The sequence below is a fragment of the Arthrobacter castelli DSM 16402 genome (genome assembly GCF_000430705.1).
GTDB lineage: Bacteria > Actinomycetota > Actinomycetes > Actinomycetales > Micrococcaceae > Arthrobacter_C > Arthrobacter_C castelli.
Map to the genome: position 1 here is coordinate 115,343 of NZ_AUMN01000006.1, position 56,740 is coordinate 172,082.

The following is a 56,740-nucleotide window of genomic DNA, read 5'->3' on the forward strand; positions in this document are numbered from 1 at the left end:
ACTTGAAGGTCCACCCCTGCCCACTGGTCAGCGAGCGTTAACGCACTGGCAGCGCTGGGGGCGTCGCCTGGCTCGGCGCCAGTGGCTGCGGGCAGCAGCTTATTAAGCATGACCTTCCGCTCGTGTGCCACCACTCCCGACACGTCCCATTCGGCGCAGGCGGATGGGAGATTGATGTTGTTGCCAATACCGTCAACGGTGTCGGCAAACAGGTCCAGTCCTTTGAAGAATTCGTTTCGCAGTTCCACGGGGCCTACTTCTGTGGAGGGCGGGTCATGGACAGCACGTCGAGCGCAGAGTCGAGCTGCTCCTCGGTGACATCGCCGCGCTCGACGTAGCCCAGGTCGACGACGGCCTCGCGGACCGTCATCTTCTGTGTCACGGCGTGCTTGGCGATCTTCGCAGCGGCTTCGTAGCCGATCACCTTGTTCAACGGGGTGACAATCGAGGGCGATGCTTCAGCGAGGAAGCGGGCACGCTCTTCATTGGCCGTGATGCCGTCGATCATCTTGTCAGCCATCACCCGGGTGGAGTTGGACAGCAGCCGGGTGGACTCGAGCACATTCCGCGCGATCACGGGGATGCCGACGTTCAGCTCGAACATGCCGTTGGTGCCGGCGGCGGCGACGGTGGAGTCGTTGCCCATCACCTGCGCACAGACCTGCAGGACGGCTTCGCAGATCACGGGATTGACCTTGCCGGGCATGATCGAGGAGCCGGGCTGCAGATCGGGGATGGCGATTTCGCCCAGGCCGGTGTTCGGCCCGGAGCCCATCCAGCGCAGGTCGTTGCTGATCTTGGTCAGCGAGACGGCAATGGTGCGCAGCATCCCGGAGACTTCCACCAGTCCGTCGCGGTTGGCCTGTGCCTCGAAGTGGTCGCGGGCTTCGGTCAGCGGCAGCTTGGTGTCGGTGGCGAGCAGTTCAATAACCCGCTCGGAGAATCCGGCCGGAGTGTTAATGCCGGTGCCGACGGCGGTCCCGCCGAGGGGAACTTCGGCCACGCGGGGGAGTGAGGCCTTGATACGTTCGACGGCGTAACGCACCTGCGCTGCATAGCCGCCGAATTCCTGTCCCAGCGTGACCGGAGTGGCGTCCATCAGGTGGGTGCGGCCGGACTTCACGATGGTGGAGAACTCTTCGGCCTTGCGCTCCAGGGAAGCGGCCAGGTATTCGAGCGCGGGGACCAGGTCGTTGGTCAGCGCGGAGGTCGCTGCCACGTGCACCGAGGTGGGGAACACGTCGTTGGAGGACTGTGAGGCGTTGACGTGGTCGTTGGGGTGCACCTCGGTGCCGCTGCCCGATTCCTGCAGTGCCCGGGTCGCCAAGGTGGCGAGGACTTCGTTGGTGTTCATGTTCGACGACGTCCCGGAGCCGGTCTGGTAGATATCGATCGGGAAATGCGCGTCATATTTGCCGCCTGCCACCTCATCCGCGGCGGCTTCGATCGCCCGGGCGCGCTCGTCGTCGAGCACGTTCAATTCCGCATTGGCGGTCGCTGCCGCCTTCTTAATCCGGGCCAGCGCCTCGATGTGGGCCCGCTCCAGCGTGGTGCCGGAGATGGGGAAGTTCTGTACTGCGCGCTGGGTCTGGGCGCGGTAGAGGGCATCTGCTGGAACCCGGACTTCGCCCATGGTGTCGTGTTCGACGCGGTATTCGGTGTTGTCAGTGGCTGTGCCATCGGTTGCAGTCATGAGTCCAGTTTATGGCGCGGACCGGACAGCTTCGAAAAAGCCTACGAAACGTTGCCTCACAGAGACTTGTCACCCTGCGTTTGCTGCGTTTGGTGCGTTCGGTGCGTCTGCTGCGTCTGCTGCGTTCGGTGCGTCTGGTGGGATGGCCGGGATCCCGGCCGCCGGAACCGCAGGGAAGGGGATTCGATTTTACCTATCGCGGATTTATAGTTGTTGGCAGTAACAACCGGCAGCGGCCCGCAATAGCGCAGGGGACAACATGACCGAGACCAGCCAGCCTCTCCATCACCGGCGCAAGCACGAGCAGAAGATCGCCCTGATTACCGGGGCCTCGCGTGGTATCGGGCGCTGCCTGGCACTCAAACTCGCCGCCGAGGGCGCCACCATTGTGGTCAACTATCGCAGAAGCGCCGAACTCGCTGACGCCGTGGTGGATGAGGCAAGGGAGCTGGGTGCCGATGGGCTTGCCGTGCAGGCCGACGTCGAAAATCCCGACGACATTGTCCGCCTGTTCGGCGTGGTTCAGAGCGAGTTTGGACGGCTTGATTACTTTGTGAATAACGCGGCCGCGTCCGCATTCAAAAAGGTCCTGGATCTGGAAACGCATCACCTGGACCGCTCTTATGCGATGAATGTCCGGCCTTTCGTGCTCGGCGCCCAGGAAGCTGTCAAACTCATGGACCGTGGTGGCCGGATTGTGGCCGTGTCCGGTTACGGGAGCATGCGCGGCTTTGCCGCTTACGCGGCGCTGGGCTCGTATAAGGCAGCGGTGGAGTCCTTCATCCGCTACATGGCCATAGAATTCGCCGGGTACGGCATCAATGTCAACGGTGTTAACGGAGGATTGATCGAATCCGATTCGCTGGAATACTTCTACACCATGGATGGGATGGCGCCGATGCAGTCGGTCCTCGACACCATCCCGCTGAAGCGACCGGGAACCCTGGACGATATGGCCAATGTGATTGAGTTTCTGCTCTCGGACAATTCCAGCTATATCACCGGCCAGACGATCGTGGTCGACGGCGGCATGACGGTCTCGGCTGCGCCTTATTACCACCAGACATCCGGGCCGCTGAACCTGCCGGACCGTCCCGCTGCTGATTGAGGGGAGGTCCGCGTCGCGGGCAATTCATCGGCGTTCGTTCCCGGGCCGGCGCAGGTGTCGTCCGGCTCGGCGTCGAAGAAAAATGAATCGTCGCCAGCCTGCCTAATGTTTGCTAAGTGCGCTTACCATGGTTATGAGTGAGGGGAAATTACAATGGTCTATGATCCATCCCGATTTCGGGACTACTTCGAACATTCATTCAGCTACGACGCCGGGTTCCGACGTAATGTGGCCCGGTATGGCAACAGCACGGCGATGCTGGATCCGCAGACCGGCCGCTCATGGACCTACGAACAGCTTGAGGCCGACGTGCAGTCCACCGCGTCGATGTTGGCCGACCGGGGTGTGGGCCGGGGAGACCGGGTGGTCTATCAGCTGATGAACACCCCGGAATTCGCCATGTTGTACCTCGCCACCCAGCGGCTGGGAGCCATTGGGGGTGCCGGTCAATTTCCGGCTGGCGCCGGGCGAAACGGCGCATCTGCTCAAGGACAGCGCCCCGCTGGTGTACATCTTCGCCGCCGGGAATGCCGCAAACGCGCTGGAGGCCACACAAATGTCGGCTCTGTCGCCGGCGCTGCTGGCCGTTGACGGCGAACAGCCCCACTCGCCGACCGGTGCCGATTCGGCGGGCGCAGATTCGGCCGGTGCAGATTCGGCCGGCGTGAAGTCCTTCGACGATGCGGTTGCGGCGACCACGCGGCGCGAGGTCTCCTTGCCGGAGGACTTCTCCATTTACGAGGAGACAACGCGGCTCTACACCTCCGGCACCACCGGGATGCCCAAGGGCGTACCGCTGCCTTCGCTCGTCGAGGTGATGTCAGCCCACGATGTGATCATGCATTTTCCGATCACGCCCTCCGACCGCACGCTGAACATGACACCGTGGTTCCATCGCGGCGGGCTCTACTCCGGAGGACCCAACCCGCTTTTCTACGCCGGCGGCTCCGTGGTCCCGCTGCGCTCCTTCGACCCGGACCTCGTGCTCGATTGGGTCGAACAATACGACATCACCTTCTTGATCGGCGCTCCGGTGACACTTCAGATGCTTGCCAATGCGCAGGAAGCAAAGCCGCGCGACCTGAGCCGGTTGCGCGGTATTGTCACCATGGGCGCTCCGCTGAGCCGGGCTGCCGCGTTGCGTTACCAGCAAGTGCTCAACGACCGGATCTTCAATGGGTACGGCACCACGGAAGCCTTCTGGAACACCTTCCTGCGGCCGGAGGACCTGCCTGAGCACGCCGGTACCGCGGGCCGGGCCTGCACGGACGACGACGTCGCCGTCGTCAAGCTCTTCGAAGACCGCCATGCCGAACCGCATGAGCACGCGGCCCGCGACGGGGTCGAAGCGGGCGAGGTGATTATGCGCTCGCCGAAATCCGGATTCAGCTATGCCAACATGCCCGAAAAGGATGAGGAAAAATTCCACCAGGGCTGGCTGTATCCCGGCGATATCGCCACATGGGACGAGGGCGGTTACGTCACGATCCTCGGCCGCAAGGATGACATGATCATTTCCGGCGGGGAGAACGTCCATCCCGTGCAGGTCGAAGAAGTCCTCGTCGAGCATCCGGCGGTGCGCGACGCCGTCATTGTCGGCGTCCCGGACGAACGCTGGGGCCAAAAGGTCGTCGGATACGTGATCGCCGACGGCGACCCGGTGCCGGTCGAGGAGCTGGACCGGCACTGCAGGGAACATCCGTCGCTGGCTAATTTCAAGCGGCCCCGTGCCTACAGGTTTGTCGACGAAGTCCCGCTGACGGCCACTGGCAAGAAGATGCATTTCCAAGTGGCGGCAACGGCGGTCGACGATGATGAAGCGGGTCGGCTCCTCGCGCCCGATGGTGCAGAGGGCGCTGCCGGTGCAGATGGCGCTACGGGCGATGGCGCTGCCGGTGCTACTGGCGCCGGAGCTCCCGCGTCCCGTGAAAGCACTGCCCCGGGCGGAGACGGGCGCGCTTAATGGCAGGCGAGGACCGCGTCGTCATTTCCGGGATGGGGGCTGTGACGCCGTTGGCCATGACGGCCGGAGGAACCTGGACGGCGCTGACAGAAGGCCGTAGCGGGGTCGGTCCCATTACGGCCTTCGACGCCTCTGATTACCCGACCCGTATCGCCGCCGAAGTGAAGGACTTCGAGCCGGCGTCGAAGATGTCAGTGAAGGCAGTTAAGCGATCCTCCCGGACCTCGCAGCTGGCCGTAACTGCGGCCCACGAGGCGGTGGAAGATGCCGGCCTGTCCTGCAGCTTCGCCGATGAGGAGGCAGCTGTCTTCGTGAACTCCGCCGTTTCGGGATTCGCCGAAATCGAAGAAGCAGCGGGCGTGCGTGACGCCGGTGGAATCCGCCGGATCAGCCCTCACTTCGTCTCTTCGGCGCTGACCAATATGGCTGCCTGCGAGATCGCCATCAGCCTTGGCGTGCACGGGCCGGTCAACGCCAGCGCCCTGGCCTGCGCCAGTGGGGCCTACGCTTTGCTGGAGGCACGGCGGGCGTTGCTGGCCTTCGATGCCGACTATGTGATCGCCGGCGGGGTCGACGCCGCTATCACCCCGGCGATGTTCGGCGGCTTGAGCGCGATGCGGGCATTGTCCACCAATAATGACGCCCCGGCCGAAGCATCCCGGCCGTTCGACGCCGACAGAGACGGCTTCGTCTTCGGCGAAGGTGCGGTGATCTTTGTCCTCGAACGACTCTCACAGGCCCGCGCGCGCGGCGCCGGGATCTATGCCGAGGTCCGTGGCGGGGCGTTGACCAGCGACAGTTTCCATACCGTGGCTCCGGAACCGAGCGGTACGTATGCGGCCGCTGCCATCCGCCGCGGGCTGCGCAACGCCCGGCTGGATCCTGCCGACATCGACTATGTATGCGCCCACGGCACTTCCACCAAGCTCAATGACCGCACGGAAACGAGCGCCATCCGGCAGGGGCTCGGGTCGGCTGCGGACTCGGTGGCAGTGTCCGCGCCCAAGTCGATGACCGGTCATTTGATCGGAGCGGCCGGAGCACTGGCAGGACTGGTCTGCGCGAGATCCATCGCTGAAAACGTCATTACCCCGACGATCAATTACCGCACGGCCGATCCGGATTGCGACCTGGACTACGTTCCTAACGAAGCCCGCCAGGGCCGGGTGGACCACGCCATCACCAACGCGTTCGGTTTCGGCGGCCAGAACTGTGTGGTCGCCTTCGGCGGCGTGGAGGCGTCCGGGTAAGGTGCTTGGGCAAGGCGCCGAGCGGGTGACCGAGGCGCATAGGTAAGGCACCGCCCGGGTAGCCGAGACAGCCGGGTGAACCGGGGCGGTTAGAACTTCGAGACGACTTCCGCGCGTCCATCGGCCAGCCGGTAGGTCACGCCGAGGACATCCACCCGGCCCTGCTCGACGGCTTTGCCGATGACGCGGGACGATTCGACCAGCCGCCCGGCCGTCTGCTGCACGTGCTCTTCGACCATCGAGTTGACGTCGTCAACCCCGTTCCGCCGGGCCGTGAGCACCGAGGGAGTGATCCTCTCGACCAGATCCCGGACGAACCCTGCCGGCATCGTGCCTGTTTCGACCGCGTCGCGGGTCGCGGTGACGGCGCCGCAGTTGTCATGGCCGAGGATGATGATCAACGGGACCGAGAGCTGGTCGACGCTGTATTCCAGCGAACCGAGGACCGCGTCATCGATCACCTGACCGGCGGTACGCACCACGAAAACGTCACCCAGGCCGACGTCGAAAATAATCTCCGCAGCCAGCCGCGAGTCGGAGCAACCGAAGATGACGGCAAACGGGTGCTGCGTATCGACGAGCGCCGCCCGCCGGGGTGCATCCTGGTTGGGATGGGAGGACGTTCCGTGGACAAACCGCTCATTGCCGTCGGCGAGCCGCTGCCATGCTTGCTGGGGGGTAATGTCGACGCTCACGGCAACCACTTTACTGCCTGCAGCAGCGTTCTTACTGTGTTGCTCGGGATATCGCTTGGGATGTCGCTTCCGGTGACGGGCCCGACGACGATCCACCGGCGGAGGCCAGCCCATCCGTGACGGCGGAGGCCAGGATGTCGAATTCCTGGTCGGAAGCGGTGCCGGTGATGATCACCGTTGTTCCCTTCCATTCGAGCACCAGGGAACGTTCAACCTCGGGCTGGTGCCGGATCGTCCAACTGTGCCCGTCTATCGTCCGCTGGCCCACCCGCGGGGCTTCTTCGGTCTGTTGGGCCAGCCAGGTGGGATTGGCTTCGGCCGTCTGGGTGATGGAGAGGAACTCGTGGGCCGCTGTGACAAATCCCACTTCCCAATACGAGACGCCGTCTGCCCCACCGGAGGTCCAGCGGGCGAAGTTCGACGTCCAGCCATTGGGCAACTGAGGGGATAGCGGCTGGAATTTTGCCACCGGAGCCACCCGCTCCGCCTCGGCCTGCACATTGATATTGCGCTGGTACGTCTCTTCCTTGGGGAAAGCATTGAGCAGCCAGATGGGCAGGAAAGCCAAGGCGCACACCAGCACGGAAATGATCATTCCGCCAATTGGCGCATTGACTCGCTTCGCCTGCTGGTCCGTAATCACCGGAGTGGGCGTCTCACGCGGTTCGTTCACACTTCCATAGTCCCTTAAGACTGCGTCTATGATCGAATGGAGAATGTCCGACCCCGCTCGAAGATGAGGAATTGATCCGTGACTACTGCTTCTGCCAACCAGTACTCAACACTGTCCAAGTCCCTGGCGGTGGGGGACGACGAGCCGGACCGCAACCTGGCCCTGGAACTCGTGCGCGTGACCGAGGCCGCGGCGATTGCCGGAGGGCACTGGGTCGGCTTCGGCGACAAGAACGCCGCCGACGGGGCCGCCGTCGATGCCATGCGTTCTTTGCTGTCCACCGTCCGGTTCAACGGCGTCGTGGTGATTGGAGAGGGCGAAAAGGACGAGGCGCCGATGCTCTTCAACGGTGAACGGGTGGGCGACGGGTCGGGCCCCGAGGTCGACGTCGCCGTCGACCCGATTGACGGCACCCGGCTGACCGCGCTGGGCATGAACAACGCGCTGGGAGTGCTGGCCGTGGCCGAGCGGGGCACCATGTTCGACCCTTCCGCGGTGTTCTACATGGAGAAGCTCATCACCGGTCCGGAAGCGGCCGACATGGTCGACCTGCGGCTGCCGGTCAAACAGAACCTGCACCTGATCGCCAAGGCCAAGGGCGTGACGGTGAATCAACTCACCGTCTGCGTGCTGGACCGCGACCGGCATAAGCCACTGATCGAGGAAATCCGCAGCGCGGGCGCCCGCACCAAGATCATTCTCGACGGCGATGTGGCCGGCGGTATTGCCGCCTGCCGCGCCGGAACCGGCGTGGACGCCCTGTTCGGTATTGGCGGCACGCCCGAGGGAATTATCACAGCCTGCGCAGTCAGGGCCCTCGGCGGCGTCATCCAGGGGCGCTTGTGGCCGACCAATGATGAGGAAAAGCAGGCCGCGCTCGACGCCGGCCACGACCTGGACAAGATCCTCACCACCGAGGATCTTGTCACCAGCGACAATTGCTACTTCGCGGCCACCGGTATCACCGATGGCGACCTGCTGCGGGGAGTGCGCTACAACAAGTCCAAGGTGCTGACCCAGTCCATCGTGATGCGTTCGAAGTCGGGCACCACCCGCTTCGTCGAAGGCGAGCACCAGGCCCACAAGTGGGAGACATATGCCCGGATGGGATGAGGCAAGGGATCAAAGAGCGTGACAGAACAGGAGACAATTACTGTATGAGTTTGACTGTCACCAGCTGTACCGACCCGGACGATTGGGACCGCGAGGTCAACGCCGCAGGCGGCCATCCAATGCAACTGTGGGGATGGGGCCAGACCAAAGCCAAGCACAACTGGTCGGTGGACCGGGTGCTGGTCCTCGACGGCGCCGGGACGATTGGCTCGGCGCAGATTCTGGTCCGCAAGCTCCCGTTTCCGTTCAGGTCCCTGGCATACATACCGCGCGGGCCGCAGGCCGTGCCCGGCAGGCGCCTGGAAGTCGCTCAGCGGCTCGCCGAATATGCGCGCGAGACGAGGGGATCCGTAGCCCTGAGCATTGAGCCGGACTGGGAAGTGTCAGCCGGCGATGGTGCAGATGCCGCCGACGTCGGCGGAACCGGCCCCGCCGGCGATGGTGCTGGCACTGCCGACGATGACTGGCAGCACACCGCTGTTGCGGCAGGTTGGCAGCAGAGCAGCAACACCATTCTGATTGCGCGGACGCTGATCCTCGACCTGAATCAAAGTGCCGAGGACCTGCAGGCGCAGATGTCCAAAACCACCCGCCAGAACATCCGCAAGTCCTTCAAAAAGGATGTGCAGTTCCGCCGGGTCACCACCGGCGAGGAGCTGGCGGCCATCATGGAGATCTACCGCGAAACCGCCGAACGCGCCGGTTTCGGGCTGCACAGCGACGACTACTACCGGGACATCTTCGACCACCTCGGGGCTGCGTCGCCGGTATTGGCCGCCTTCGATGCGGAAGGACCCGTCGCGTTCGTCTGGCTGGCCCGGAGTCAACGCACGGCATTCGAACTGTACGGCGGGGTCAACGAGCGGGGCCAGAAACTCCGTATCAACTACGGGGTGAAGTGGTACGCCATCGAAACGATGAAGGACGACGGCGTCGAACGCTACGACTTCAACGGACTGCTCAATGACGGCATCTCCGATTTCAAGAAGCAGTTCGCCAGGCACGAGAACATGCTGGTGGGCACCTGGGACAAGCCGTTATCGCCGTTGTACCCGTTGTTTGCCAGGGCGCTGCCGCTGGCCCGGAAGGCAACGCAGAAGGTGCTGCCGGCCGCGAGAGGCGTGCTGGACCGGGCGCGCCCGGCAGCGCAGGCGGTGCGTCCTAGCGCGTGGACACGGTGACGGCGAAGGCCAGCGCACCGCCGGAGTTGAGGGCGTCGTCGTTGCTGAGCCTGGCCATCACCGGCGCTTCATCGGCGGGGATGAAGACGCTGTCCCCGGCCCCGAGCGACAGGTCACCGTGCGGCGAATCCAGCACCATCCTGCCGCGGACCACCAGCACCACGGCGGGCCCGTTCTGCGCCACTGCCGCGTCCGATGCGGCCATGCTGTCGCTGACTGCGGGAATTTCGATCCGCTGCAGCTGGAATTCTTCGAACGGCGGGCGGTAGACCAGTTGCCCCAGTGTCGTCGTTTCGACCTGCAGCCCGGGCGCGGGCGCCGCTTCGAACGAGACGGTCTTCATCAGCTCGTCGACGTCCACGTGCTTGGGCGTCAGTCCGCCACGGAGCACATTGTCCGAGGAGGCCATCACTTCGATCCCCAGCCCGCCCAGATAGGCGTGGATGTTCCCGGCCGGGAGGTAAATCGACTCACCGGGATCCAGGGACAGCCGGTTCAGCAGCAGGGAGATGATGACTCCCGGGTCGCCCGGGTACTGCCGGGCGAGGTCGACGGCGGTGTCCAGCTCGCGGGCGTAGTTTCCGCTGTGCTGTGCGGCGCGGTTTCCGCCGGAGCGGGCGGAGGAGCGGGCGGCCAGGGCGGTGGCTGCGGTGTTCACCAGATCGGCTACCTCGTCGCCGCCTTCGATCAGCCTGTTGAACGCGGTGCGCAGCCGCTCGGATTCCGGCGCCTGGCTACCCAGTCCGTCGATCAGTTCGGTCAGCAGCGCGGGGATTGTCCCGCCGTCGGCGGCGATGGCGGATTCAACACCGCCCAGGACGTCGGCCGCTTCGGCAGGGGCGCGGAAGCCGCACAGCGCCTCGAAGCCGCTAAGGGCATAGAGCATTTCGGGTTTGTGGTTTGCGTCCTTGTAGTTGCGGTGTGGGGCATCACGTGCCGGGCCGCCCGACTCCTCACGAGCGAACCCGTCGCGCGCTTGTCCGACCGTTGGGTGCACCTGCAGCGACAGCGGTGAATCGGCCGCCAGGACCTTCATCAAGAAGGGCAGCTTCCCGGCGAACGCGTCATTGCACGCGGCTCCGAGCAACTCGGCGGGTTTGGCGCCGATCAGCCGGTCGAGCGGCTCGGTGACCGCAGCGGACAGCAGCACGTTCGACGGCGAATCAGGATGCGCGCCGATCCACAGCTCTGCCTCCGGACCCCCGGACGGCTCGATTCCGAAGAGGTCCGCGATGGCTGTCGTCGACCCCCACGCATACGGCCGCACTGTATTCTCCAGCAGATACATAACGCTCCTAGTTCAGGGGTTCATCGGGACGCTTGCCGGGTCAGCGGGGATGCAGTTGGCAGGCGGGGGATGCTGTCAGAGGGCAGTACATCTAGGGGACGCTGCAGGTGCCGTTCGGGCTCAGCCCGCTGCCGCCGCCGGTGGCCGAGGACGAATCGCCGCCGCCGGAGCCGCCACCCGAATCGCCGGAGCCGCCACCCGAGCCGCCGCCCGAGCCGCCGGAGCCGCCGGAGCCGCTACTTGAGCCGCCGGAGCCGCTACTTGAGCCGCCGCCGTCGTCCTGATCCGCTGACTTCTCGTCCGATTTCTCAATGATCTGCTGCACGTCCTGATGCAGGGTCGCGAAATCCGGATAGGTGGGGAAGTCCCGACCATAATCCGGTGGACCGGCCGTCAACGACATCAGTTCCTTGCCCTTGGCCTTCAGCGCCAGGTCCAGGAAGCTGTTCAGCTGTGACGAGGTGATGTTGGTTTCGACAATCTTGGTGCCGGCCTCGGCGATGTTCTGGAACTTGGTCAGCAGGGTGCTTGGATTCAGCTGGGCGATCATAGCCTGCTGGACGCAGCGTTGCCGGGCCATCCGGTCGTAGTCGCTGGCGCCTTCCCTGGAACGGGCGTACCACAGGGCGGTGTAGCCATCCATCTCCTGCACGCCGGGTTCGATCCAGCCCTTGATCGGGTTGGGCTGGCCGGTCTCCAGGTTCGTGCCGCCGCCGATCGGCACCCGGCCACCGACGTCGATCGTGATGCCGCCCATGGCATCGATCAGCTTCTTGAATCCGGCCATGTCCACCAGCACATAACCCTGCACCTCGATGCCCAGGATGCCGCTGGCCGCGTCCATCATGGCGGCAGCTCCCGGGTCCTTGGCCTCGGGATAGAGATCCGAATAGTTCTGGGTGACAGTGGTGTAGAGGCTGTTGATGATGCAGGCGTCGCCGCAGTTGTAGCCATTCGGGTACACCTCGTTCAGCGGCGAGTCGTCCGGGAACGGGGCATCCTGCAGGTTCCGGGGGATGCCGAAAACGATCGGCTGGCCGGTCTTGGCATCGACGCTGATCACCGAAATGCTGTCGGGGCGCCGTCCCACGCGGCTTTCACCGGCATCGCCGCCCATCAGCAGGAAGTTGTACCGTCCATCGACAGGTTCCATTTCCGGACCGGCGACGAAGACATCGCTGATGGCATTCCGCCCCACGTTCAACAGGTATGCCCCATAGCCAAGGGCGCCGCTGGTGGCCAGCACCAACAGAGCCAACGAACCGGCAACCACCGGACGCATGCGGCGGGCGAGCAACCCGGGGCGGATGATGCGCAGCGTGTTGATGAACATCAGCGCCCAGCCCACCGCGAGCAGCACCAGCACACCAATCAGCACCAGGGACCAGACTTGGTCCGTGAACAGGCCGAACAGCAGCGGCCGGCTCACGAAGTACAACACGATGGCGGCAATCACCGCCGCCCACACCACGAAGGTGACGCGCAGGGCACGCCGTCCCAGCCGCCGGTCGCCGGCAACAATCTGGGCGCTTCCGGGCAGCACCAGCGTCATGAGCAGCAGCACAAACGCGCGTTTGGTGCGCAACGGCCCGGAGGCCGACGCCGGATAACGCACCGGATCGGTCAGCGCGGGCTGTGACGAATTCGAATTCATAGGGATGTCTTGCACCTAGGGGTTTCGGGTTTCAAGCCGGGTGCGCAGGGCGGCACCCTTGTCGGCAGCTGACTGTCGCAGCTGATCTGCGAAGTCCAGCAGGCCGGTCCGCAACCGTGCCGCGGTGTCGTCCGTGCCGGCTGCCAGCATACGCACCGCGAGCAGGCCCGCGTTACGCGCCCCGCCGATGGAGACGGTGGCCACGGGTACTCCCGCGGGCATTTGGGCAATTGACAACAACGAATCCATCCCGTCGAGGTTTTTCAGCGGAACGGGCACGCCGATCACCGGCAGCGGCGTCACCGACGCGAGCATACCGGGCAGGTGGGCGGCGCCTCCGGCTCCGGCGATGATCACCCGGATGCCGCGCTGATGGGCGTTGCGGCCGTAGGCCAGCATATCGTCGGGCATCCGGTGGGCGGAGACGACGTCGGCCTCGACAGGGACCGAAAATTCATCAAGGGCCGCCGCTGCGGCTTCCATGACGGGCCAATCAGAGTCGGAGCCCATCACGACTGACACCAGAGGTGGATTGGGGCTCATGGATTCTCCTGAGTTGCCTGCCGTCCGTTGCTGATAATGTCAGCCACCCTTCTTGCACGTTTACGCAGCGTGGTGAGTTCCGCGCCTGACTGGCCCACGACGTTAATGTGGCCGATCTTACGTCCGGGCCGCACTGATTTACCGTAACTATGCACCTTCGCACCGGGATCTTCGGACATCGCCGCGGGGTAGGCGGAATAAAGATCGTCGTTGGCGCCGCCGAGGAAATTCTTCATCACGGCAGCCCCGCCGTTGAGGTTCGTGGTCCCCAGCGGAAGGTCGAGTACGGCACGCAGGTGTTGTTCGAACTGGCTGGTGTTGGAACCATCGATGGTCCAGTGGCCGGAATTGTGCGGGCGCATCGCCAGCTCATTGATCATGAATCCTTCGCCGGAACCGGGCGTTTCGAACATTTCCACCGCCATCACACCTGTGACATCCAGCTCGTCGGCGATTCGCAGCGCCGCCGCCCGGGCGGCGGCGGACACAGCATCGCCAAGGTCGGGGGCGGGGGCGAGGACTTCGTCACACACCCCGTTCACCTGGATGGACTGGACTACGGGCCAAGCACGGGCTTCACCCGAGGGGGAACGCGCCACCAGCGCGGACAGTTCATGCGTGAAGGGGACCTTTTCCTCCACCAGCAGCGCGCCGTCGTCGAACCAGTCTGCCGCAGCGGCCGCTTCACCGGCGTCGGCAAGAACCTTCACGCCCTTGCCGTCGTATCCTCCGCGCGGGGTTTTCAACACCACCGGCCACCCGGCCGAATTGCCGAAATCGACGACGTCGTCCACGCCGGCTGCCGTTGCCCACCGGGGGTTCGGCAATCCAAGGCGCTGAACCGCGCTTCTCATCACCAGCTTGTCCTGGGCGTGGATCAGGGCCTTGGGCCCCGGGTGCAGATTGACGCCCTCGGACTGCAGGGCCTCAAGGTGTGCGGCAGGGACGTGTTCGTGGTCGAATGTCAGCACATCCACGCCGGACGCGAACCGGCGCAGGGTGTCCAGATCCGTGTAATCACCCACCGGCGCCCGGGGTATGGCAGTCACCGCCGATACCGTCTCGTTTTCCGCCAGCACCCGGATTTCAAAGCCCATGGCCACCGCCGCCGGGGCCATCATCCGGGCGAGCTGGCCGCCACCAACTACGCCAATCACAGGAAAAGTCACCCCACCAGACTACCGGTAATCACCGGTGGCCATCGCGGACGTAGAGTGGGCTTGAGGTCGAAAAAGCACAGTGGGAGGATCATGCTCGCTACGTTGGGTCCGCGGTTGCGGGGGCTGTTTTTCCTGTTGTGGCGGGAAGTGATGAAGTTCGGCACGGTCGGCGCAATCGCCTATGTGATCGACAGCAGTGTCTTCATCCTGCTCCGCGAGGGAGCGCTGTCCCATAGGACCCTGGTCGCCGGTGTCCTCGCCAGTGTGGTGGCCACGGCCTTTTCCTGGGTGGCCAACCGATACTGGACGTTCCGCCATCGGCGCCGGTCGGCCATGTGGCGTGAACTGGGGATGTTCTGCCTGATGAACGCCATCGGTATAGGGATTGCAACCTTGTGCCTGTTCATCTCCCACTACGTGATCGGGCTTGAGACGACCCAGGCCGACTTCATCGCCAAAAACGTCGTCGGGCTGGTGCTCGGGACGATCTTCCGATTTTTGGCCTACCGGTACTGGGTGTTCACCGAAGAGCTGGCTGACGATCCGGATTTCCGCTTCGAATGGTCTGAGGGTAACGCCGAGGGCAGGCACAGCGACGATGCGGAACGTCGCAGCGAGGAAGGCCGCACGGAGGAACCCCGCGAGGACGAAGGCCGCACGGAGGAACCCCGCGGGAAGGAACCCCGCGGGAAGGAAGACAGACTCGGCGACCGAAGCGGTGGCGACGACGACGGCGGTCCTGACGCCGGCCACGCCGACGTCAGCCGGGATCCGGACCGAACCGGGACGTGACCCGTTCACTGGTCATCAATGATTCGCTCACAGCCACCTGCGGGTGGACCAGGACGACCGCGCCGCCGCCCGCCCAACTGTCCAGGGCAATCTGCAGCACTTCGGCCAGCGGCAGCGACGCAGACACCAGCACCGTCCCCGAATCCGCAGAGGCCTCTCCACCGGCTCCACCGGCTCCGCCGGCTCCGCCGGCGGCCGCAGTTGCCTCCGCGCCGGGCCCCGTGACCGGATCGCGCCGGGCGAAGCCGGAGAACAGCTGCCCGTACGCAATGCTGGTGGAGCCAAAACGCAGGGCTTCAGCCGTGGGCGCAGGTTCCGAAAGAGGCAGATATTCGTCCGGGTGGGAACGCACCTCGCCCGCATAATCGATCGTATCCGGCGGCAAGGCGCCGTCCCACCGCATCTGCAGCGCGCCGAGGGCGACGGCGACCAGGTATTGCGGAGGCGCGGTGGCGTCGGCAAACTCTGCCGGTTCTGTGGTGACAATGACGTCGGCGCCGGTGGCGTCGGCAGCCGCGCCCGCAGGATCCGAAGGTCCGCCGGTCGCAGGTCCGCTCTGCCGCAACTGAACCGATGCACCGACCTGCCAGGCAGCCAGCACCCAGCACAGCGAACGCCAATGTGGGCCCATGTCCAGCAACACAGTTGTCTCGTCAGTGGCATCGAGGTCGTCAGCGAGCAGATTGGAGGTTTTCGCCACCCAGTTGTCCAATACCCGACCCGACAACTCAACCCGTTCGCCATCGGTGCCGTACCAGATCAGCCGGGGCGAGGAGGGTCGATGCTGCCGAAGGTCCTGCAGCAGGGATGTGACCGAGCGGGCTTGTGTCATGGAAGGTGGACCTTTCGCAATGGGTGGCTGACGCCGGTTCCCGGCGGCCGCAGGCGCAACCGAATTGAAACAATTTTGTGGGCGTGCCTGCAACGGTCACGGCTCAACGATGGTTAGGATTCGTCCCGACCGCTTGACTCGGACCGTATTACACCAGTGTAATTAGGTAACGGTTTATCTTGGCTATCCCCCTAAAGTACCCGCAGCCAAGGTAATAAATCACCGGGAGGAGCATCATGGGGCACGCAGAACGAAACCAGGATCGTTCCACCATTGAAGCGCAGGCTGCTGCGCGCTATGGGTCACGGGGCGTACCGAGTGACTGGTATGTGGATCCGGCCGATCCGGAAGCCGCCAGGAAATTCAAGGAGGACTCTGAGCAGTCGTTGGACGACGCTGCCACCGCGTTCCTCGCCGCGCACGAAGCCAGCGAAACCGGTGAATCCACCCGGCAGCGCGACGACCGCGATGACGCGGCTGCTCCCACCGACTTGCTCAATGCCCCGCCGGAGAAGCAGTTCGAATCCACCCGGCAGCGCGACGACGCAGCGGTCTGGATCGGCCTGCCCGGGCTGGCCCCTGAGGACGAGGGGGAGCTGGGCTGGCAGGCCGATGCCCTCTGCGCCCAAACGGACCCGGAGGCGTTCTTCCCCGAGAAGGGCGGCTCGACCCGGGACGCCAAGAAGGTTTGCGGTGCATGCAACGTACAGTCGGAATGCCTCGAATACGCCCTGGCCAATGACGAGCGTTTCGGAATCTGGGGAGGGATGTCGGAGCGTGAGCGCCGGCGGTTGCGGAAGCGAGCGGTCTAATTCTGCAGCACGTCCGCGTTACCGCCGTTGTCGTTGCGCATAACGGGGCATCTTATTTACCACGGACCTTGGAATCGCTGACCGGGCAGAGCCGGCCGGCGGATTTTGTGATCGGAGTCGACTCCGGCTCCTCGGACAACTCACGCGAGGTGCTGCACCGCCATTTGGTCGGCACCGCGAACACGGTCGCCGCACTTCATAAAACCGGATTCGGCACCGCGGTCCGCCGCGGTATAGAGGCCGGAGAGAGCGCCGCCGGCACACGCAGCGCCGACGGGCCCGACGGCACAGCCAGCCTCGCCAGCACGGACAGCCTAAACAAGCGCGGCGCCCGCAACGAGCAGCCGGCGTCCATGACGGCGGGCATGGGCGCAGGCGCATCCGGGCACCCGGACGGTCACACACTCGAAGACCCGGACCAGCAAACGCCGGGTACGTCCTCCCCGGTCGCGCTGGCTGGACCCGACGACGACCCGTCCGCGGAGTTCCCGCCGGAACAGGAGTGGCTCTGGCTGCTCCACGACGACTCCGCCCCGCACCCGGAGGCGCTCGCCGAGCTGCTGACCGCCGTCGAACGTGCCCCCTCGGTCACCATCGCAGGCTGCAAACAACTTGAATGGGACGAACCGCGCGCGCTGATCGACGTCGGGCTGTCCATCAGCGGATGGGCCGAGCGGCTGACCCTGATCGACGTCGACGAACTTGACCAGGGCCAATACGACGGCCGCAGCGACATGTTCGCCGTCAACTCCGCCGGCATGTTGATCCGCCGCGACGTCTTCGATGCGCTGGCAGGCTTCGACCCTGCGCTGCCGGAGGTCGGCGACGACGTCGACCTCTGCTGGCGGAACCGGCTGGCCGGACACCGGGTGGTCGTGGTCCCGGCGGCGAAGATGTACCACGCGGTGCACCGCCCGCATCCGGCCGGCACGCCTGCGGCGGCACGGCGCAGCGAGGTGTACCTGCGGCTGAAGCATGCCCCGTGGCCGAAGCTGCCGTTCCTGGCTGTCGGAGCTCTGGTGGGCAGCATCATCCGGTTCCTGCTCAGCGTCGTCGCCAAGGACCCTGCCTACGGTGCCACCCAGCTGGTGGCCACTGTCCGTGGGCTGTCGCGGCCGTTCGCCCTGATGAAGGCACGATGGCGGGCGTTCCGCAGCCGCAAAGTGTCACGGAAGATGGTCCGCCCGCTGCAGACGCCCCGGGCCGATGCCCGGGCGCACCGCCGGTCCCGGCTGGAAGCGTTCGAAGCCAACGAAGTCGTTGGCGACGGCTCCGGTGGCGAGGACCTGAGCGCGCAACAACCCACCGGTGGCTCGCAGGACTTCGTCCCGCTGGCGGCGCCCGGGCGCAGCTGGTCCGGCACCGGGGCAGTGGCGGCCGCACTGATCCTCACCGCTGTGTCCTTCGTGGGGCTGCACCGGCTGTTCGGCTCCGAGGCCCTTGCCGGAGGCGCGCTGCTTCCGCTGTCACCGTCCCTGGCCGGAATCTGGAACAACGCATCGTCCTGGTGGGTGGGTCTGGGGGCAGGCTTCAGCGGCCATGGCGACCCGTTCGATTATGTCCTCTGGGTGCTGGGGTTGCTCGGCTTCGGTGACGGTTCGACGGCGGTGCTCTGGCTGACATTGCTCGCCCTCCCGTTGGCCGGCCTGAGCGCCTGGGTGGGGGTCGGGGCGTTCACGCAACACCGGTTGGTGAGATTCTGGGCCGCGCTGTTGTGGGCGTCGGTGCCCGCATTCCAGGTGGCATTGGGCAGCGGTCGCCTCGGTGCGCTGCTGGCCCACCTGCTGATTCCGCTGGTGGTGCTTGGCATGGTCCGGGCCGTTGGAGCGGCGATGCCGCGACGGCCGAATCCTGCACCCGGGTTCAGCAGCAACCCCGCCCCGGTGGCCAAACCGGGTACTGGTGGCCTTCCGTCCTGGACGGCGGCAGCGGCGGCGGGTCTGGCCCTGGCGGCATTGACCGCATCCGCACCGAGCCTGCTGCCGGTGGCCATCGCCGTCGTCGTCGGCGTCAGCATTGCGCTGCGCCGCCGGGCCAAGACCTTGTGGTGGTCGCTGCTGCCCAGCCTCGTGCTCTTCGCGCCCTTCGCCGTGTCGGTGCTGCAGACGCCGCGGGCGCTGCTGGCCGACCCGGGACGTGCCCTGTTCTTCACCTCCGCCCCGATGTGGCAGCAGTTCCTGGGGTATCCGGTGGCGCTTCAGCTGGACTCCACGCTGCGTGCCTGGCCGGGATTGTCGGATCTGGCGGCCGCACCCTGGACGTTGATCGCCGCCGGGCTGATCGGCGCACCCCTGCTGGTGCTGGCCGCGGTGGCACTGTTCGCCCCCGCTGCTCGCAGCACGCGCGCCAACCTGGTCCGCGTGCTGTGGGCGGCGGGGCTGCTGGCGGCCGGAGCTTCAATGGTCTACACACAATTCGCCGTCAGCTCCGGCGGTGATTTCCTGGTGCCGGTCTTCAACGGACCGCTGGTTTCGGTGCTGATCTTCATGCTCCTCGCCGCCGCGGTGACCGGCAGCAACACGTTGTTGCGTATACGCCGCCCCACCAACGGCACCGACGGCACCGTCCGGCGGGCACCGCGCGTGCTGGCGGGACTGACCGCCGTCATACTGCTGCTGGGCCCCGCCACCAGCCTGGCGTTGTGGGTGGTTCCCAATGCGGGGGTGGGGGCAGGGTCGCCGGCCGCCGCGCAGTCCGGCGACGCACAGTCCGGCGACGGCGTGGCAGACACCGTCCACGGCGGCAGGACGCTGATTCATGGTGTCCCGCAGCGGACCCTTCCGGCCACGGCCACCGACCGGGCCAACAGTCCCTTGCAGACCCGCACTCTGGTGCTGAACGTCGATGGTGACGGCGCCGTCAGCTCAGCGCTGGTGCGCGGTGGCGGAACCACCCTGGACTCGCTGTCGGCGGTTGCGGCCACCCGCGGGGTGGCCGGCGAGCCGGGCGCCGAAACGTTGACAGGCCCCGACGGGGCTGAGCAGATGCTCCGCACGACGGTTGCCATCATCACTGCCGGATCGGGCGTCGACCCGCGCGAGCAACTGCACCGGCTGGGGGCTGGATTCGTCGTGCTGGCCGAATCCAACACGGCAGCGGAACTGCTGGCCGACCGGATTGACGCCGTGCCCGGCCTCGCCGCGGTGGGGAAGACCGATTCCGGCTGGCTGTGGCGGGTCCGTCCGCCGGCCGCGGCCAACGACGAAGAACAGGCAGCCGAGGCAACTGGCGCGGTCCGGGTGGTCGACGCCGAAGGCCGCACCCTGGCACCGGTGGCTTCGAACGGGACGGCTGCCTCGACAGAGATCCCTGCCGGCGGAGGGGACCGGATGGTGGTGCTCGCCGAGCGCGCCGGCCCGTACTGGTCAGCATGGCTGGACGGGGAAAAGCTCACCTCCACATCCCAGGGGTGGGCGCAGGCGTTCAAGCTTCCGGCCGACGGCGGTTCGCTGGAAATCCGGTACGACCACCCGTGGGCCGGCTGGTGGGCAGCCGCGGCGATCGTCGTGATCGGCCTGACGATCCTGCTGGCCATTCCACTGCCGGCCAAACGGCGGAATACGATTCGGCGCAGCGTCGGTTCGTCAGGCGGACCGGCCGGTACGGGCAGGTTGATATGACACAGCAGAAGATCCTCCGCTCCTGGAGCGGCTACCTGGTATCGGCGGCTGTGTTATGTGTCGGGGCCGCGATGGTGGCGGGCGGACTCAGCAGCGGCGGGACAACGGCGGCAACCACCGTCAAGGCACCGCTGACGGGCGTCCCCGCGGGCGAGTACGTGGGGGTGTGCCCGGATCCGGCTCATCTGCTGGAAGGGACGATCACCGGCGGCGACCCCAAGTTCAGCCCGAAATCGACAACCGCGGCCAGCAGCGTATCCGCCGTCGTGCTTCAGGACGCATCCTCGGCCGTGCCGCCCGGCAACCTCAGCGCGCTGGGCGCCAAAGAGACACTGACCACTCTCGGCGGCTCCGGGGCTGAGGACCCGAAGGAGGCCGGAGGAGGCCCTGCGGCACAGCACGGGAAGGCGGCGGCGGTCGCCTCGCACCAAGTGCAGCAGCCGTCGGTGCTGAGGGCCCAGCCGCTGGGACAGCAGCAGGCAGCGGCTGCGGCGCTGATGACGTACTCCTCCGACGACGGCGATCTGCAGGGGCTGGCCGCTGCAACCTGCCAGCAGCCCGCCAACGACATGTGGATCCTTGGCGCAAACACCACACTGGGGCAGACGGCGCTGCTCACCATCGCCAATCCCTCCAGCACCCCGGCTTCGGTCGACCTGCAGTTCCATGGCGGCGAAGGCCGGATTGATACGCCCGGGGGCCGGAGCATCCTGATTCCGCCGGGGGAGACCGAGTCGATTGTGCTCGGCGGCATGGCTCCTGACCAGAGCCGGCTGGCGGTGAGGATCCAGAGCAGCGGCGCGCCGGTGACCGCCGCCATACAGCAAAGCGCGCTGCGCGACCTTACTCCTGGAGGGGTGGCATACCTGACGCCGGCGGCCGGACCTTCCACCGGGCAGGTGGTGACCGGCGTGCGGATCCAGGACCACAAGGACGCACGGAAGATCGCGGCGCAGAAGGGGTATGAATCGACGACGCCGGTGCTCCAGGTGGCGGTGCCCGGCTCCACCAAGGCCGTCGCACAGGTACGGGCCTTCGGCCCTCAGGGCGAGGAACCGCTGGCCGGAGACGGCGTGATCACCGTACCGGGCGGGACTGTCCGGCAGATCCCGCTGGATGACCTGCCCAAGGGAACCTACACCATCGACGTGTCGGCGGACGTTTCGATGGTTGCCGCGGTGCGGATGAGCAAGGGAACCAAGCCGTCGAAGCCGGTGGACATGGCTTACGCCGCGAGCACTGAACGGATGGGGTCCAAACATGTGATTCCGGTTTCGGATAGTGCCGACGGGCGGTTGGTGTTCGGCGCCCCCGACGGAGCGGCCGAGGTGGAACTGACGCCGCTGGACAGCGAGGGAAACCAGGGCAGCAGCACGGTGATTCAGCTCGAGGCCGGCACCACACGCACCATTGAGGTCAGCGAACCGGGCGGTAAAGGTACAGCAGGTTTCATCGCAACAGCTTCGGGCGGTGCGGTATACGGTGGCCAATTGCTCACCGCCGACGATTCGGCCGACATCGCGGCAGTGAAGGTGCCTCCCGCCGTCGCCGATCCCAGGCAGTTGCCCGTGGTCCTCGGATACTGAGTTCTTTTTAGTTGAAGTGACCGTAGGTCGGATCGATCATTTCGGGGGAGAGGCCGAGCAGTTCGGCGGCTTGCTCAACCACGGCGTCGTGCACCAGCTCCGGCACATACCAGGCCGCCCCCGCGGCCATCTCGACGGGGTGCCGGTACACGATGATGGCTGCCGGCCGCGCGCTCGTTTCCGGGGTGTAAGTTCCCAACGGAACCCGGCCGCCCAGGGCAGCGAGGGTCTCCAGTTCGTGCGGGATCTGCTCCACATGGAACTCGATGGAATCGATGGCAGGACCTCGCAACTGCTGGAGCCGCTCGGCGGATTCGAGCACGTACTCGTCGAACTGCTGCTTCCGGCTCAGTGAGGCGGGCACCGAGGCAGGCAGCAAGGGAGTCCTCAGCGACCGTCCACGCCGGTCCCGCCTGCGCCGGTGAAACGGCCTGCGGCCGCCCGCCGTGTGCTGTCCGGCCGTTCGGCGGCTGGAGCCCTCCGGCTCCGGAACCACCGTAAAGTCCGATCCGTGCTCCATACCCAAGACTCTAGACCTTTGAGCCGCCGGGCGGCGAGGTGCCGGTGCCGGCGGTGATAGTGGCGGCAAGGTGCCGGTGGCAGCACCGGTGCAGCGTCCGGTGCGGGCCCATGAATTCCACGCGGCGCGGGCATGGCGGAACACCAGTTGGCGGACCGCGGCTAGTAAGCTCAGGTGTCGTGGTAGCTATACGTCAATGTTCGAGATCGGCCTGCAACAGCCGGGCTGTGTCCACCTTGACCTACGTGTACGCGGATTCAACCGCAGTGCTCGGGCCCCTGGCCACGTATGCAGAGCCGCATTGTTACGATTTGTGTGCCGATCACGCTGAGCGGCTGACCGTCCCGCGCGGATGGGAAGTGCTCCGCCTGGCGCAGCCGGACACCCCGGCAGAGCACAATCCCGATGACCTGCTTGCCTTGGCAGACGCCGTCCGTGAGGCGGCCAACCCGGTTGAACCGGAGGAGCCGGCAGCCACCCGCAGGGCAGCCCGCGGCAGCCTGGAACCTCCGGCAGAGACCGGCGAAACCCGGAGGGGGCACCTCCGCGTCCTGCGCGAGTAGGGCGCAGCGGATAGGCTGGAGTCGTACCAGCACTGCCGTACGCCGGCTGGATCCGCCCGGAGAGGAAAGTGTTGCCCGCCATGCCCAACCTTGCGCCCGATCTGCTGTCCGTATTGCGTTGCCCCGTCACCGGTTCGACATTGACACAGCAGGACGACGTGCTCATTTCATCTGCCAATGGGCCACAGGGGCAGCCGCTGCGTTACGCCATCGACGAGGGCATTATCGTATTGCTGCCCTCAGGCCTGCAGCCGGAGCCCGCCGGCAGCGGCCCCGATCCGACGACCGCCGAATCCACAACTGAAACAGGACAAGCATGACATTCGAGTACAAAGTCGCCGATCTTTCCCTGCACGAGGCTGGCCGGCACCAGATCCGGCTGGCAGAGCATGAGATGCCGGGCCTGATGGCGCTGCGGCGCGAATATGGTGCCGACCGGCCGCTGGCCGGTGCCAGGATCGCCGGGTCACTGCATATGACAGTGCAGACGGCGGTGCTGATTGAGACGCTCACGGCCCTCGGTGCCGAGGTCCGTTGGGCCTCCTGCAACATTTACTCGACCCAGGATGAAGCCGCGGCCGCCGTCGTTGTCGGCGATGGCACCGTGGACGAGCCGGCCGGCGTGCCGGTCTTCGCCTGGAAGAACGAGTCGCTTGAGGATTACTGGTGGACGGCCTCGCGCATTCTGTCCTGGCCCGAAGGCAGTGACGGCAAGCCCACCGGCCCGAACATGATTCTCGACGATGGCGGGGACGCGACGCTGCTGGTCCACAACGGTGTCGAGTTCGAAGCCGCAGGAGCGGTCCCCGCCACCCCGGATCCCGACTCCGACGAGTACAACCAGGAGTTCGCCGTCGTGCTGGACCTGCTGCGCGGCATCCAGGCCGAGGACCCCAACAAGTGGACGCAGCTGTCCGCCGGAGTCCTGGGCGTCACCGAGGAAACCACCACCGGCGTGCATCGGCTCTACCAGCTGGCCGAACAGGGCCAGTTGTTGTTCCCGGCCATCAACGTCAACGACTCGGTCACCAAGTCGAAGTTCGACAACAAATACGGCGTCCGTCACTCCCTGCCCGACGGCATTAACCGGGCCACCGATGTGCTGATCGGCGGCAAGGTCGCCGTGGTCTGCGGCTATGGCGACGTCGGCAAGGGTGCGGCTGAAGCGCTGCGCGGCCAGGGCGCCCGCGTCATCGTCACCGAAATCGACCCGATCTGCGCCCTGCAGGCCGTGATGGACGGCTACCAGGTGGCCGCGCTCGATTCCGTGGTGGAGCAGGGCGACATCTTCATCACCACCACCGGCAACCGGGACGTGATCATGGCCGCCGATATGCAGCGGATGAAGCATCAGGCCATCGTCGGCAACATCGGCCACTTCGACAACGAGATCGACATTGCCGGCCTGTCCAAGGTGCCTGGCGTGAAGAAGGTGGAGATCAAGCCGCAGGTGCACGAGTGGATGTTCGACGCCGACGGCGCCAACCCGCACAGCATCATCGTGCTCTCGGAAGGCCGGCTGCTGAACCTGGGCAACGCCACCGGACACCCGTCATTCGTGATGAGCAATTCGTTCACCAACCAGGTGATCGCCCAGATCGAGCTGTTCACGGTCTCGGCGGTCTCGGCAGGCTCGACCACCGGGAAAGAGTACGACAAGCAGGTGTATGTGCTGCCCAAGGTTCTCGATGAGAAGGTCGCACGGCTGCACCTGGACGCACTCGGCGTCGAATTGACGGAACTGTCCAAGCCGCAGGCCGAATACCTCGGCCTCGAGGTGGCAGGTCCGTACAAGCCGGACCACTACCGGTACTGAGCCGGCCCGCATCCCGACTATGCGAACGGGTGACTACCGTATCGTCTATGAGATCGAAGATGACAAGCTGCTTGTGCTCGTCTTGACGCCGTCGTGAAATTTATAAGCGCCGATAGGACAAGGCAAAGGGGAAGCGTCCGCCAGCACCGAGCGGGGTGCAATTGCGCACTTTTTGCGCGCCATCCCCTAGACTTAACCGGGCAGCGGCATGATATAGGGCAGTGAGGCATTAATGAGCGACCAGAATAACCGCCGGCGGGGATGGATCATCGGTTCCGTGGTGATTGCTGTCCTGCTGGTCGGCGGCGGCATTTCATTGGCAACGTTCCCCATGTGGGGTGGCCAGAATGCCGGCTCGAACGTTGAAGCCAAGATCGAGTCCGAGGCCAACACGCCGGCCCGGACCGATGAAGGGCACGCCAGCCCGGTGGCTAAAGACGTCAAGTTCACTGCCTCACCCTCGGACCAGGCCAAGGAGATTAATCCGGCCACACCTCCCGAGGTTCGCGCCAAAAACGGAACTATCGCGTCCGTGAAGCTGGTGCCCGCCTCGGGCGGGGAGCCGGTCAAGGGCAAGCTGAGCAAGGACGGCCACGTCTGGACGGCGTCCGAACGGCTCGAATTCGATACCACCTACAAGTTCAGCTACACGGCAACGGACACTGCAGATCGTAAGACCACCAGCTCCAGCACCTTCACCACGGTCGTGCCGGCCAATGAGGCCAATGCCTGGACCTATCCGGCCGACGGGGCGACTGTCGGAGTGGGGCAGCCGATACAGATCAACTTCAGTGAGCCGGTGCTGAATAAGGAGAAGGTCGAAGACCGGATCTCGATTACGACGTCGGCAGGCCAGCAGGGTGCCTTCCACTGGTATAACGACGAAATGCTGCGGTACCGGCCGAAGAACTTCTGGGATGCGAACAGCACTATCACCATTGAGATGAAGCTGTTCGGCGTCGAATTCGGCAACGGGATGATCGGCAACCACGATTCGACGGTCAAAGTGAACATCGGGGACAAGCGGGTTGCAGTTGCCGACAGCAAGAGCAAGCAGATGAAGGTCTACATCAACGATGAACTGGTGCGCACCATGCCGCTGACCATGGGCATGGAGGAATGGCCTTCCATGAGCGGGTATCACGTGGTGCTCGGCGACCAGCGGAAAGCGGAGTTCCGGGCGGAATCCATCGGACTGCAGCCTGGCGATGAACATTACTATGAGCCGCTGACGGTGGAGTATGCCACCCGGATTTCCCAAAGCGGCGAGTTCCTCCACGGTGCCCTTGACGGGACGGCCAAGTACCTTGGGAACACCAACATCTCCCATGGCTGCATCGGATTGTTCCACGAGGACGCTGCCTGGATGTTCAATAACTTCACCGTCGGCGATGTGGTGCACATCAAGAACACCGGCAATCATGCCCTGCCGCCACTGGACGGGTTCGGGGATTGGAACATGAGCTGGGAAAAGTGGACTCAGGAGTAGCACCGGCTTGACCACTACCCACGGGGGAGTCCTGTGACGCCTGCCAAACCCCGGATGAGCCTGCCCAACAAGATCGCCCTCGGCGTCGCGGCGTTTGCCGTCGCTGCCCTGGTAGCTGTCACCTTGACGGTCAACAGCACCAATGGCAGCAACAGCGCCAATACCGCGAAGCACCAGGATCTGGCGAAAGGTGCCGAAGTGGTCCGGGACGGCAGCCACGTGCTGTCGAAGGCGGAGGACGAGAAGGCTGTGCTGGTCGAATTCCTCGACTTTGAGTGTGAAGCCTGCCGGGCGGCGTATCCACTGGTGCAGGAACTAAAAAAGGACTACGGCAAGCACGTCACGTTCGTGGCGCGATACTACCCGCTGCCGGGCCACCCGAACTCGATGGAAGCGGCAATGGCCGTCGAGGCGGCGGCGCGGCAGGGCGAGTTCCGGGCGATGTACCGGAAGATGTTCGAAACGCAGCGCGAATGGTCCCATTCGCAGCAGTCGCAGGCCAAGAGATTCCGCGGCTATGCCGCCGACCTCGGGCTGGACATGGACGCGTTCGACAAGTCCCTGCAAGACCCTTCCACCAAGGCCCGGATCCTGCTGGATAAGAGCGATGGCGCCGGCCTGGGCGTGACGGGCACTCCGACCTTCTTCCTGAACGGCACGAAGATCGAGCCCGGAAGCGAAGCTGAATTCCGGAGGCTGATCGAACAGGCCATCGCCGGCTGAGCCGCCTGCCGCGGTCCGACAGCACGGTGCCATCGCGGCGGGGACGGCGCTTCCGCACCTGCACTTCCGCACCTGCGCTCCCGCACCTGCGCTCCCGCACCTGGGCCGCCGCCTATTGCTGGAACGGCAGGCTGTGCAATCGTTCGCCCAGCTGTTCACTGCGCGCGCGTTGATGACTCAGCCGGGCGAAGTCACGGTCCCGGCGTTCGGCCATCAACGCCGAGAGGAAGTCGCGGGGAGCGGTGCCCGGCGGAGGCGGAGGGCTGACGAAGTTCACCGCCTCATCGGCCAGCGATGCGGCCAGCTCGAACCGGGAACCTGCCGTCATCCGGAATTCCTGGGCCAGGAACTGCGAGATCCGGCGGGCCAGGGCATCGGGCAACCGGCCGATATCGGCGGGCCGAGCCCAGGACTGCAGGTATTCGGGAACGCGGAATTCGGTGGACGGCGCCGCCGGCAGCCGCACCCGGATGGAGTAGGTGCCGGCCAGCATGTCTCCGACCCGCTTGGACCGCTCGTTGAGCATTGACACGATGATGGCGAGCGACCCGAAGAGCATGTAGATCTCCAGCACGGCCACCAGCGCCCGGATCAACGCGTGCCTCAAGCGGATGGCCCCGCCGTCGTCGCGCACAATCCGCAGTCCCATGGCCAGCTTGCCCAACGATTTTCCGCGGGTCAGCGTTTCCATTGTCACCGGCAGGACCACCACAATCAGCACGACTGCGGACAGCGCCAGGGCGCGCGCGGCGGAGGAATTCAAATCCGTCAGGGTCTGCGCCGCCACGTAGAACACACCCACCAGCAGCGCAATCTGGGCAACAATGTCGATCAGAATGCTGACACCGCGGGCGGCAAAAGACGCGGGCCGCAGTTCCAGCACGACTGCTTCGCCGGTGATGATGGAGCTCACGAATGACCTTTCACAGCGGTGATCCCTTATGGCGGACGGATGGATATCCACTCTATCGGTTGCCCGGCGGCCGCCGGTCCGGCTCAGCCGGGGACCGGCCACATGGCCTGGGGCCGTACCCGGATTCGTCCCGATATGCTGAAGGTGTGGATATGGATGCTTTCGCCGCGGTGCACCGGCCCCAGTGGCAACGGCTGGACGAACTGGTGGCCAAGCGGCGCCTGACCGGGGAAGAAGCTGACGAACTGCTGGTGCTCTACCAACGCACGTCCACCCACCTGTCAATGGTCCGGTCGGTGGCCCCGGAAGGCGCGCTGTCGGCGTCGTTATCCACACGACTGGCCCGTGCGCGGACCACCTTTACCGGGGCGCGGTCCAACTTCTTCGAGGACATGGCCCACTTCTTTGTGCTGTCCCTTCCCGCGGCGTTCTACCGGCTCAGGTGGCTTACCGTATGCGTGGGCGCCATCTTCCTCACCGTGGCCTGGCTGTTCGGCCTGTGGGTGACCTCGACGCCGGAGGTGCTGCAGGCGATGGGCAGCGAGGCCCAGAACCGTCAGTACGTCGAAGAGGACTTTGTCGACTACTACTCCGAGGACCCGGCCAGCTCGTTCGCCGGCGCAGTGTGGACCAATAATGCCTGGATCACCGCCCAAATGGTGGCGTTCGGCATCAGCGGCTTCTGGGTGCCGTACGTTCTCTTTGTCAACGCCCAGGGAACCGGGATGTCCGGCGGACTGATGCATGCCTATGGAGAGCTGGACACGTTTTTCGTCTACATCCTGCCGCACGGCATGATGGAAATCACCGCCATCTTTATCGCCGCCGCTGCCGGGTTGCGGATCTTCTGGGCGTGGGTGGCCCCCGGACCGCAGCCCCGGTTGCAGTCACTGGCCACCGAGGGACGTTCGCTGTTCACCGTGGCGCTGGGCCTGGGCCTGGTGCTGCTGGTGTCCGGAATTGTCGAAGGGTTCGTGACGCCCAGCGGGTTACCGCCGTGGCTGAAGATCACAATCGGTGCGCTGGTTTTTGCGGGGTATTGGACCTATACGCTGTGGCTGGGCAGGAAAGCCTACGACGCCGGAGCCCGAGGTGATCTGACGGCCCGGGACGCCGGGGAGCAGGTCACTGCCGTGTAGAGAGGGAACCGGGTTCAAGCGATGCGCACTTAAGTGCCGTGCCGTACGCCGCGCCTGAAGGAAGGTCGACACCGGCGGTTGTAGCCTCGAAGGACAGCTATGAACGATTCGACTGCGGACAAGGACAACGAGTCAGTGGCCAGCCAGAACAAAACCGAAGCGGCAGAGTCTCCTTCTACAGATGCCGTTGACCATTCCGACGCGCCCGGACGGCACAGCGCCGACGCGGCTCCGGATACGGACGCGGGCGCGGGTGCAGCAACCGCGGATACAGCAACCGCGGATACCGATCCAGCCGCGGACACAGTGGCCACGGATGGAGCACCCGCGGACACAGTGGCCCCGGAATCGGCCTCCCCGGACGACGGCGATGTCCTCCCGGAGCCCGGCACGGCCGAGAGCGATAGCGAGCCTGCCACGCCTGGGAGCGATACAGGGCAGACGGGGCTGAGCGAGCAGACCGGGCAGGCAGAGAGCGCGGCAGAGTCGGATACCTCGTCGCCTGCAGCCGCGTCGCAGCCCGTTGGTCGCACCGCCGCCAAGGGTGAGCAGCCGCCGACCGCGACGATGTTCAGTGATCCGGCCGGACCGGACGCGACCTCCGGTGATGAGACCGCGCCGGATGGTAGCTCCGATGATGAGCCACTGCCGGAAGATGCGTCACTGCCGGAAGATGCGGCATCCGGTGAAGAGTCGGCGCCGGAAGATACCGGGTCCGGCGATGAGGCAGCGCGTCAGGACGCGGCGTCAGGCAATAAGCTCGCGGGTGGTCCGTCGTCCGGCCCCGCATCGTCCAGCACCGCGCCGTCCAGCGCTACGCCGCAATCCCGGGCCGGCGACAAGGAAAGCGAACGGCGTGCGGCTGAACGGGACAAAGCAGTTCGTGCCAAGCCGGTGCTGGCGCGGGTGGTGCAGTTGGTGGCTGCTCTCTTCTTGCCGGTCATTGTGGCTGCCGGTGCCGTCCGCCTGGTCGCGACCGACGCGTTCCTCTGGCTGGAGTACCATCGGCCCGGTTTCCCCGACGACCGGTTCGGTTTTGGCATCGAGGAACGTATGACCTACGGGTCCTACGCCATGGACTACCTGTTGAACTTCGCCCCGCCTCAATACCTGGGCGGGCTGGTCAACGCCGCCGGCGACCCGCTCTTTGCCGCGGCAGAGGTGGCGCATATGGCCGATGTGAAAACGGTGATGCAGCTGACCCTCCTCGCCGCGGTGGTGCTGGTGCTGCTGGAGGTGGCGGCCCTGATCTACCTGCGCCGCCGCTACCCGGGTGGCGTCCGCCGGGCGCTGTTTGGCGGCGCCGTCCTGACGCTGGTGCTGATCATCGCGGCCGCGGTGTTCGCGGTTCTTGGCTGGCAGCAGTTTTTCGCCGCCTTCCACTCAGTCTTCTTCGCCGCCGGGACATGGACTTTCGCCGCCGACGACACGCTGATCCGGCTCTTCCCCGGCCAATTCTGGGTCGACGCCGGAATTGCCGTGGCCGCCATCGTGCTGGTGGTCTCCTCGCTGGTCCTGGCGTTCACATGGCCCACTAAGACCCGCCGGGAGCGCACCCGCTACCGGTGGTAAGCACCCGCACGGCGGGCCATGGCGCACTTCAGATCCAGCTGGGCATCCACATCCGCAGTTCCCACGCTTCGTGGGGAATGGTTTGTGCCGTCCAGATGGGCAGGAAGAACGCCGAGACCGCCACGGCCAGGACGACGAAAGTGCCCACCAGGATGATGCCCGACTGGCGGCGCCACGCAGGTGCCCCGCGGCCACCCAGGATCAGCCCAAGGCAGTAGGTGAGCGCCAGGATCAGGAACGGTTCGAAGGCGATGGCGTAGAAAAAGAACGTGGTCCGCTCCGGAAACAGGAACCACGGCAGGTATCCGGCAGCCACGCCGGCCAGGATGGCTCCGGCCCGCCAGTCCCTGCGGCCAATCCAGTAACACAGCAGCACCAGCAGCGCCAGTGCCGCCGACCACCAGATCAGCGGGTTCCCGACAACGGAAATGGCCTGCGCACATTCAGTGGCCTGGCAGCCGTCCTGTCCGCGTGCCGGATCCTCGAAAAAGAACGACGTCGGCCGACCCATCACCAGCCAGGTCCAGGCGTTCGACTCATAGGGGTGCTCGGAGCTCAGGCCCTGGTGGAAGCTGTAGGCGCTGCGATGGTACTCGGCCAGTGAACGCAGACTGTCGGGCAGCCACCCCCATGTGGAGGAGGGGTGGTTGGCCGCCCAGTTCCGGTCGTAGGCGTTGTCGGAGAGCAGCCAGCCCGTCCAGGACGCCACATAGGTTGCGGCCGCGACTGGAACCATGCAGACAAAGGCGAAGAGCCCATCTTTGACGACGCCGGCAGTGATCCAGTTGCGTATGCCGGCGACCCGTCGCGCGTTCATATCCCACAGCACCGTCATCAGGCCGAAGGCGGCGAGGAAGAATAGTCCGGACCACTTGGTCCCCACGGCGAGGCCAAGGGCCACGCCGGCAGCAATGCGCCACCAGCGGACCCCGAGCCAGGGGCCCAGGGTCAGCAGGCGTTCAGAGGGAACGCCGCCGGAGGCAAGCCGGGTGGCGAGCCGTCGTCGTCCATCATCGCGGTCCAGCAACAGGGCGCCGAAAGCGACCACCACCCAGAACATCAGGAAGATATCCAGCAGCGAGGTCCTTGAATGCACGATGTGGTGGCCGTCGATGGCGACCAGCAGCCCGGCAACGCCGGCGAGGGCCGTTGACTGGAACATCTTCCGTGCGATCAGGGCGATCAACAGGATGGACAGCGTGCCCACCAGCGCGGCGCTGAATCGCCAGCTGAACGGATTGTCAGGGCCGAACAGCCAGAGTCCACCGGCGATCATCCACTTGCCCACGGGCGGATGGACCACATACGAGGCGCTGTCCTTGATCACCGACTGATCGCCGGAGGCAAAGGCCTTGTCGGCGTCGTCGGGCCAGTCCCGCTCGTAGCCGCTGAGCAGGTAGGAGTAGGCGTCCTTGACGTAGTACGTTTCGTCGAAGATCAAGGACTCCGGCTGCCCGAGGCGGACAAACCGCAGCACGCCGCCCAGGACCGCCGTCAGCACGGGGGCCAGCCAGCCCCACAGCCCGGGCGGGACCCTGGTGCCGAGCAGGCGGCTGCGGAGTGTATCCGGACGATAAAAGGCCGACGGGTCCTCGACCCAGCCCCGTTGTTCTTGTCTCCGCCGGCTGCCGGCCAGCCGCGCGGACGGTCGGGTCCGACCCGCCGTCGCAGCTGATTCATGGATGGTCCGGCTCACTGGATCCATGCTACCGGCCGAAAACAGCTAAGCAGGCTTATGATACGGTAAAGACCATCGGTGAGATTGCCGGGCTTCGTTGCAGGACGGGGAGGACGGTCATGAGATCCAACATTGTTGAAAAGCCCACTGTCGCTATTACCGGCGCCAGTGCCGGCGTCGGACGGGCCGTGGTCGAGGCCTACGCCGCCCGTGGCGCGAAGATCGGCCTGCTGGCGCGGGGCACCGCCGGACTCGACGGGGCCAAAAGTTCCGCCGAGCGGCTGGGCGCCGTCAAGGTCATCACCTGCCCGGTCGATGTGTCCGATGCCGACGCCGTGGAGGCGGCAGCGGAACGGATTGAAACTGAACTCGGCCCGATTGACGTGTGGGTCAATGACGCCATGACCTCCGTCTTTGCCAAGGTGCTGGACATTACCAGTGACGAATACCGCCGGGTGATGGACGTGATCTTCCTCGGGTTCGTGCATGGCACGCAGAGTGCGCTGCGGCGGATGATGCCCCGCGACCGGGGAGTGGTGGTGCAGGTGGGGTCCGCACTGGGCTACCGCGGAATTCCCGCGCAACCGGCCTACTGCGCCGCCAAACACGCGATCCAGGGATTCAACGACTCGCTGCGCGCCGAATTGAACAGCACCCGAAGCAATGTCAGGGTCTCCTCCGTGCAGATGCCGGCCCTCAACACGCCGCAGTTCGACTGGGTGCGGACCCGGCTGCCGAACCATCCACAGCCTGTTCCGCCGATCTACCAGCCGGAGGTGGCCGCCGAGGCCGTGCTGTGGGCTGCCGACCATCGGCCACGGGAAATCAACGTCGGATCCTCGACCATCAAGGCCCGGCTGGGCGACAAATTCGCGCCCGGGTTCCTCGACTGGTATCTGGGCAGGAGCGGAATCAGCAGCCAGCAAACGGACCAGCAGGTCGACCCTCAGAGCCGGCCGGACAACCTGTTTGAGCCGCAGGACGAGGACGTCGATCATGGCGCGCATGGAAGCTTCGGGGACACATCCAAGACTTCGAGCAAGACCTTCTGGGCGGTCACCCACAAACCGCTGCTCGCCGGCGTTGCCGCGGCCGCGGTCTCAGGTGCGGTGACCGGCATGGCGGTCGCGCGGAAGAAGTAGCAGGAGCCAGGCGGCGGAGCTGCCGACGCGGCAGTGCCGGGACAGTGCCGGGACAGTTAAGCTGTACAGCGTGGTTGAACATCAAAATGCGGACGACGGCGGCAGCATAGTCCTGGCCGCCACGCCGATCGGTAATCTCGGGGATGCCTCGCCGCGGCTGCAGGAGCTGCTGGCATCGGCCGATGTCATCGCCGCCGAGGATACCCGGCGACTGCACAAGCTGCTGCACGCGCTCAACATTTCGACGTCGGCCAGGGTCCTCAGCTACCACGAACACAACGAGGCCGCCCGCACGACCGGGCTGCTCGAGGAGGTCCGGGCCGGCAAGACCCTGCTGATGGTGACCGACGCCGGCATGCCGGCGGTGTCTGACCCAGGTTTCCGCCTGGTTGAAGCTGCCGTGGCACAGTCACTGACGGTGACGGCCGTGCCCGGCCCGTCGGCCGTGACCACGGCGCTGGCGCTGTCCGGGCTGCCGACCGACAGGTTCTGCTTCGAGGGATTCCTGCCGCGCAAGAGCGGCGAACGAGCCACCCGGCTCAAGGAACTGGCCCACGAGCGGCGCACCATGGTGTTCTTCGAGGCACCGCACCGTCTCGAAGCAATGCTGGCGGCCCTGCAGGCCCGGTTCGGCCCGGACAGGAAAGCCGCCGTTGCCCGGGAGCTGACCAAACTGCACGAACAAGTGGTGCGCGCCTCCGTGGCCGAACTGCTCGACTGGGCCGGAAGTGGCCAGGTGCGCGGAGAGATCGCCGTCGTCGTGGCCGGTGCCGATGATGCTCCGCCCGCCCGTGCCGTCGACCATGTTGAGGCAGTCAATGAACTGATCTCCGGTGGTGCCCGGATGAAAGACGCCGTCGGCACCGTGGCCGAGGAAGCGGTCGTCAGCAAGCGGGAGCTGTACGGGGCAGTGCTGGCCGCCCGGCAGGACTGAGAACCGGGGTGCGGATTATCCAACTGCACAACGGAGTGCCATCTCCGTTGTGCGCCTTTGCATGGACATGCGGCAGCGGAGACGGATAGCGTGATGCCAAAGCCGCCCTGAGGAGACGGGGCCGGTCCGGCCGCCACCCGGCGGCTTACCTGCTGGATCAACGTCGAAAATTGGAGCGAAACTATGGCCATCTCCGCTGCACATGAGAGTGAACTTCTCGCATCCGTCCCCACCGGCCTGCTGATCGACGGTCAGTGGCGCGATGCCTCCGGCGGCCAGACGCTCGACGTCGAAGATCCGTCCACCGGGGAGACCTTGCTGAGTATTGCCAACGCCACGAAAGAAGACGGGGCGGCAGCCATGGATGCGGCCGCGGCGGCCCAGGATTCATGGGCGGCTACCCCTGCCCGCGAGCGTGGCGAAATCCTGCGCCGGGCCTTCGAAGCCGTCACCGCACGCATCGACGATTTCGCGCTGCTGATGACCCTGGAGATGGGCAAGCCGCTGGCCGAATCGCGCGGTGAAGTGACGTACGGGGCCGAGTTCCTGCGCTGGTTCTCCGAAGAAGCGGTGCGGATGTCCGGCCGCTATGCCGCGGCGCCCGATGGTAAGACCCGGATGCTGGTCAACAAGAAGCCGGTGGGCCCCTGCCTGCTGATTACGCCTTGGAATTTCCCGCTGGCGATGGCAACCCGGAAGATTGCTCCCGCCATCGCCGCCGGCTGCACGGTGGTGTTGAAGCCGGCGACCATGACACCGCTGACGTCGTCGTTGTTTGCCCAGGTGCTTTCCGAGGCCGGGCTGCCCGACGGAGTGGTGAACATCATCCACACCACCGATGCGTCGGGGGTGACGGGGCCGCTGATCCAGGACCCGCGACTGCGCAAGATTTCCTTCACCGGTTCCACGCCGGTGGGCCGTTCCCTGCTCGCCGATGCCTCGCAGAATGTGCTGCGCACCTCCATGGAACTGGGCGGGAATGCCCCGTTCGTGGTGTTCGAGGACGCCGACCTGGATGCGGCGGTCACAGGCGCGATGGCGGCCAAGCTGCGCAATATGGGCGAAGCCTGCACCGCGGCAAACAGGTTCATTGTCCACGAGTCCGTCGCCGAAGCCTTCGCGGAGAAGTTCGCCGCCAAAATGAATGAAATGCCCGTGGCCCGCGGCACCGAAGAAGGCTCCAAGGTCGGCCCGCTGATCGATTCGAAGAGCCGGGACAAGGTGCACAGCCTGGTCGAGGACGCAGTCGACGGCGGCGCCAAGACAGTCACCGGCGGTGCGCCGGTCGATGGCCCGGGCTACTTCTACCAGCCCACCGTGTTGACCGGAGTGCCAAAATCGGCGCGGATCCTGCAGGAGGAGATTTTCGGACCCGTGGCGCCCATTTCCACCTTCTCGACCGAGGACGAGGCAGTGGCGATGGCCAACAACACCGAGTACGGGCTGGTGAGTTTCGTCTTCACCCGGGACCTGAACCGCGGGCTGCGCATCGGCGAGAAGCTCGAGACCGGCATGCTCGGACTCAACGCCGGAGTGGTGTCCAACGCCGCGGCGCCGTTTGGCGGGGTCAAGCAGTCCGGTCTGGGTCGCGAAGGCGGGCTGGAAGGGATCGAAGAGTACCTGTACACGCAGTACACCAGCATCGCCGACCCCTACGCCTACTGAGGCTTAGCCGGCTGCGTCGTACTGTGCATTTCGCTGGTGCGACGCGGTCTGGCACGCGTGGGCAGGGATGGATCTATGTTTCCCATTCGAGCCCGAGAAGCGAAAAGACTTCGCTGATCTCTGCCCTGAAAGTTGCGGGCATTTCAATGAGGCAGGACTGCAGCGTGGTGCCCGCATAGACCGTACGGAAGTTTCCATTGATGTCGTCCCAGCGGCCGTCGAACTTGCCATTGTCTGCCCATTCCCAGCCGACCCATACCCACGGGTTGTCCTTATAACCAACTCTCCATACGTAACCGTCAGGTTGAATAGTCTGAATTTCCGGGTCGTCGGTCACAGGCTTAGACGATTGATGCGAACGAACGTGCGGCAGCCAGTACTTGTGGGGCGACCTCGTCGATATCTCCTTCGCGAAGCAAACGTGCTGGCGAGACGTCTCCCAACTGAGGATTCATGCCTTGGAACCACGCTTGGATAACCTGGCGGTGATCCTTCTCCGCTACGAGAGCTGCTACATGGTAGGCCTCGCGTAGCCGCTTCACGACGATGGATGAAGGGGAGCGCTTCCCCTCTGCCCATTCGCGAACCGCCCGCGTTTCATTGACCGAGCCAATATAAGCGACCAGTTTGGCACCGAGCAGATCGCGCAAGCTGACCACGAGGTCTGGCACAGGAAGCTTGACAGACTCTTGATGCGCCCGGAGACCCCCTCGGGGGGTTGTTGCGTTGTTCATACCGTGAGCATGTCATGCTCACGGCACGAACACAAGGAAATCACACCCAAAATCACAGTCTATTTGTCGCACGCCGTTACCCTTGCCGCAGCGGGCAAGAATCCCTCAACATCCTTGTGCTGGTTGGCGCAACCAGGGGCGCAGCCACTTCAGCCAGAGGTGCGGCGCCACAGCGAGGCCGGCAGCAGCGATGCGACCAGGGTGTTTTTGCCAGATACTGTTACCGGGGTCAGAGATATCCAGTCCGTCCACGAAGTACCGGTAGGGCTATGCGTCCAGCGGCGATCCAGTCATAAACTTCATCGGAGAATAATGGTCGGGGGAAGCGCTTATATGGTAAGGAGCAGCGTCGATGGAACCAGGATTCCGTGTTCCAATTTCGGAAGCGCTTGCAGGGGGCCGGGCTGGACGTGGATTGCTCGCCAGCATTGCCGGACTCGACCCGTCTGATTTCATGTTTGCTGTTCACCAAAAGAACGCCGGCCGCCCTCTCTTGGTGGAACTCGTCAACGATGCCGTCGGCCATTGGCTCGCCACCCCACGCCGTCAACATGATCGCGAATTCCTTGCCCTGCTTGGGGAATTTATCAACAGCTATGCTCACGGCCTCGAAAGCAAATGGCGAGGGTTCGACGATGTGCTAATAGCAGCGCTAGTCCCGAACTCATGAAAATTGGCCAGGATCTGTCTGCACGGACGAACTTGCAATGGTGGGCTGCCTCGGTCGACAGAACCAATCAACGCGGTTACTTGCGTGGCAAAGATGCTGGCTTTCATACAAGTACGGCTTTGATTGATAAATCCTTCGCTGCTCTTAAATCGGGTGGAGCGTGGTGGGTCTGCCCTGGGGACGCTCTCACCACGAGTCGTGGCCCCATCCAGGGGTCGCCCAGCGTTATTTCCGCGGCCCCGGACGATCACTGGCTCAAGGATGACAAGCACACTTTGTGGTCCGTGCGTGTCGATCCTGAAGCGACCGTATACGAGGTTCATCAGCGCTCAGATTGGGTTCGTCTTCTTCAGCAATACCCATATGAAGCGTCGAACATCGTCACCTTTGACTGGGCCGAGGATGTTCCCGTCGGGTCCCGGTTACTTATTCCAGACTGGTCCGAAGTGGCAAGAGATTGGGACGGCGTGCATGTATCAGTTGCTGGATACCTTAATGCGGCCTACACACCGCTGATGCTCGATACGGCGAGGTACGGTCTGCTGACCGGTTGGCATCCTGACGCCACTGTCTGGCTCACCGAAAAAGCGCGAACGTTATTGCCTGCTTCTTGATTCGGCTTCTCTGGGGAGACACAGGGGAGCAGCTTCAGCTGTAGGCGCGGCGCCAGTTCAGCCGGAGGTGCGCCGCCACGGGCGCCACAGCGAGGCCGGCAGCAGCGATGCCATCAGGCGTTGCTGCCAAGTACTGGTCCGGGACAGGGTCTCCTGGACCGTTGCCACATCGCCGGCGTGAACCGAGCGCGGGGCTGTGGCCAAAGCTGTCCCACCCTGCCCGTCGGTCTGCCGGGGGCGCGGCCGGCCATATTCGGTCTGTTCGTACGCCAGCAGCAACCGGTGCATCGCATCCGCCGCACCGGTTCCGTCCAGACCGGTGTCACGCAAACGCTCGGCGAACGCCCGGGGCGTTTCGCTCTGCCGCGCTCTGAGGCGGTAGTCGGTGGCCGTATCGTTAATTTCCCGCCAGGCCGCGATGGCCGCCTGATCCGGATGTTTCCGGATCAGGCGGAGCCGGCGCCTGATGATCCATTGTCGGGTCAGGTATGGCATCGCCGCCAGGAGCAGGGCCACGGCCAGTGTCACAGTGACGGCGATCCAGGACGGGCCGCCGTCGTCGTCGGCCGCCCCCGATGCCCCCGCACCGGTGGTGGGATCGTCCTGGGGCGCCTGCTCTTCCTCATCGGCCGCGTTCTGCAGCTCGTCAGGGTTCAGGTTGTTCGGATTGGCTGCGGAGTCGGGGCTCTGCGAGGGAGCGCGGGCGTACTCGGGGACCACGCCGCGGGAGGGGGTCGGTTCGAATTTCACCCACCCCAGGCCGGAGAAGTACAGCTCGGGCCACGCGTGCGCATCGTCGGAGTCAACCTCGAACTCGGTCATCTCCACGCCGTCTTCGGTCATCACTGTCTCGCCAGTGGCGGTTCCCGGTGCATACCCCACGGCGATCCGGCTGGGGATGCCTTCGGCGCGTGCCATCACCGCCATCGCCGCGGAGTAATGCACGCAGTAGCCGCTTTTCTCTTCGAGGAACCGGGCGACAATGTCCATGGAACTGCCGTCGTAACCGCCCCGTACCGGTGCGGTTTCGGAGTAGACGAAGTCTTCGGAGCGCAAGTAGTCCTGGATCGCCATGGCCTTGCGGTAGCGGTTCGTGATGCCCTCGGTCACGTCGGCCACGGTTTCTTCAATCAGCCCGGGCACCTCCGAGGGCAGGTCGAGGAATGGTTCGCTCAGGCTGTCCCGGGGGATGGCGCTGGCCTCCGCCAGCGTTTGCCGCGTCAGTACCGGTGTGGCGCTGGTGACCGTGTAGGTCTGGTTCGCCGTCGTCGACTCATCGAGTCCCAGGATGCTCAGCGTCAGCGGGTCGACGCTCCACTGGCCGTCCAGTCCGGAGATGGAAACCGGCGCATAGGGTGCCGGCAGCCAGGGGCTGGAAAAGTTTGATGCGTTGATCCGGGTGGTGGAAATTTCGGTGGGGCCTTCGAGCAGTTCATCGGTTTCTTCGCCGAGGGAGTCAATGCCGGTGGAGCGCCGGTCCTGCCTCTGATCCGGTGCCCACGTGGTGCCGTCGAAGTGTTCCAGGGTCACCGCCCGCAGATACACCGGTTCATCGGACGTGGTGGTATAGGTCATCCGGGTGGCGCTGCCTGGGTTCCGCAGGTCATTGCCCAGGGTGACCATGGGGTTGAGGCCCGACGACGTCCCCAGGCTCAGCCTCGAGCCTTCCGGGAACAGGCCGCTGGTGAACCCGGGCACGGCCAGCGGCAGCACCAGTGTGCCGGCGAGGGCAGCAGCGCCGATCACCAGGGCGCGGTCGAGCAGCGAGGCTGACAGGCCACCGGACGGGGCGGTGTCCCGGGAGAAGATCCAGTGGGCAGAGCCGAGCAGGATCAAGTAGCCGACGATCGCCGCGGTGTAGCCGGCCGCGCCGACGCTTGTCGATTTCACGATGGCGGGAACCACCAGTACAGCCAGCAGGCCCAATCCGCTGGTGGCGGGCATCTGCAGCGTGGCGGTCAGGGTGTCGATCAGCAGCGCCACCAGTGATAGCCCCACGCAGGTGACAAGCACAATCCCGTCGGTGATTTGCACCGGGGCAACCTGGTTGACCACTACCTGGTTGGCCTCGAGCAGCGCGATCCTGAGTGCGTCGACCGTCTCCGCGGTGGGAATAAACCCGCCGAAGCTCTCGCCGGGGAAGAATAACAAGGTCAGCGCCGCGATCAGGGCTGCGAGGCCGGCCACCGGTATTAACCATGCAGGCACCCGCAGCACTCTGGCACCTGCGGTGACTGCCAGCACGGCTGCAACGCTGAACACCACCTGGGGCAGCCACCCCCACCCGAAGAGCACGCCATTGAGGCTGAAGGAGGTGAAAATCACTGCGGCGCCGATGGCGGCACTGATCAGCCAGGGCCAATTCCCAACCGGCTGGCGGCGCGACGGAGTGTCGGTGCCGTCGGCCGCTGCGGGGCTCTGCCGGTCCGCTGCCCGGGGAATGGTGGCAGTCATTGCGGTGCCCCCAGACTGGTTTTGGCGGTCGGCCGGCTGTGGGCGTGCGGGGCGTCATAATGTGCCCAGGCCGCGGGCAGCGACGACTTGGAATTGACGGCGACGGCCCGCCATCCGCTGGCGCGCAGGATGTCCAGCTCAGGTTCAGCCTCCCCGGGGCGGTCCGTGACGAGCAGCGCGAAGGCATGCGAGCCGAACTCGGCTGCGGCAGCGAGTTCGGCGGCTTCGGCGCTGGTGAGACGACCGGTGACGGCGATCAGCGGGCCCCGCAACCTGTTGGCGGCCAGTGCCTCCATCAGCGCGTCGGAGAAGGCGCCCCCGCCCGCCGGGCCGGCGGGCGCAGGCGTCCTTTGGGGGTGTGCCGTGGCAGACGGGGCACGGTTCGTGGTTTTGCCGGACGGTGGATCAGCCTCCAGCTGAAGGTCTGCCAATCCTTCGGCCAGGTTGTGCATACCGGCGGTGCCTGAAAATTCCTCCTGCTCGGGCCAGGAGGTCGAGGCAGACCGGAGTAATCCGGCGGCTGCGCGGCTGTCCAGCAACCGGACGGAGTAATTACGCTCCATCAAGTGATGGGCGGCCGATACTACAGCGGTCACTGCCCATTCAAAGTTCACCGTGGTGAACAAATCGTCCTTGGACGGGGTGCTCTCGGCCAGCGATGTGTAGGCATTGCTGCGGAAGGCTGTTGCCCGCTGGTCCATGATGATGGTGGCCTGCGGAGTGGTGACCGACTCTTCCTGGCGCACCATCAGTTCGCCCTGACGTGCAGTTGCGGGCCAATGCACCCGCCGCATCGGGTCTCCGTGCCGGTATTCGCGGGTCATCACGTCATCGTTGCTGGGATTCGCCTGCGTCCTGGTCGCCGTCGCCCCTTCAGTTCCGCGGGAGCCCGATACCGATGATTCCGGCAGTGGATGCGGTGCGGGGGTGACCGTCAACATGTCGACGTCGCCCAGCATGTGATGGTGGTGGCTCAATCCGAACGGGTCGGCGAAATCCGCCGAGACGGGGCCGATCCGGTACAGTCCCCGGCGGTCGGTCCGCAGCCGGTATTCGTACAAGCTGCGTCCGCTGCGTGAGGCCACGCTGGAAGGATACGTGAACGCGGGGGGCTGCCCGAAGTGTTCGGGTAGTTGTTCCGTCATGGTGATGCTGCCGCCCAGTGGACCGGAGCGGCGCACGCCTAACCTCGCCGTCGTCGTCGAGCCCGTCTCAATCGACGCGGGCCGGAAGGCGCGTTCGATGATGAACCGCGGTTTCAAAAGCTGCAGCGCCAATGCCGCGAGCACAGGCAGCAGGATCAGGAAGAACCCCAGATGCAGCAGATCACGCCGGCCCAGCACCTCGGCGGCGATCAGCGACACTGCCCCCGCGGCGCACAGACCCCAGCCACGGATGGTCAGAAGGTTCGAGGGGAGTTTGTCCAGCACGGCCGCGCCACCTTATCGGTGTTGCTCGTTGCGACGGCCGCCGGGGGCCACCGGCAGTTTGGCCAGGATCGACTCGAGCACCGTCGACGGGCTTTCGCCGGCGCTGGCGGCCTTGCGGTCGAGGATCAGCCGGTGCCCCAATACGGCGCCGGCCACCGACGCGACGTCGTCGGGCAGCACAAAGTCCCGCCCGGACAGCGCGGCGCTGGCCTTGGCCGCACGCAGCAGTTGCAGCAACGCCCGCGGGCTGGCACCCAGCCGCAGCTGGTGATGTTCCCGGGTGGCCTGGCCCAGAGCGACCACGTACTCCTTGACCGCAGGGGCAGCGTAGACATTGCGGACGAAATCGATCATCGCCACTGCCTCTTCGGAGCTGATCACCGGCTTCACGTCGTCCAGCGGCGAGACAGACTGGTGGGTCTGCAGCATTTCGATTTCCGCCTCGGTGTCCGGATACCCCATCGAAATCCGTGCCATGAAACGGTCCCGCTGCGCCTCGGGCAACGGGTAGGTCCCCTCCATCTCGATGGGGTTCTGGGTGGCCACGACCATGAATGGTTCACCGAGGATGTAGGAGTTGCCGTCAACGGTCACCTGGTGTTCCTCCATGCATTCGAGCAGGGCGGACTGGGTCTTGGCGGAGGCACGGTTGATCTCGTCTCCAATGACGATGTTGGCGAAGACCGGTCCGCCGCGGAATTCGAACTGGCCCGAGGCCTGGTTGAAGATTGACACTCCGGTGACATCGGTGGGGAGCAAGTCCGGGGTGAACTGGATCCGGTTGACCGAGCAGTCGATCGTCCTCGCCAGGGTCTTGGCCAGCATGGTCTTGCCCACTCCCGGCACATCCTCGAGCAGCAGATGCCCCTCGGCCAGCAGCACGGTCAAGGCCAGCCGGGCGGCTTCGGCCTTGCCGTCGATGACGGTGCTGATCAGGTCCAGAATCCGGCCGCTGGCCCGGTGAAAATGCTCGGCAGCTTCGTCCCCTGTTGCCGTGTCCCCCGTGCCGGTGCTGACCACCGGTTCCGGATCCATCGTGCGGTGGTCGGAGTCCATGGACACCCCTTCCATGTTGAACCGGATATGTCCCCTATTGGTTCAGATTACCCGCTCAACCGCACCGGCGTGCAGAATTCTCCTCCATTGATACCGTTACCAACGCATAGGCTGGCAGATGTCGCCGGCGTCAGAAGGGAAGAACGATCATCATGAACCCCCAGCACTCAACCACCGCAGGGACGATTCCGGCGGCCTATCGCCGCGGCGAAGACGAACCCGGCGACGGGCTCGACGGCGGCACCGGCGGCGGCAAATCCCGGGGCAGTGTCGACGGGAACGGCCAGCGTCGGGTGCTCGATTATGCGCCGGCGCCTCAGCCGTTGGAACATCCTGTCATCGACAACCACACCCACCTCGATTTCCGCGACGGCGGCGTTGAAGTCTCAGTCAGCCAGGCCATGGATGCCGCGGAGGCTGTCGGAGTGGCCGGGGCCGTGCAGGTCGGGTGCGACCTGGAATCCTCCCGCTTCACGGTCCAGGCGTTGGAGACCGAACCCCGGCTGCTCGGCGCGGTGGCCATACATCCCAACGAAGCGCCGCTGATGGCACGCGACGGCACCTTGGAGGCGGCGCTGGCCGAAATCGAGCAGTTCGCCGCCCACCCGCGGGTGCGGTGCATTGGCGAGACCGGACTCGACTACTTCCGCACCGCCGACGACGGTATCGAACGGCAGCAGTACTCCTTTCGCCGCCACATTGACATGGCCAAGCGGCTGGGGCTGGCGCTGCAGATCCACGACCGGGACGCTCATGACGACGTGGTGCGGATCCTGCGCGAGGAAGGGGCGCCACAGCGGGTGGTGTTCCACTGCTTCTCGGGGGACGCGGCCTTGGCCCGCATCTGCAACGAGCAGGGATGGTATGTTTCTTTTGCCGGGACTGTAACGTTCAAGAACGCGGCCAATCTCCGTGAGGCACTCGCCGTCACAGACCCGGAGCGCATGATGGTGGAGACGGATGCTCCGTTCCTGACTCCGCACCCGTATCGTGGCAGGCCCAACGCCAGCTACATGGTGCCTTACACCGTGCAGGCGATGGCCCGCGAACTGCAGGTCGATGCCGGTGAACTGGCGTCGCGGCTCACCGCCAACACCGAGGAAGTCTACGGTCCCTGGACTCAGGTTTGATCCATTATCACATTTCGGTTACGGTAAGGCACTATTAGCCGGGGTCGGGGAAGGCCTTGCGGGCTAAGAACTTTTCATCAGCGACGAGGTTGGACGTTTCCGTTCGTGCGCCCAAACCCGCTGCAGCCGCATGCCGGAGTTGATCTGTTGCGCCGCAGTGCCGTCAGGGCCTGCAGCGCGGTCCCGGTGCCTTTCCCGTGCCTGGACACTCGCGAGGACATGGGGACGTATGAGCCGTGGCGCACAACGCGTATTGAAGTGGACGACTCAGGCATCGGTGATGGCCGCCTTGGCCCTGGGGCTGATTGCCTTCGTCGGCATCAACAAGGAAGTTGTTGTCACCGTCGATGGCCGGACCACGTCGGTGACCACCGTCGCAGGCACGGTCGGAGCGGCACTGCACAGCGCCGACATCGAAATTTCCGCCCGCGACAAGGTGCAGCCGGCACTCTCCGCCACCGTGCACGACGGCAGTCGGATCAGCGTCAAGACCGCTAAAAAGGTCCAGGTTGAACTCGACGGCGCCGAGCGGACGGTGCGCACCACCGGCTCGACCGTAGCGGACCTGGTCGATGAACTCGATGTTCCGGCCGAAGCGAAAGTTTCCGAGCCTGCCACCACGGTGCTTGCCTCCAGCGGCGACTATGTGGAAATTTCCATCCCCAAGCAGGTTCACGTCGTCGTGGACGGGCAGATCCGCAGCGAAACAACGACGGCGGCAACGGTCGGCGGGTTGCTGGATTCAATCGGCATCCGGCTGGACCAGGACGACCGGGTCTCGGTGTCGGACCGGACGCCGGTGATCGAAGACATGGCCGTCAAAATCACCCGTGTCGACAACGCCGGAAAGGACACCGTGGAAGAGGGCATCGCCTTCGACACGGTGGCCGAAGAAGATCCGGACCTGCCCGAGGGCAAGCGCAAGGTGGTGCGCACCGGAGCGCCGGGCACATTGACCAAGACGTACACGGTGACCCGCCTTGACGGTGAGGAAGTCGGCCGGTCCCTGGTTTCCAAAGAGGTCACAGCCGAGCCGGTGGCCCGAAAGATCGCCATCGGCACCAAGGAACGCCCCGAACCTGAACCCGAGGCGGAGCCTGAGCCTGCAGTCAAGACGGCGTCCAACAGCGGCGGCGACAGCAGCGGCGGCGGTGACAGTGCGGACACAGCCGGCGGCGGGGCAGCCGGGGCCACGGCCGCTGCGGTGTCGGGAGTGTGGCAGTCACTGGCTCAATGCGAATCGGGCGGGAACTGGTCGATCAACACCGGTAATGGCTACTACGGCGGGCTGCAGTTCAGCCAGAGCAGCTGGCTGGGCGCCGGCGGAGGCAAATACGCGCCGCTGCCGCATCTGGCCAGCCCGTCCGAACAGATCGCGACCGCCAAGGTGCTGAAGCAAGGCGGCGGCTGGGGCCACTGGCCGTCCTGCGCCTCGCAACTGGGCCTGCTCTGAACGCCCTCACCGGCACGGCGCAAGCCGCTAGGATGAACGGGTGAACCAGCGCGACGAAACCTCCCGGCCGGCGTCGTTGGCGGGCACCCTGCTGGGGCCGGCCGACGTGCGGGCGTTGGCCGACAGCCTCGGCATCCGCCCGACGAAAACCCTGGGGCAGAACTTCGTCATCGATCCCAATACCATTCGCCGCATCGTTAACACGGCGGGAGTCGGGCCTCACGACGTGGTGCTGGAGGTCGGCCCCGGCCTGGGCTCGTTGACGCTGGGGTTGATGGACGCTGCCGCACGGGTGATCGCCGTCGAAGTCGACCCGGTGCTGGCAGCCAAGCTCCCCGAAACGGCAGCTCACTGGCGCCCGGAAGCGGCCTCCCGCCTCGACGTCGTCGAAGCCGACGCACTCAAGCTCACCACGCTGGAAGCGGAGCCGACCGCCGTCGTCGCCAACCTGCCCTACAACATCGCCGTGCCGGTGGTGCTGAATCTGCTCGCCCGGTTCGAGTCGCTGCAGCACTCACTGGTGATGGTCCAGGATGAAGTCGCCGACCGGCTGGCGGCCAAGCCGGGCTCGAAGATCTACGGCGTCCCGTCGGTGAAGGCTGCCTGGTACGCCGATGTCCGCAAGGCCGGGGTGGTGGGCCGCAATGTTTTCTGGCCGGCTCCGACCATCGCCTCCGGGCTGGTCAGCCTCACCCGCCGGCAACCGCCGCAGACCAGCGCGGGCCGCGAAGAAGTTTTCGCCGTGATAGACGCTGCCTTCGCCCAGCGGCGCAAGACCCTCCGCGCCGCGCTCGCCGGCTGGGCCGGAAGCGGCGCCGCGGCCGAAGAGGCCTTGGTCCGTGCCGGTGTTGATCCCGTCTCCCGCGGTGAAGTGGTCGATGTGGCCGGCTTCGCGCGGATTGCCGGGCACCGGCCGTCCACCGCGGGAAGCGGCGCATGAGCGATGCAGCCGACGCCCTGACGCGCACAGCGTCGCCTGACGCCGTGCGCGTCAGGGCGCCGGGCAAAATCAACGTCTGCCTGCGGGTCGGACCGCCGCGCGACGACGGATACCACACCGTGGCCAGCATTTACCTGGCGGTATCGCTGTACGAGGAGGTCACCGCCACCCGCAGGCCCGGCGGGGCGATTACCGTCAGCGTGGGGATGGACTCAGGGCCCGGGCCGACCGTTCCGCTCGACGGGAGCAATCTGGCCGTCCGGGCCGCGGCAGCCCTGCAGCACGCGTGCCAGGTCAGCGCCGGGGCGCATCTGGACGTGGCCAAAAGGGTGCCGGTCGCGGGCGGTATGGGCGGCGGCTCGGCCGATGCCGCGGCCGCGCTCGTCGCCTGCAACGCACTGTGGGGATGCGGGCTCGACCCGATGGCGCTGTCCCGGCTGGCCGCCGGTCTGGGCGCCGACGTGCCGTTCGCACTGCTCGGCGGTGCCGCCGTCGGCCTCGGCACCGGCGAGCGGCTCACGCCGGCCGCAACGACGGGGCTCTTCCACTGGGTGCTGGTTCCCGCACCGGCCGGACTGTCCACCCCCGCCGTGTACCGAGAGCTGGACCGGATGCGGGCCGAGGCAGACACGCCGGCGGATCGGCGTGGTCCGGACGCGGATGAAGCCGTGCTCGGCGCCCTCCGGAGTGGTGATCCCAATGCGCTGGCGCCGGTGCTGCACAATGACATGGAACCGGCCGCATTGGCGTTGGCCCCCGCCCTTGGCGATATCCTTGCAATTGGCCGCGACCGTGGTGCGCTGGCAGGCATGATCTCCGGTTCGGGCCCCACCGTGGCATTTTTGAGCCGTGACGAAGACGACGCGGCCCGGCTGGCACAAACGCTGACCGACGACGGCCCGGGCGCAATTGCGGTGCATGGGCCCGCGGCCGGGACGCAGTTGCTGTCCGGCCCGTAGCAGCATCGGTCAGCCCCACTGGCAGCGGCAGAAGCCCGCGGCGCCGGACAGCAGCACCGAACGACAGCAATCCGATCGACGAAAGTAGTATCCGTGGCACACTTGCTCGGCGGTGAGAACATCACCATGTCCTACGGGACGCGCACCATCCTCAATGGCGTCTCGCTGGGCATCGATCAAGGCGACCGGATCGGCGTCGTCGGCCGCAATGGTGATGGCAAGTCCACGCTGATGCGGTTGCTGGCCCAGCGATCGACTCCCGACGACGGCCGGATCACCAGTCGCCGCGATGTCAGTGTCGGATTCCTCGACCAGTCCGATGTGCTCGACAGCACGCTCGATGTCGGCACCGCCATCGTCGGGGACGCCGCCGACCACGAATGGGCCTCCAACCCCAAGATCCGCGACGTCATGGGCGGGCTCGTCTCCGACGTTGACTGGCATGCCGCCGTCGGCGACCTCTCCGGCGGACAGCGGCGGCGGGTGGCGCTGGCCAAGCTGCTGATTGCCGACGACGACGTGCTGATGCTGGACGAGCCCACCAACCATTTGGACGTCGAAGGCGTCGCCTGGCTGGCCCGGCACCTGAAGCAGCGCTGGCGCGCCAACGACGGCGGCATGCTGGTGGTCACTCACGACCGCTGGTTCCTCGACGAGGTGTGCAGCCGGACGTGGGAGGTCCATGACGGGTTGGTGGAGGCCTTCGACGGCGGGTACGCGGCCTATGTGCTGGCCCGCGCCGAACGTGACCGCGCCGCCGCCGTCGCCGAAAACAAGCGGCAGCAGCTGGTGAAGAAGGAACTCGCCTGGCTGCGGCGTGGCCCGCCCGCCCGCACCTCGAAACCGAAGTTCCGTATCGATGCGGCCAACGCCATCATCGCCGACGAACCCGAACCGCGCGATACGCCGTCGCTGCGGGCCATGGCCACCTCCCGGCTGGGCAAGGATGTGCTGGACCTGGAGAACGTGTCCTTGGACTACAACGGGAGCGAAGGCGGCACTGTCACCAACACGGCCGGCACCGTGCGCAATGAGCTCTTCTCCAACATCACCCTGCGGCTGGCACCGGGGGAGCGGGTCGGCCTGGTCGGCGTCAACGGCGCCGGCAAGACCACGCTGCTGCGGCTGCTCAATGGGGAAGTGGAACCGACCAGCGGCAGGCGGAAGCGGGGCAAGACCGTCCGCACGGCGGTGCTTTCCCAGGATGTCCATGAGCTGGACGAGGTGGCGCACAAGCGCGTCATCGAGGTGGTGGAACAGGAAAAACGGGTCATCACCGTCGGCAATAAGGAGCTGACGGCATCGCAGCTGGTGGAGCAGCTCGGCTTCACTAATCAGCGGCAATGGACCAAGGTCTCCGAGCTGTCCGGCGGCGAACGACGCCGGCTGCAGCTGCTGCGGCTGCTGGTGGGCGAGCCGAATGTGCTGATGCTCGATGAGCCGACCAACGACCTGGACACCGACACGTTGGCTGCCGTGGAGGACGTGCTGGACAGCTGGCCGGGAACGCTGGTGGTGGTCTCGCACGACCGGTACCTGCTGGAGCGGGTCACCGACCATCAGCTGGCGCTGTTGGGCGATGGAAAGGTGCAGGCGCTGCCCGGCGGCGTCGAACAATACCTGCAGCTGCGCGAAGGCGGGACGTCCAATGCGCAGGCCGGTCCGGGCGGGCAGGAATCGCCCACGGCTCCCATGGCCCCCACGTCCGCTCCGGGTGGATCCGGGCAGGACGCCGGTGCCAGCGAAGGGGATAAGCGGGCTGCCCGCAAGGACATCGCCCGCATCGAACGGCAGCTGACCAAGCTGACGGAGGCGGGCACCAAGCTGCACGCGCAGATGGCCGAAGTCTCCCAGCAGGAGCCGCTGGACTTGAGCCGGCTGGAGGAGTTGAACGCCCGGCTGCGGGAGCTGGAGGCCGAGCAGGGCCGGCTCGAAGACGAGTGGCTGACCGCCGCAGAGGTGCTGTCCTGAAGGGAAATTGAGCCGTTCCCGCCCGGTCCTTGTTCCTCCCGGGTAAAAAGAAGCGCTTTCGGCCGGTTAATACCTGCAACGCTCCGTTCTACTAATGGGCCGGGCAGTTCCGAACCGTCAACATGACTAAACAAGCCGGCGGCGGATTCGCGGACGTGACAACGGACGAAATCGATCGTTACCTGACCGACGTGCGTAAGCTTGTAACCGGTGCCGAGTGGGGCAGGCTGGACCGCGATGAGTTCGCGCGACAGGCAGCCACTGTTTTCGCTTACCTCAATACCGGTGGAAGTGCATTATCCTGTCGAGAATTATTCCCAGTGGCATAGCGGACCGCTGCAGATGGTCTCCCCAAGCACCGTCGAGATCTTCCACATGGGCAGTGGCAGAATTTGCATCATCGGGAGGACCCCGCCTACATCCTCACTTACCCAGCATTATGCAGGGCTTGCTCGCCCTTAGGCGTTATATCGATCATTGTATCCATTATCGGGCCTAAAGGATCATCGGGACGCTCAGTTTCAACGGTTTCTTTCAGTTTCTTGAGTATCTCCAAGTCACTCCCGCACCATGCTCGAAAATTCGCGTTCTTATACTCGCCGACTCTAATGTATTTTCTTTCTAGAAGGCTTTTAACCCAGTCATAGGCAGCTGCGTGGGGATCATCTACACCTGATTCGCGGCATAATTCAATAACCTTGGCATAAACGACCCAATCTTCGGTGGCTTGTGAAAGCAGCTCGATGCCCCATTTCGACAACGTTGAATTTCTGCTATTTGGGTTAAACTCAATCATCGAACGTGAACCTTATAAGATACACCGTTGGCGTTTATATCGATTGCGTACCCTCCGGACCTACTTGTAGGGCGGAACCCAAGCCTGGTCCCATCGTCCAGGTAAACAACGCTTGGAGTGACTTCAGTTGTTGTTCCGTCTATTAGTACGGCTTCGCCATGCACCATATATCCCACACCGCGTCGTTGTTCGGGGCCTGCCAGACCTGCCTACGGTTTATGGGGAACCGGTTGTCCAGGGTTCTTCTCATACTTTCAAAGCTTGGCCATCCGAATCTGCTATCAGAACACCAGCTACCTCCGGCTCGTGGAGAGACCCCTTTAGCTACGGAAGTCTGCTGATTGCTATTTGCATGTGGTTGCACAACACCTGCTGGTGTTGGTGCGCCCGCGCTCATCGACGCTCCTCCAAGGAGCATCGATGAACTAAGAACTACTGTCAATGTTGACCGCGTAAAGGTAGAGATGGTTTTGGTTTTCATATAATTCCTTTAAAAGTGATCTAGATGGTGGTCATATAACTATCTGCGGATGTAAACAGTAGTCTGAACGTATGGCAGAGACAGTCAAAGTTCAAGAGATCCCGGTTGATATTCGAGTTTCGCACGCGATTTCGTTCACGGGTATTGACTTCTAGGATTTGACGTGAAAACATCCGCTTGGCAATGTCTAAGATTCCGAAGATATGGGTACCGATCTCCCCGGTCGTCCAATCTTTCGGGTGTGATACCAAGGGTCTCTGACAGAGGTTCTTGGTACATCTTCCGGCGGGCGGCACGAATCGCAAACTGCAGGATGATCAGGACCGCTGGTGGGTTGTAGCGGCGCGGATCGCGGGGTATTCGCCGCGGACTCCTGCTGCGAGGTTGGCGTAGGTTTTGAACGTACTGATGTGAAAGTCGAGCATGTCAGCGAGGACTTTGGCAGGGAGGGCTCCAGCGATGCGGAAGCGGGCGGTCTTCTGGAGCCCTGAGAGACTGGTGCCGAGCATTCGACGCCACCGGGTGAGGAATTGCGGATCGCGTGGGGGTCCGGGCGCGTTGCCGGGAACCAGCCAATCCCGGCCAGCGGCATGCGGGTTTTGAGCGAGTTGGGCGCGGGCGGGTGAGGCGATCGGTCCGGAAAGCTCGAGAGGATGGTCGCCGACGGTTAATACAACGCCGTCGTCTGCACAGACTCGGAGCTGATTGCGAGGAGTGGAATCAGGCTTCAATGCTCAGTGGTCCTGATCTGGGACACTACGAACCCGTGCCCGATTCATTGGTTCCGGTCTTTCGGGCCATCGCGGTGGAGCGTGTCCGGCAGTCATAGGATGGCATGTGTTACGCGTTGCCCGGGGCAGCATCATCGATCTTTGGGATGGGGCCTCGCTGCCCGCTTGACCCTCACGTTGCGTGAGGGCCGAGGATGGGGCGCATGAGTGACTACTACGATGCTTTTGAGATGAGCCCGGTACCTAATGCCGGCCCGGACACTGTTCCGCCGGAGCCTTTCCGGGGAATATATGCAATGCCCGCCTTCGTAACGATTCCGACGACGGACTTGGCCGCGTCGACGGACTTCTGGATTCGTGGGCTGGGATTTATCGAGCTATTCAGCATCCCCGGCGGTGTTGTGCATCTGCGCCGGTGGGCATTCCAGGACGTGCTCCTGGTCCCGGGCCAGAGCGTTCCGGAGCAGACACCAGCGATGAGTGTCAGCTTCTCGTGTGTGCTCAGCCAGGTGGGTTCTCTGGTCGAGGCATGCCGTGCGCTGCGTCCGGACTCGGTCGATGGTCCACGGGATACTCCCTGGAATACCCGTGATGTTGAGGTGATCACGCCCGAGAACGCGCGGATTATTTTGACTGCGGCGAAGCGCTTTGACCCGGACAGCGAAGAGGCGCGGAGCCTTGCCGCCGTCGGGATCACCCCACCAGGTGCCGTAGCGGCGACAATGGGGAGCATGCATGATGTCACTGCTACCGATGGCCTGACTGTTGGCCAGGTCGCGACGCGTCTGGGAGTGACGGTCCGGGCACTGCACCATTGGGATGATATGGCACTGGCGCGACCATCGCTGCGCACGACTGCCGGATACCGGCTGTACACCGCCGGTGACCTGGAACGCCTGCACCGCATCGTCGTCTACCGGGAGACCGGCCTCGGCCTGGACAGAATCCGGGCCATCCTCGACGACTCGACCGCCGACGTGCCCGGCGCATTACGCGCCCAGCGCACCCAGGTGGCCGAGCGGATCGACCGTCTCCAGCAGCTCAACGCCGGACTCGATCGGATGATCGACGCCCACGAGCGCGGCCTGCTGCTGACTGTCGAACAGCAGGCCGCGCTCTTCGGCCCCCAGTGGAACCCGGACTGGCCTGCCCAGGCCCGCCAGCTCTACGGAGATACACCGCAATGGCAGCAGTACGCCGAACGCTCAGCCTCACGCAGTCCAGAGGAATGGCGAGCCATCGCCGACACTGTCGCTGATCTCGACCGTGCCCTCGGGGACGCGGTGGACGCCGGCGTCGTACCTGGCAGCCCGGAAGCGAATCAGCTCGTCGAGCGGCACCGCGAAGTGTTCACTTCATCGTTCTTTACCCTCACCAGGCAGATGCAGGTCTGCCTTGGCCGAAAGTATGAGACCGATCCGGAATTTGCCGCCCACTACGATGGCATCCGCGCCGGCCTTGCCACCTGGTTCCGTCAAAGCGTCGATGCCAGCGCACGCGCGCACAGCATCGACCCCGACACCGCCACCTGGCAGTAGAGCGCGGGCAGGGAAATCCGGCCTGCGATCACAGGTGAAGCAGTAACGTGTCGGATCCTCCGGTTCTGCCGACGGGTATGGACCCGGCCCGGACATAGAGCGCACGAGCCCGGTTGTCGTCCTCGACGCTTAAGCTCACGCCCTGATGATGCCGGGCAGCGGCTTGAGCGATGACTGCGTCAAGCAGGGCGCTGCCGATGCCCCGGCCCCGGCAGGCCGGCCGTAGGCCGATGCTGAGTTCGGGGATACCATCGGAGACGTAACCGTAGCCGGGATCGACGGCGTCGAACACGCGGCACCAGGCAGCCCCGATGACGGCCGAGTCATCGTCGGCGACAGCGACGGTTCCGAAGTCTGTGGGACGGGGCCAGCCCGTCACGTAGTGGGACAGCTCCGGGTCCGCCAGCAGCTGCTCGCGGGTGACGCGCTCCTGATCGTCCCAGTTCGCCGCACTCAGCAACGCGTCAGTCAGAGCCTCGCCGTCCAAGGGGCCAGCGTCTCGCAGGTGCATGAGACCAGACTATCCAAGGGCGGCAGGGTAGCGGCGGTTCTGTGGAGCGGAGTAAAATAAGCGCCACGCCGATCCACTCCTCGCAGCGAAGAATGGATGGTGTAAGGGAGGCCGTCATGGCTGGAACTCAAGAGTCCGCGGGCGGGCAGAACGGTCTGCGGGCCGCACCACCGGATTTCGACGCCGCCGCCGCGACGGAGCGCGAGCTCATTGACTACGGGTTGCCCCGTCGGCCGGATGCGTACACCCGGCCCGGCCTCGCGGCGCTCTGGGATGAGAGGGCACGCCGGTACCAAGGGTTCGGGCACCGCCGGGTCGATCCGGACGGCGTGTTCCCCGAGGTCGATCAGGTGACGGGCACGGCGGCGATCTCCCGACGTTGGACATGCGGCTACACGTTGAGAAGCTCCGTTCCCTTCGTCACCCTGCTGGCCACCTGGACCATCCCCAACCTCATGTATGTCCAAAGCCCGCGGCTGCCCATCGACCACTTTCACACCTACGTCTATCTCGGTTTCATCGACCTCCACATCGAGATGACAGTGAATCAGTCCCAAGAGGTGATCTGCTCGCCGCTATTGGGCCTGGACATCTCGCCGGGGGATGTGATGAGCGCAGTCATCTGCATGGGTGCTGAACCTCCCGGGAAGGCAACTGTCCTCGTTGCCAACGAAACGAGCGGCGAGACGGCCAATTCCAGCAGGGACACCGGCTATCCGCCGGCGGTGGAGATCGGCGCCGGGGTCGGCCGCGGACATCCCGACAATCCGGTTAGCTCGCTCGCGCGCTTCGGCATCGTCTACTTCGACGAGATCTCCGCGACGACGACGGACGGTGCGCGCTCGCTGCCGGACGGAGAAGCCATCACCATGGTCGATTCGTCCGGGGACACGCTCGCCAAGCCGGTCCGACTGCGGGACTGGGCCTTCAAGACCGTGTACGACGCCGACTGAACCCGCCTGCAACCTCGGCTGGAACTTCTGTGCTTTCCGGCAGTTCCGTGTGCAGATGTACCGATGATGCAAAACTAGGGACATGACTGATCACGCAGAGCCCGTCCGCCCGTTCGGAGCCGTTATCACCGCCGACGGCGATATCGAGTCGCTGCTGGCGCGGCTGGCCGATGCAGGAACATCGTCCGTCGGCTTTGAAGCGGGGCCGGGGAACATTGTCGGCCTGCATCTGGGAACTGTTCCACGACATGGCATCCGCGATTCCTTCGCCCAGCAGGGCATCAGCATCGAGGCGGTGGCCGCACCTGTCAATCTGGATGCCCGGTTGCCGGACGAAGGTGTCGTGGCCGACGTCGACGCATACCTGAAACTGACAGCCGACGTCGGCGCCAAACGCTTGAAGCTGGCAGCGGGCACGGTGCCATCCAGCAGCAACGGAGACGACGCCGGCTCCCGGCAGCCGGATCCTGGTGTGACGGCCCGATCGGAGCGGATCAGTCACCGGCTGGCCGCGGTGATGGGTCGCGCCGCAGACCGGGATGTGCAGCTGGTGGTGGAGAACAGCTCAGTTGCCTCCGGTGCCGAGGAACTGGCCGTGGTCCTGGAGGCCGCCCACACGCTGGCTCCGGATGCATCCGCCGGCGCGGCATGGAACGTGCGCCGAAGTGTCGCGGCAGGGGAGGAACTGGACTTATCAGCCAAGCTGCTGCGCCCCTACCTTGCCGGCGGTGCCGGATACATTCTGTGCGAAACAGCGGCGACGGCGACAGCGCTGCTGGATGCCGTGCCCGCGGTGGCAGATATACCGATCCTGATTGAGCCTCAGTCCGAGCGCAGCTGAGGATGGTGCCGCATCCCGCTCAAGCCATTCCATGCCAGGTTGACCACGTGGGCGGCAACGGTCCGTTTGTCCGGCTGGCGCGAATCGAGCCACCATTGTCCGGCCATGGCGACCATTCCCACCAGCATTTGCGCGTAGATGGCGCCATCCTCGGCGTTGAACCCTTGCTGTTCGAATTCGTCCGCGAGGATGTGTTCCACCTGCACCGTCACCTGCGACAACAGCGTGGAGAAGGCGCCCTCGTGCTGCGTGGGCGGCGCGTCGCGCACCAGTATCCGGAACCCGTCGGTGCGGTTTTCTATATAGTCCAGCAGGGCCAGCGCGGCGCGTTCGACCAGCACTCGGCTGCTGGCGTCGGCGTCCAGGGCAGCCGTGATGTCGCCGAGCAGGATGCTTGACTCGTGATCGACCACCCGGGTGTACAGCCGGTCCTTGGTGCCGAAGTGTTCATAGACAACTGGTTTGGACACTCCAGCGGTCAAGGCGATCTCTTCGATAGTGGTGCCATCCAGTCCCCGCAGAGAGAACAGGCCGCGGCCGACGTCGATCAGCTGTTCCCGCCGCTGCTGGCCGGTCATGCGGAATTTAGTGCCGGGTTCGGTCGGTCCCACAGTGCTGCTCACCTTTACATCCTATTCGCCGCCCGCAATCGGCATACACTCACTGGCCGCGGCATGTGCCGACCAGCTTGTGGCTGTACCCAGCATGCAGCACAGCGATTTCCTGCCGGTCCGCAACGTCAAGCACCGGCCCTTCAGCTTCCGGCTGCCGATACTTGGATGCTCACGATGCCAGGCCAGCTATGCGTGGACCGCTACACGTCAGGTGAGACCCATTCGCGCAGGAAGGTTCCTCCGTTCACCGACCACACCTGACCCGTCACACCCACTCGGCATCGTCGGAGAGCAGGTTCAGCGTGAGGTGATGCCGTGCTGTTCGAGCGCGAAGGCGTAGGCCGGGTGGCCGCTGTCGATCGTTTGCCCCGGGCTTGCTGTGACCGGATCATCTTCGAGGCCCACGTCGGCACGGCGCATCCAGAAGGCGAAGCACCAGCCATGACCGTCTCCGACCGCACCGTGTTTGGACGGGAAGCGGATACCCATCGGGTAGGAGCCGTCGTCGAGGACCTGTTCCCGGGCCCATGAGGCCAGCAGCGTGGTGATTTCGCGCCGGCCGCTGGTGATCTCCGCCAGGGTGAGGGTTTCCACGATATCCACTTCGTACAGCAAGCTGCCCAGCGCCGTATTCAGCGCTGAGATGGTGTACGCATGTGCAATATCGATCCATGGGCCAGAATCGAACTGCAGGCTGTATAGAAGACGGCCATCACGCCAGTTGGCTGGAATCCAGCCCGGAGCCAT

The 56,740-nt window shown here is 65.0% G+C and carries 52 protein-coding genes (2 of these 52 cut by a window edge); 30 read left to right on the top strand and 22 right to left on the bottom strand.

The window, feature by feature from the left end:
* Nucleotides 1–248: the beginning of a DinB family protein gene (locus H535_RS0108700; protein ID WP_026819248.1), read on the bottom strand. The gene continues 292 nt to the left of window position 1, outside the view; only the first 248 of its 540 coding nucleotides appear in the window; it begins with the start codon at nt 246–248; its stop codon lies off the left edge, out of view.
* A gap of 5 nt (nt 249–253) precedes the next feature.
* Complete coding sequence (locus H535_RS0108705; RefSeq protein ID WP_026819249.1) at nt 254–1,693, bottom strand: class II fumarate hydratase; 1,440 nt, start codon at nt 1,691–1,693, stop codon at nt 254–256.
* A 259-nt stretch (nt 1,694–1,952) separates the two neighbouring features.
* On the opposite strand from H535_RS0108705, the gene H535_RS0108710 reads away from it, so the two are divergent.
* The 4 genes from H535_RS0108710 (at nt 1,953) to H535_RS0108720 (ending at nt 6,014) form a co-directional block, all read left to right on the top strand.
* Entirely contained in the window at nt 1,953–2,801 is an 849-nt protein-coding gene (locus tag H535_RS0108710) for an SDR family oxidoreductase (protein WP_026819250.1), read from the top strand.
* Nucleotides 2,802–2,954: 153 nt separating this feature from the next.
* Complete coding sequence (locus tag H535_RS30185) at nt 2,955–3,392, top strand: AMP-binding protein (protein ID WP_281171231.1); 438 nt, start codon at nt 2,955–2,957, stop codon at nt 3,390–3,392.
* The gene (locus H535_RS30190) at nt 3,283–4,764 is read left to right on the top strand and encodes a class I adenylate-forming enzyme family protein (RefSeq protein ID WP_281171232.1); all 1,482 of its coding nucleotides are present in this window, start codon (nt 3,283–3,285) and stop codon (nt 4,762–4,764) included. The genes H535_RS30185 and H535_RS30190 overlap by 110 nt, the downstream gene beginning before the upstream one ends.
* Complete coding sequence (locus H535_RS0108720; RefSeq protein WP_026819251.1) at nt 4,764–6,014, top strand: beta-ketoacyl-[acyl-carrier-protein] synthase family protein; 1,251 nt, start codon at nt 4,764–4,766, stop codon at nt 6,012–6,014. Before H535_RS30190 ends, H535_RS0108720 begins: the two co-directional genes overlap by 1 nt.
* Before the next feature lie 89 nt (nt 6,015–6,103).
* Here H535_RS0108720 and H535_RS0108725 read toward each other — a convergent pair whose 3' ends face one another.
* Nucleotides 6,104–6,709 carry a carbonic anhydrase gene (locus H535_RS0108725; RefSeq protein WP_026819252.1) on the bottom strand — a complete coding sequence of 202 codons (606 nt, stop codon included), beginning with the start codon at nt 6,707–6,709 and terminating at the stop codon, nt 6,104–6,106.
* 31 nt (nt 6,710–6,740) lie between these two features.
* Nucleotides 6,741–7,382: a DUF4245 domain-containing protein gene (locus H535_RS0108730; protein ID WP_026819253.1), complete on the bottom strand. Its 642-nt coding sequence runs from the start codon at nt 7,380–7,382 to the stop codon at nt 6,741–6,743.
* Between the two features lie 78 nt (nt 7,383–7,460).
* Here H535_RS0108730 and glpX point away from each other — a divergent pair, with 78 nt between their 5' ends.
* Complete coding sequence (glpX, locus tag H535_RS0108735) at nt 7,461–8,495, top strand: class II fructose-bisphosphatase (protein WP_026819254.1); 1,035 nt, start codon at nt 7,461–7,463, stop codon at nt 8,493–8,495.
* A 44-nt stretch (nt 8,496–8,539) separates the two neighbouring features.
* Nucleotides 8,540–9,676, top strand: a complete 1,137-nt coding sequence (locus H535_RS0108740; protein ID WP_026819255.1) for a lipid II:glycine glycyltransferase FemX — start codon at nt 8,540–8,542, stop codon at nt 9,674–9,676.
* Here the strand turns inward: H535_RS0108740 and manA are convergent.
* The 4 genes from manA to H535_RS0108760 form a co-directional block, all read right to left on the bottom strand.
* On the bottom strand, nt 9,657–10,964 hold the full coding sequence (gene manA, locus H535_RS0108745) for a mannose-6-phosphate isomerase, class I (RefSeq protein ID WP_026819256.1): 1,308 nt from the start codon (nt 10,962–10,964) through the stop codon (nt 9,657–9,659). The genes H535_RS0108740 and manA overlap by 20 nt on opposite strands.
* Before the next feature lie 91 nt (nt 10,965–11,055).
* Nucleotides 11,056–12,618 (bottom strand): LCP family protein, encoded by a 1,563-nt coding sequence (locus tag H535_RS24375; protein ID WP_051298856.1) that lies wholly within the window; start codon nt 12,616–12,618, stop codon nt 11,056–11,058.
* Between the two features lie 15 nt (nt 12,619–12,633).
* A complete protein-coding gene (purE, locus tag H535_RS0108755) occupies nt 12,634–13,161 on the bottom strand; it encodes a 5-(carboxyamino)imidazole ribonucleotide mutase (protein ID WP_026819257.1) in 528 nt (175 codons plus the stop codon).
* Nucleotides 13,158–14,330, bottom strand: a complete 1,173-nt coding sequence (locus H535_RS0108760) for a 5-(carboxyamino)imidazole ribonucleotide synthase (protein ID WP_026819258.1) — start codon at nt 14,328–14,330, stop codon at nt 13,158–13,160. The genes purE and H535_RS0108760 overlap by 4 nt, the downstream gene beginning before the upstream one ends.
* A gap of 81 nt (nt 14,331–14,411) precedes the next feature.
* Here H535_RS0108760 and H535_RS24380 point away from each other — a divergent pair, with 81 nt between their 5' ends.
* Entirely contained in the window at nt 14,412–15,113 is a 702-nt protein-coding gene (locus tag H535_RS24380) for a GtrA family protein (protein ID WP_081416542.1), read from the top strand.
* Here H535_RS24380 and H535_RS0108770 read toward each other — a convergent pair.
* Complete coding sequence (locus tag H535_RS0108770) at nt 15,082–15,945, bottom strand: TIGR03089 family protein (RefSeq protein ID WP_026819259.1); 864 nt, start codon at nt 15,943–15,945, stop codon at nt 15,082–15,084. The two genes, H535_RS24380 and H535_RS0108770, sit on opposite strands and share 32 nt — an antisense overlap.
* 236 nt (nt 15,946–16,181) lie before the next feature.
* On the opposite strand from H535_RS0108770, the gene H535_RS30195 reads away from it, so the two are divergent.
* From H535_RS30195 to H535_RS24390, 3 genes are read left to right on the top strand one after another with little or no spacing between them, the layout of a single operon-like run.
* On the top strand, nt 16,182–16,757 hold the full coding sequence (locus H535_RS30195) for a WhiB family transcriptional regulator (RefSeq protein WP_081416543.1): 576 nt from the start codon (nt 16,182–16,184) through the stop codon (nt 16,755–16,757).
* 2 nt (nt 16,758–16,759) lie between these two features.
* The gene (locus H535_RS24385; protein ID WP_281171233.1) at nt 16,760–20,377 is read left to right on the top strand and encodes a glycosyltransferase family 2 protein; all 3,618 of its coding nucleotides are present in this window, start codon (nt 16,760–16,762) and stop codon (nt 20,375–20,377) included.
* Nucleotides 20,374–21,963, top strand: a complete 1,590-nt coding sequence (locus H535_RS24390; RefSeq protein WP_051298861.1) for a DUF5719 family protein — start codon at nt 20,374–20,376, stop codon at nt 21,961–21,963. Before H535_RS24385 ends, H535_RS24390 begins: the two co-directional genes overlap by 4 nt.
* A gap of 7 nt (nt 21,964–21,970) precedes the next feature.
* Here the strand turns inward: H535_RS24390 and H535_RS0108795 are convergent, their stop codons facing one another.
* Nucleotides 21,971–22,483: a metallopeptidase family protein gene (locus H535_RS0108795; protein ID WP_035768881.1), complete on the bottom strand. Its 513-nt coding sequence runs from the start codon at nt 22,481–22,483 to the stop codon at nt 21,971–21,973.
* Nucleotides 22,484–22,662: 179 nt separating this feature from the next.
* On the opposite strand from H535_RS0108795, the gene H535_RS0108800 reads away from it, so the two are divergent.
* From H535_RS0108800 to H535_RS0108820, 5 genes are all read left to right on the top strand, one after another.
* Complete coding sequence (locus H535_RS0108800) at nt 22,663–23,046, top strand: DUF3499 domain-containing protein (protein ID WP_026819262.1); 384 nt, start codon at nt 22,663–22,665, stop codon at nt 23,044–23,046.
* A gap of 80 nt (nt 23,047–23,126) precedes the next feature.
* On the top strand, nt 23,127–23,366 hold the full coding sequence (locus H535_RS24395; protein ID WP_035768885.1) for a Trm112 family protein: 240 nt from the start codon (nt 23,127–23,129) through the stop codon (nt 23,364–23,366).
* Nucleotides 23,363–24,862, top strand: coding sequence for an adenosylhomocysteinase (ahcY, locus tag H535_RS0108810; RefSeq protein ID WP_026819263.1), 1,500 nt, complete (start codon nt 23,363–23,365; stop codon nt 24,860–24,862). The genes H535_RS24395 and ahcY overlap by 4 nt, the downstream gene beginning before the upstream one ends.
* A 232-nt stretch (nt 24,863–25,094) precedes the next feature.
* Complete coding sequence (locus H535_RS0108815; RefSeq protein WP_026819264.1) at nt 25,095–26,351, top strand: L,D-transpeptidase; 1,257 nt, start codon at nt 25,095–25,097, stop codon at nt 26,349–26,351.
* A gap of 33 nt (nt 26,352–26,384) precedes the next feature.
* Entirely contained in the window at nt 26,385–27,074 is a 690-nt protein-coding gene (locus H535_RS0108820) for a DsbA family protein (protein ID WP_245580233.1), read from the top strand.
* A 112-nt stretch (nt 27,075–27,186) separates the two neighbouring features.
* Here H535_RS0108820 and H535_RS0108825 read toward each other — a convergent pair whose 3' ends face one another.
* Nucleotides 27,187–27,987: an RDD family protein gene (locus H535_RS0108825; RefSeq protein WP_026819266.1), complete on the bottom strand. Its 801-nt coding sequence runs from the start codon at nt 27,985–27,987 to the stop codon at nt 27,187–27,189.
* Nucleotides 27,988–28,133: 146 nt separating this feature from the next.
* Between H535_RS0108825 and H535_RS0108830 the strand changes: the two genes are divergently transcribed.
* Together H535_RS0108830 and H535_RS27705 are read left to right on the top strand one after the other, a co-directional pair.
* Nucleotides 28,134–29,126, top strand: coding sequence for a stage II sporulation protein M (locus H535_RS0108830; RefSeq protein ID WP_026819267.1), 993 nt, complete (start codon nt 28,134–28,136; stop codon nt 29,124–29,126).
* A gap of 99 nt (nt 29,127–29,225) precedes the next feature.
* Nucleotides 29,226–30,698, top strand: coding sequence for a TIGR01906 family membrane protein (locus tag H535_RS27705; protein ID WP_051298864.1), 1,473 nt, complete (start codon nt 29,226–29,228; stop codon nt 30,696–30,698).
* A 28-nt stretch (nt 30,699–30,726) separates the two neighbouring features.
* Here the strand turns inward: H535_RS27705 and H535_RS0108840 are convergent, their stop codons facing one another.
* Nucleotides 30,727–32,403: a dolichyl-phosphate-mannose--protein mannosyltransferase gene (locus H535_RS0108840; RefSeq protein WP_026819268.1), complete on the bottom strand. Its 1,677-nt coding sequence runs from the start codon at nt 32,401–32,403 to the stop codon at nt 30,727–30,729.
* Between the two features lie 92 nt (nt 32,404–32,495).
* Between H535_RS0108840 and H535_RS0108845 the strand changes: the two genes are divergently transcribed.
* From H535_RS0108845 to H535_RS0108855, 3 genes are all read left to right on the top strand, one after another.
* Nucleotides 32,496–33,518, top strand: a complete 1,023-nt coding sequence (locus tag H535_RS0108845) for an SDR family oxidoreductase (RefSeq protein ID WP_026819269.1) — start codon at nt 32,496–32,498, stop codon at nt 33,516–33,518.
* 70 nt (nt 33,519–33,588) lie between these two features.
* Nucleotides 33,589–34,452 carry a 16S rRNA (cytidine(1402)-2'-O)-methyltransferase gene (rsmI, locus tag H535_RS0108850; RefSeq protein WP_026819270.1) on the top strand — a complete coding sequence of 288 codons (864 nt, stop codon included), beginning with the start codon at nt 33,589–33,591 and terminating at the stop codon, nt 34,450–34,452.
* Nucleotides 34,453–34,635: 183 nt separating this feature from the next.
* Complete coding sequence (locus H535_RS0108855; protein WP_026819271.1) at nt 34,636–36,117, top strand: NAD-dependent succinate-semialdehyde dehydrogenase; 1,482 nt, start codon at nt 34,636–34,638, stop codon at nt 36,115–36,117.
* A gap of 73 nt (nt 36,118–36,190) precedes the next feature.
* Here H535_RS0108855 and H535_RS0108860 read toward each other — a convergent pair whose 3' ends face one another.
* A complete protein-coding gene (locus H535_RS0108860; RefSeq protein ID WP_026819272.1) occupies nt 36,191–36,454 on the bottom strand; it encodes a hypothetical protein in 264 nt (87 codons plus the stop codon).
* A gap of 4 nt (nt 36,455–36,458) precedes the next feature.
* On the bottom strand, nt 36,459–36,851 hold the full coding sequence (locus tag H535_RS28345) for a hypothetical protein (protein ID WP_026819273.1): 393 nt from the start codon (nt 36,849–36,851) through the stop codon (nt 36,459–36,461).
* Nucleotides 36,852–37,203: 352 nt separating this feature from the next.
* On the opposite strand from H535_RS28345, the gene H535_RS0108870 reads away from it, so the two are divergent.
* Both H535_RS0108870 and H535_RS28960 read left to right on the top strand, forming a co-directional pair.
* Nucleotides 37,204–37,521: a hypothetical protein gene (locus H535_RS0108870; protein WP_026819274.1), complete on the top strand. Its 318-nt coding sequence runs from the start codon at nt 37,204–37,206 to the stop codon at nt 37,519–37,521.
* Nucleotides 37,518–38,135 (top strand): hypothetical protein, encoded by a 618-nt coding sequence (locus H535_RS28960; RefSeq protein WP_155838627.1) that lies wholly within the window; start codon nt 37,518–37,520, stop codon nt 38,133–38,135. Before H535_RS0108870 ends, H535_RS28960 begins: the two co-directional genes overlap by 4 nt.
* Before the next feature lie 57 nt (nt 38,136–38,192).
* On the opposite strand, the gene H535_RS24405 is transcribed toward H535_RS28960, so the two are convergent.
* The 3 genes from H535_RS24405 to H535_RS24410 are packed head-to-tail and all read right to left on the bottom strand — an operon-like array spanning nt 38,193 to nt 43,054.
* Nucleotides 38,193–40,589: a transglutaminase TgpA family protein gene (locus H535_RS24405; protein ID WP_051298868.1), complete on the bottom strand. Its 2,397-nt coding sequence runs from the start codon at nt 40,587–40,589 to the stop codon at nt 38,193–38,195.
* Nucleotides 40,586–42,019 carry a DUF58 domain-containing protein gene (locus tag H535_RS0108880; protein ID WP_026819275.1) on the bottom strand — a complete coding sequence of 478 codons (1,434 nt, stop codon included), beginning with the start codon at nt 42,017–42,019 and terminating at the stop codon, nt 40,586–40,588. The genes H535_RS24405 and H535_RS0108880 overlap by 4 nt, the downstream gene beginning before the upstream one ends.
* Before the next feature lie 12 nt (nt 42,020–42,031).
* Nucleotides 42,032–43,054: an AAA family ATPase gene (locus tag H535_RS24410; RefSeq protein ID WP_051298901.1), complete on the bottom strand. Its 1,023-nt coding sequence runs from the start codon at nt 43,052–43,054 to the stop codon at nt 42,032–42,034.
* 173 nt (nt 43,055–43,227) lie between these two features.
* Here H535_RS24410 and H535_RS0108890 point away from each other — a divergent pair, with 173 nt between their 5' ends.
* The 5 genes from H535_RS0108890 to H535_RS0108910 all read left to right on the top strand — a co-directional run bounded on the left by H535_RS0108890 (nt 43,228) and on the right by H535_RS0108910 (nt 49,528).
* Nucleotides 43,228–44,205, top strand: coding sequence for a TatD family hydrolase (locus tag H535_RS0108890; RefSeq protein WP_035768888.1), 978 nt, complete (start codon nt 43,228–43,230; stop codon nt 44,203–44,205).
* A gap of 229 nt (nt 44,206–44,434) precedes the next feature.
* Complete coding sequence (locus tag H535_RS30200) at nt 44,435–45,658, top strand: resuscitation-promoting factor (protein WP_026819277.1); 1,224 nt, start codon at nt 44,435–44,437, stop codon at nt 45,656–45,658.
* Between the two features lie 40 nt (nt 45,659–45,698).
* Nucleotides 45,699–46,598 (top strand): 16S rRNA (adenine(1518)-N(6)/adenine(1519)-N(6))-dimethyltransferase RsmA, encoded by a 900-nt coding sequence (rsmA, locus tag H535_RS0108900; RefSeq protein ID WP_026819278.1) that lies wholly within the window; start codon nt 45,699–45,701, stop codon nt 46,596–46,598.
* A complete protein-coding gene (locus H535_RS0108905) occupies nt 46,595–47,557 on the top strand; it encodes a 4-(cytidine 5'-diphospho)-2-C-methyl-D-erythritol kinase (protein ID WP_051298872.1) in 963 nt (320 codons plus the stop codon). Before rsmA ends, H535_RS0108905 begins: the two co-directional genes overlap by 4 nt.
* Before the next feature lie 93 nt (nt 47,558–47,650).
* Nucleotides 47,651–49,528: an ABC-F family ATP-binding cassette domain-containing protein gene (locus tag H535_RS0108910; protein WP_026819280.1), complete on the top strand. Its 1,878-nt coding sequence runs from the start codon at nt 47,651–47,653 to the stop codon at nt 49,526–49,528.
* A gap of 427 nt (nt 49,529–49,955) precedes the next feature.
* Here H535_RS0108910 and H535_RS28965 read toward each other — a convergent pair whose 3' ends face one another.
* The gene (locus H535_RS28965) at nt 49,956–50,324 is read right to left on the bottom strand and encodes a hypothetical protein (protein WP_155838628.1); all 369 of its coding nucleotides are present in this window, start codon (nt 50,322–50,324) and stop codon (nt 49,956–49,958) included.
* A gap of 798 nt (nt 50,325–51,122) precedes the next feature.
* Nucleotides 51,123–51,314, bottom strand: a complete 192-nt coding sequence (locus H535_RS0108915) for a hypothetical protein (protein ID WP_026819281.1) — start codon at nt 51,312–51,314, stop codon at nt 51,123–51,125.
* Between the two features lie 425 nt (nt 51,315–51,739).
* Between H535_RS0108915 and H535_RS29915 the strand changes: the two genes are divergently transcribed.
* Nucleotides 51,740–53,074: a TipAS antibiotic-recognition domain-containing protein gene (locus tag H535_RS29915; protein ID WP_245580236.1), complete on the top strand. Its 1,335-nt coding sequence runs from the start codon at nt 51,740–51,742 to the stop codon at nt 53,072–53,074.
* Nucleotides 53,075–53,102: 28 nt separating this feature from the next.
* Here the strand turns inward: H535_RS29915 and H535_RS0108925 are convergent, their stop codons facing one another.
* A complete protein-coding gene (locus tag H535_RS0108925; RefSeq protein ID WP_026819283.1) occupies nt 53,103–53,585 on the bottom strand; it encodes a GNAT family N-acetyltransferase in 483 nt (160 codons plus the stop codon).
* Nucleotides 53,586–53,701: 116 nt separating this feature from the next.
* Here H535_RS0108925 and H535_RS0108930 point away from each other — a divergent pair, with 116 nt between their 5' ends.
* Both H535_RS0108930 and H535_RS0108935 read left to right on the top strand, forming a co-directional pair.
* The gene (locus H535_RS0108930) at nt 53,702–54,538 is read left to right on the top strand and encodes a hypothetical protein (protein ID WP_026819284.1); all 837 of its coding nucleotides are present in this window, start codon (nt 53,702–53,704) and stop codon (nt 54,536–54,538) included.
* Nucleotides 54,539–54,620: 82 nt separating this feature from the next.
* Nucleotides 54,621–55,379, top strand: coding sequence for a hypothetical protein (locus H535_RS0108935; RefSeq protein ID WP_026819285.1), 759 nt, complete (start codon nt 54,621–54,623; stop codon nt 55,377–55,379).
* On the opposite strand, the gene H535_RS0108940 is transcribed toward H535_RS0108935, so the two are convergent.
* Together H535_RS0108940 and H535_RS24415 are read right to left on the bottom strand one after the other, a co-directional pair.
* Nucleotides 55,361–55,957: a TetR/AcrR family transcriptional regulator gene (locus H535_RS0108940; protein ID WP_026819286.1), complete on the bottom strand. Its 597-nt coding sequence runs from the start codon at nt 55,955–55,957 to the stop codon at nt 55,361–55,363. The two genes, H535_RS0108935 and H535_RS0108940, sit on opposite strands and share 19 nt — an antisense overlap.
* A gap of 333 nt (nt 55,958–56,290) precedes the next feature.
* Nucleotides 56,291–56,740: the 3' portion of an RES domain-containing protein gene (locus H535_RS24415; protein WP_051298874.1), read on the bottom strand. 324 nt of this gene lie beyond the right edge of the window; only the last 450 of its 774 coding nucleotides appear in the window; its start codon lies off the right edge, out of view — the gene reads right to left on this strand; its stop codon occupies nt 56,291–56,293.

Excerpts from the sequence above, each read along its gene's own strand:
- H535_RS0108915 (WP_026819281.1), bottom strand. The coding sequence starts at position 51,314 with ATGCTCGGCACCAGTCTCTCAGGGCTCCAGAAGACCGCCCGCTTCCGC.
- H535_RS28960 (WP_155838627.1), top strand. The coding sequence starts at position 37,518 with ATGAAAATTGGCCAGGATCTGTCTGCACGGACGAACTTGCAATGGTGG.
- H535_RS0108930 (WP_026819284.1), top strand. The coding sequence starts at position 53,702 with ATGGCTGGAACTCAAGAGTCCGCGGGCGGGCAGAACGGTCTGCGGGCC.
- H535_RS24410 (WP_051298901.1), bottom strand. The coding sequence starts at position 43,054 with ATGGATCCGGAACCGGTGGTCAGCACCGGCACGGGGGACACGGCAACA.
- H535_RS24375 (WP_051298856.1), bottom strand. The coding sequence starts at position 12,618 with ATGAATTCGAATTCGTCACAGCCCGCGCTGACCGATCCGGTGCGTTAT.
- H535_RS30185 (WP_281171231.1), top strand. The coding sequence starts at position 2,955 with ATGGTCTATGATCCATCCCGATTTCGGGACTACTTCGAACATTCATTC.
- H535_RS0108870 (WP_026819274.1), top strand. The coding sequence starts at position 37,204 with ATGGAACCAGGATTCCGTGTTCCAATTTCGGAAGCGCTTGCAGGGGGC.
- H535_RS0108740 (WP_026819255.1), top strand. The coding sequence starts at position 8,540 with ATGAGTTTGACTGTCACCAGCTGTACCGACCCGGACGATTGGGACCGC.
- H535_RS28345 (WP_026819273.1), bottom strand. The coding sequence starts at position 36,851 with ATGAACAACGCAACAACCCCCCGAGGGGGTCTCCGGGCGCATCAAGAG.
- H535_RS0108840 (WP_026819268.1), bottom strand. The coding sequence starts at position 32,403 with ATGGATCCAGTGAGCCGGACCATCCATGAATCAGCTGCGACGGCGGGT.
- manA (WP_026819256.1), bottom strand. The coding sequence starts at position 10,964 with ATGTATCTGCTGGAGAATACAGTGCGGCCGTATGCGTGGGGGTCGACG.
- H535_RS0108905 (WP_051298872.1), top strand. The coding sequence starts at position 46,595 with ATGAGCGATGCAGCCGACGCCCTGACGCGCACAGCGTCGCCTGACGCC.
- H535_RS24390 (WP_051298861.1), top strand. The coding sequence starts at position 20,374 with ATGACACAGCAGAAGATCCTCCGCTCCTGGAGCGGCTACCTGGTATCG.
- H535_RS0108925 (WP_026819283.1), bottom strand. The coding sequence starts at position 53,585 with ATGCACCTGCGAGACGCTGGCCCCTTGGACGGCGAGGCTCTGACTGAC.
- H535_RS0108845 (WP_026819269.1), top strand. The coding sequence starts at position 32,496 with ATGAGATCCAACATTGTTGAAAAGCCCACTGTCGCTATTACCGGCGCC.
- H535_RS28965 (WP_155838628.1), bottom strand. The coding sequence starts at position 50,324 with ATGATTGAGTTTAACCCAAATAGCAGAAATTCAACGTTGTCGAAATGG.
- H535_RS0108940 (WP_026819286.1), bottom strand. The coding sequence starts at position 55,957 with ATGACCGGCCAGCAGCGGCGGGAACAGCTGATCGACGTCGGCCGCGGC.
- H535_RS0108710 (WP_026819250.1), top strand. The coding sequence starts at position 1,953 with ATGACCGAGACCAGCCAGCCTCTCCATCACCGGCGCAAGCACGAGCAG.
- H535_RS30195 (WP_081416543.1), top strand. The coding sequence starts at position 16,182 with ATGGGGCACGCAGAACGAAACCAGGATCGTTCCACCATTGAAGCGCAG.
- H535_RS0108720 (WP_026819251.1), top strand. The coding sequence starts at position 4,764 with ATGGCAGGCGAGGACCGCGTCGTCATTTCCGGGATGGGGGCTGTGACG.
- H535_RS24380 (WP_081416542.1), top strand. The coding sequence starts at position 14,412 with ATGCTCGCTACGTTGGGTCCGCGGTTGCGGGGGCTGTTTTTCCTGTTG.
- H535_RS0108855 (WP_026819271.1), top strand. The coding sequence starts at position 34,636 with ATGGCCATCTCCGCTGCACATGAGAGTGAACTTCTCGCATCCGTCCCC.
- H535_RS0108770 (WP_026819259.1), bottom strand. The coding sequence starts at position 15,945 with ATGACACAAGCCCGCTCGGTCACATCCCTGCTGCAGGACCTTCGGCAG.
- H535_RS0108935 (WP_026819285.1), top strand. The coding sequence starts at position 54,621 with ATGACTGATCACGCAGAGCCCGTCCGCCCGTTCGGAGCCGTTATCACC.
- H535_RS24405 (WP_051298868.1), bottom strand. The coding sequence starts at position 40,589 with ATGACTGCCACCATTCCCCGGGCAGCGGACCGGCAGAGCCCCGCAGCG.
- H535_RS29915 (WP_245580236.1), top strand. The coding sequence starts at position 51,740 with ATGAGTGACTACTACGATGCTTTTGAGATGAGCCCGGTACCTAATGCC.
- H535_RS27705 (WP_051298864.1), top strand. The coding sequence starts at position 29,226 with ATGAACGATTCGACTGCGGACAAGGACAACGAGTCAGTGGCCAGCCAG.
- H535_RS0108890 (WP_035768888.1), top strand. The coding sequence starts at position 43,228 with ATGAACCCCCAGCACTCAACCACCGCAGGGACGATTCCGGCGGCCTAT.
- H535_RS30200 (WP_026819277.1), top strand. The coding sequence starts at position 44,435 with ATGAGCCGTGGCGCACAACGCGTATTGAAGTGGACGACTCAGGCATCG.
- H535_RS0108705 (WP_026819249.1), bottom strand. The coding sequence starts at position 1,693 with ATGACTGCAACCGATGGCACAGCCACTGACAACACCGAATACCGCGTC.
- ahcY (WP_026819263.1), top strand. The coding sequence starts at position 23,363 with ATGACATTCGAGTACAAAGTCGCCGATCTTTCCCTGCACGAGGCTGGC.
- H535_RS0108795 (WP_035768881.1), bottom strand. The coding sequence starts at position 22,483 with ATGGAGCACGGATCGGACTTTACGGTGGTTCCGGAGCCGGAGGGCTCC.
- H535_RS24395 (WP_035768885.1), top strand. The coding sequence starts at position 23,127 with ATGCCCAACCTTGCGCCCGATCTGCTGTCCGTATTGCGTTGCCCCGTC.
- purE (WP_026819257.1), bottom strand. The coding sequence starts at position 13,161 with ATGAGCCCCAATCCACCTCTGGTGTCAGTCGTGATGGGCTCCGACTCT.
- H535_RS0108815 (WP_026819264.1), top strand. The coding sequence starts at position 25,095 with ATGAGCGACCAGAATAACCGCCGGCGGGGATGGATCATCGGTTCCGTG.